46 protein-coding genes, 1 tRNA gene and 1 riboswitch (1 of these 48 running past the window's edge) are annotated in these 57,671 nt (G+C 60.7%); of the genes, 13 read left to right on the forward strand and 34 right to left on the reverse strand.

Annotated features, from left to right (window positions below; translation table 11 throughout):
* Window positions 1-174: 174 nt before the first annotated feature.
* The 10 genes from HMPREF2919_RS01020 to clpB all read right to left on the reverse strand — a co-directional run bounded on the left by HMPREF2919_RS01020 (window position 175) and on the right by clpB (window position 13,921).
* Entirely contained in the window at window positions 175-1,368 is a 1,194-nt protein-coding gene (locus HMPREF2919_RS01020) for a bifunctional glycosyltransferase family 2/GtrA family protein (protein ID WP_070665833.1), read from the reverse strand.
* Complete coding sequence (locus HMPREF2919_RS01025; protein WP_070665836.1) at window positions 1,365-2,435, reverse strand: phosphodiester glycosidase family protein; 1,071 nt, start codon at window positions 2,433-2,435, stop codon at window positions 1,365-1,367. The genes HMPREF2919_RS01020 and HMPREF2919_RS01025 overlap by 4 nt, the downstream gene beginning before the upstream one ends.
* 365 nt (window positions 2,436-2,800) lie before the next feature.
* Entirely contained in the window at window positions 2,801-3,010 is a 210-nt protein-coding gene (locus HMPREF2919_RS01030) for a DUF3073 domain-containing protein (RefSeq protein ID WP_005504588.1), read from the reverse strand.
* Window positions 3,011-3,375: 365 nt separating this feature from the next.
* Window positions 3,376-5,073, reverse strand: coding sequence for a carbohydrate-binding domain-containing protein (locus HMPREF2919_RS01035; protein WP_070593131.1), 1,698 nt, complete (start codon window positions 5,071-5,073; stop codon window positions 3,376-3,378).
* A 235-nt stretch (window positions 5,074-5,308) separates the two neighbouring features.
* Window positions 5,309-6,229 carry a polyphosphate polymerase domain-containing protein gene (locus tag HMPREF2919_RS01040; RefSeq protein WP_070593133.1) on the reverse strand — a complete coding sequence of 307 codons (921 nt, stop codon included), beginning with the start codon at window positions 6,227-6,229 and terminating at the stop codon, window positions 5,309-5,311.
* Window positions 6,230-6,347: 118 nt separating this feature from the next.
* Window positions 6,348-7,070 (reverse strand): DUF4956 domain-containing protein, encoded by a 723-nt coding sequence (locus HMPREF2919_RS01045; RefSeq protein ID WP_070593135.1) that lies wholly within the window; start codon window positions 7,068-7,070, stop codon window positions 6,348-6,350.
* Between the two features lie 314 nt (window positions 7,071-7,384).
* A complete protein-coding gene (locus HMPREF2919_RS01050; protein ID WP_049348923.1) occupies window positions 7,385-8,446 on the reverse strand; it encodes an excalibur calcium-binding domain-containing protein in 1,062 nt (353 codons plus the stop codon).
* Window positions 8,447-8,764: 318 nt separating this feature from the next.
* Window positions 8,765-9,964, reverse strand: a complete 1,200-nt coding sequence (locus HMPREF2919_RS01055) for an excalibur calcium-binding domain-containing protein (protein WP_049348924.1) — start codon at window positions 9,962-9,964, stop codon at window positions 8,765-8,767.
* A 201-nt stretch (window positions 9,965-10,165) separates the two neighbouring features.
* Window positions 10,166-11,134 (reverse strand): Sir2 family NAD-dependent protein deacetylase, encoded by a 969-nt coding sequence (locus HMPREF2919_RS01060; protein WP_049348925.1) that lies wholly within the window; start codon window positions 11,132-11,134, stop codon window positions 10,166-10,168.
* Between the two features lie 177 nt (window positions 11,135-11,311).
* The gene (gene clpB, locus HMPREF2919_RS01065) at window positions 11,312-13,921 is read right to left on the reverse strand and encodes an ATP-dependent chaperone ClpB (protein WP_070665839.1); all 2,610 of its coding nucleotides are present in this window, start codon (window positions 13,919-13,921) and stop codon (window positions 11,312-11,314) included.
* A 274-nt stretch (window positions 13,922-14,195) separates the two neighbouring features.
* Here clpB and HMPREF2919_RS01070 point away from each other — a divergent pair, with 274 nt between their 5' ends.
* The 4 genes from HMPREF2919_RS01070 (at window position 14,196) to HMPREF2919_RS01085 (ending at window position 17,883) form a co-directional block, all read left to right on the forward strand.
* A complete protein-coding gene (locus HMPREF2919_RS01070) occupies window positions 14,196-14,879 on the forward strand; it encodes an NAD(P)-dependent oxidoreductase (RefSeq protein ID WP_049346086.1) in 684 nt (227 codons plus the stop codon).
* Window positions 14,880-14,897: 18 nt separating this feature from the next.
* Window positions 14,898-15,554 (forward strand): HAD family hydrolase, encoded by a 657-nt coding sequence (locus HMPREF2919_RS01075; protein WP_049340938.1) that lies wholly within the window; start codon window positions 14,898-14,900, stop codon window positions 15,552-15,554.
* Window positions 15,555-15,903: 349 nt separating this feature from the next.
* The gene (gene dps / locus HMPREF2919_RS01080) at window positions 15,904-16,401 is read left to right on the forward strand and encodes a DNA starvation/stationary phase protection protein Dps (protein ID WP_005508202.1); all 498 of its coding nucleotides are present in this window, start codon (window positions 15,904-15,906) and stop codon (window positions 16,399-16,401) included.
* Window positions 16,402-16,704: 303 nt separating this feature from the next.
* Window positions 16,705-17,883, forward strand: coding sequence for a VIT1/CCC1 transporter family protein (locus HMPREF2919_RS01085; RefSeq protein ID WP_049340937.1), 1,179 nt, complete (start codon window positions 16,705-16,707; stop codon window positions 17,881-17,883).
* 164 nt (window positions 17,884-18,047) lie between these two features.
* Here HMPREF2919_RS01085 and HMPREF2919_RS01090 read toward each other — a convergent pair whose 3' ends face one another.
* The 5 genes from HMPREF2919_RS01090 to HMPREF2919_RS01115 all read right to left on the reverse strand — a co-directional run bounded on the left by HMPREF2919_RS01090 (window position 18,048) and on the right by HMPREF2919_RS01115 (window position 25,146).
* Window positions 18,048-18,974, reverse strand: a complete 927-nt coding sequence (locus tag HMPREF2919_RS01090; protein WP_049340935.1) for a hypothetical protein — start codon at window positions 18,972-18,974, stop codon at window positions 18,048-18,050.
* Between the two features lie 360 nt (window positions 18,975-19,334).
* On the reverse strand, window positions 19,335-20,252 hold the full coding sequence (gene sucD / locus HMPREF2919_RS01095; protein ID WP_005504562.1) for a succinate--CoA ligase subunit alpha: 918 nt from the start codon (window positions 20,250-20,252) through the stop codon (window positions 19,335-19,337).
* Between the two features lie 29 nt (window positions 20,253-20,281).
* Window positions 20,282-21,448: an ADP-forming succinate--CoA ligase subunit beta gene (gene sucC, locus HMPREF2919_RS01100; RefSeq protein WP_005504561.1), complete on the reverse strand. Its 1,167-nt coding sequence runs from the start codon at window positions 21,446-21,448 to the stop codon at window positions 20,282-20,284.
* A gap of 461 nt (window positions 21,449-21,909) precedes the next feature.
* Window positions 21,910-24,894: a UvrD-helicase domain-containing protein gene (locus tag HMPREF2919_RS01110; protein ID WP_070665856.1), complete on the reverse strand. Its 2,985-nt coding sequence runs from the start codon at window positions 24,892-24,894 to the stop codon at window positions 21,910-21,912.
* Window positions 24,895-25,073: 179 nt separating this feature from the next.
* A tRNA-Arg gene (locus tag HMPREF2919_RS01115) sits at window positions 25,074-25,146 on the reverse strand.
* 119 nt (window positions 25,147-25,265) lie between these two features.
* On the opposite strand from HMPREF2919_RS01115, the gene HMPREF2919_RS01120 reads away from it, so the two are divergent.
* Entirely contained in the window at window positions 25,266-26,279 is a 1,014-nt protein-coding gene (locus HMPREF2919_RS01120) for a DUF4031 domain-containing protein (protein WP_070593140.1), read from the forward strand.
* A 182-nt stretch (window positions 26,280-26,461) separates the two neighbouring features.
* Here the strand turns inward: HMPREF2919_RS01120 and HMPREF2919_RS01125 are convergent, their stop codons facing one another.
* The 3 genes from HMPREF2919_RS01125 to HMPREF2919_RS01135 all read right to left on the reverse strand — a co-directional run bounded on the left by HMPREF2919_RS01125 (window position 26,462) and on the right by HMPREF2919_RS01135 (window position 29,619).
* The gene (locus tag HMPREF2919_RS01125) at window positions 26,462-27,151 is read right to left on the reverse strand and encodes a C40 family peptidase (protein ID WP_070593142.1); all 690 of its coding nucleotides are present in this window, start codon (window positions 27,149-27,151) and stop codon (window positions 26,462-26,464) included.
* Window positions 27,152-27,311, reverse strand: a riboswitch (cyclic di-AMP (ydaO/yuaA leader).
* 610 nt (window positions 27,312-27,921) lie between these two features.
* Window positions 27,922-28,626 carry an iron-dependent transcriptional repressor DtxR gene (locus HMPREF2919_RS01130; protein WP_049353230.1) on the reverse strand — a complete coding sequence of 235 codons (705 nt, stop codon included), beginning with the start codon at window positions 28,624-28,626 and terminating at the stop codon, window positions 27,922-27,924.
* Between the two features lie 210 nt (window positions 28,627-28,836).
* Window positions 28,837-29,619 (reverse strand): DUF3027 domain-containing protein, encoded by a 783-nt coding sequence (locus HMPREF2919_RS01135; RefSeq protein WP_070593144.1) that lies wholly within the window; start codon window positions 29,617-29,619, stop codon window positions 28,837-28,839.
* A gap of 141 nt (window positions 29,620-29,760) precedes the next feature.
* Between HMPREF2919_RS01135 and HMPREF2919_RS01140 the strand changes: the two genes are divergently transcribed.
* The 4 genes from HMPREF2919_RS01140 to HMPREF2919_RS01155 all read left to right on the forward strand — a co-directional run bounded on the left by HMPREF2919_RS01140 (window position 29,761) and on the right by HMPREF2919_RS01155 (window position 33,020).
* Entirely contained in the window at window positions 29,761-30,033 is a 273-nt protein-coding gene (locus HMPREF2919_RS01140; protein WP_049340923.1) for a hypothetical protein, read from the forward strand.
* Between the two features lie 74 nt (window positions 30,034-30,107).
* On the forward strand, window positions 30,108-30,812 hold the full coding sequence (locus tag HMPREF2919_RS01145) for a response regulator transcription factor (protein WP_049326988.1): 705 nt from the start codon (window positions 30,108-30,110) through the stop codon (window positions 30,810-30,812).
* 1 nt (window position 30,813) lies between these two features.
* The gene (locus tag HMPREF2919_RS01150; RefSeq protein WP_049348941.1) at window positions 30,814-32,313 is read left to right on the forward strand and encodes a sensor histidine kinase; all 1,500 of its coding nucleotides are present in this window, start codon (window positions 30,814-30,816) and stop codon (window positions 32,311-32,313) included.
* Window positions 32,314-32,729: 416 nt separating this feature from the next.
* Window positions 32,730-33,020 carry a WXG100 family type VII secretion target gene (locus HMPREF2919_RS01155; protein WP_005504526.1) on the forward strand — a complete coding sequence of 97 codons (291 nt, stop codon included), beginning with the start codon at window positions 32,730-32,732 and terminating at the stop codon, window positions 33,018-33,020.
* Between the two features lie 231 nt (window positions 33,021-33,251).
* Here HMPREF2919_RS01155 and HMPREF2919_RS01160 read toward each other — a convergent pair whose 3' ends face one another.
* On the reverse strand, window positions 33,252-34,700 hold the full coding sequence (locus HMPREF2919_RS01160) for an RNase H family protein (protein ID WP_049348943.1): 1,449 nt from the start codon (window positions 34,698-34,700) through the stop codon (window positions 33,252-33,254).
* Window positions 34,701-34,875: 175 nt separating this feature from the next.
* Here HMPREF2919_RS01160 and HMPREF2919_RS01165 point away from each other — a divergent pair, with 175 nt between their 5' ends.
* A complete protein-coding gene (locus HMPREF2919_RS01165) occupies window positions 34,876-35,865 on the forward strand; it encodes a 4'-phosphopantetheinyl transferase family protein (protein ID WP_080977133.1) in 990 nt (329 codons plus the stop codon).
* A gap of 112 nt (window positions 35,866-35,977) precedes the next feature.
* On the opposite strand, the gene HMPREF2919_RS01170 is transcribed toward HMPREF2919_RS01165, so the two are convergent.
* The 4 genes from HMPREF2919_RS01170 to HMPREF2919_RS01185 form a co-directional block, all read right to left on the reverse strand.
* Window positions 35,978-37,081, reverse strand: coding sequence for an isochorismate synthase (locus HMPREF2919_RS01170; RefSeq protein WP_049348945.1), 1,104 nt, complete (start codon window positions 37,079-37,081; stop codon window positions 35,978-35,980).
* Between the two features lie 63 nt (window positions 37,082-37,144).
* Window positions 37,145-37,912, reverse strand: a complete 768-nt coding sequence (locus HMPREF2919_RS01175) for an SDR family oxidoreductase (RefSeq protein WP_070593148.1) — start codon at window positions 37,910-37,912, stop codon at window positions 37,145-37,147.
* Complete coding sequence (locus HMPREF2919_RS01180; protein WP_070593149.1) at window positions 37,909-38,619, reverse strand: isochorismatase family protein; 711 nt, start codon at window positions 38,617-38,619, stop codon at window positions 37,909-37,911. Before HMPREF2919_RS01180 ends, HMPREF2919_RS01175 begins: the two co-directional genes overlap by 4 nt.
* Window positions 38,620-38,925: 306 nt before the next feature.
* Entirely contained in the window at window positions 38,926-40,335 is a 1,410-nt protein-coding gene (locus HMPREF2919_RS01185; protein ID WP_070665859.1) for an FAD-dependent oxidoreductase, read from the reverse strand.
* 195 nt (window positions 40,336-40,530) lie between these two features.
* Here HMPREF2919_RS01185 and HMPREF2919_RS01190 point away from each other — a divergent pair, with 195 nt between their 5' ends.
* Together HMPREF2919_RS01190 and HMPREF2919_RS01195 are read left to right on the forward strand one after the other, a co-directional pair.
* The gene (locus HMPREF2919_RS01190; protein ID WP_070665863.1) at window positions 40,531-41,058 is read left to right on the forward strand and encodes a mycothiol transferase; all 528 of its coding nucleotides are present in this window, start codon (window positions 40,531-40,533) and stop codon (window positions 41,056-41,058) included.
* 212 nt (window positions 41,059-41,270) lie between these two features.
* Window positions 41,271-42,632, forward strand: a complete 1,362-nt coding sequence (locus tag HMPREF2919_RS01195; RefSeq protein WP_246824527.1) for an MFS transporter — start codon at window positions 41,271-41,273, stop codon at window positions 42,630-42,632.
* A gap of 204 nt (window positions 42,633-42,836) precedes the next feature.
* Here the strand turns inward: HMPREF2919_RS01195 and rlmC are convergent, their stop codons facing one another.
* The 4 genes from rlmC to HMPREF2919_RS01215 all read right to left on the reverse strand — a co-directional run bounded on the left by rlmC (window position 42,837) and on the right by HMPREF2919_RS01215 (window position 47,393).
* On the reverse strand, window positions 42,837-43,970 hold the full coding sequence (gene rlmC, locus HMPREF2919_RS01200; RefSeq protein ID WP_049346116.1) for a 23S rRNA (uracil(747)-C(5))-methyltransferase RlmC: 1,134 nt from the start codon (window positions 43,968-43,970) through the stop codon (window positions 42,837-42,839).
* 245 nt (window positions 43,971-44,215) lie between these two features.
* The gene (gene groL, locus HMPREF2919_RS01205) at window positions 44,216-45,838 is read right to left on the reverse strand and encodes a chaperonin GroEL (RefSeq protein WP_070665865.1); all 1,623 of its coding nucleotides are present in this window, start codon (window positions 45,836-45,838) and stop codon (window positions 44,216-44,218) included.
* Between the two features lie 397 nt (window positions 45,839-46,235).
* On the reverse strand, window positions 46,236-46,826 hold the full coding sequence (locus tag HMPREF2919_RS01210; RefSeq protein WP_049340902.1) for a LytR C-terminal domain-containing protein: 591 nt from the start codon (window positions 46,824-46,826) through the stop codon (window positions 46,236-46,238).
* A 261-nt stretch (window positions 46,827-47,087) separates the two neighbouring features.
* Window positions 47,088-47,393, reverse strand: coding sequence for a DUF3263 domain-containing protein (locus HMPREF2919_RS01215; protein WP_070665868.1), 306 nt, complete (start codon window positions 47,391-47,393; stop codon window positions 47,088-47,090).
* A 204-nt stretch (window positions 47,394-47,597) separates the two neighbouring features.
* Between HMPREF2919_RS01215 and HMPREF2919_RS01220 the strand changes: the two genes are divergently transcribed.
* Window positions 47,598-48,269, forward strand: coding sequence for a uracil-DNA glycosylase (locus tag HMPREF2919_RS01220; protein ID WP_049346120.1), 672 nt, complete (start codon window positions 47,598-47,600; stop codon window positions 48,267-48,269).
* A gap of 138 nt (window positions 48,270-48,407) precedes the next feature.
* Here HMPREF2919_RS01220 and HMPREF2919_RS01225 read toward each other — a convergent pair whose 3' ends face one another.
* The 7 genes from HMPREF2919_RS01225 to HMPREF2919_RS01255 form a co-directional block, all read right to left on the reverse strand.
* Complete coding sequence (locus tag HMPREF2919_RS01225; protein ID WP_070665871.1) at window positions 48,408-50,546, reverse strand: threonine/serine exporter family protein; 2,139 nt, start codon at window positions 50,544-50,546, stop codon at window positions 48,408-48,410.
* A 416-nt stretch (window positions 50,547-50,962) separates the two neighbouring features.
* Window positions 50,963-51,241 (reverse strand): HPr family phosphocarrier protein, encoded by a 279-nt coding sequence (locus tag HMPREF2919_RS01230; RefSeq protein ID WP_005504506.1) that lies wholly within the window; start codon window positions 51,239-51,241, stop codon window positions 50,963-50,965.
* Between the two features lie 234 nt (window positions 51,242-51,475).
* The gene (gene ptsP, locus HMPREF2919_RS01235; RefSeq protein ID WP_049357321.1) at window positions 51,476-53,170 is read right to left on the reverse strand and encodes a phosphoenolpyruvate--protein phosphotransferase; all 1,695 of its coding nucleotides are present in this window, start codon (window positions 53,168-53,170) and stop codon (window positions 51,476-51,478) included.
* A gap of 99 nt (window positions 53,171-53,269) precedes the next feature.
* Window positions 53,270-55,273, reverse strand: coding sequence for a PTS fructose transporter subunit IIABC (locus HMPREF2919_RS01240; RefSeq protein ID WP_070665873.1), 2,004 nt, complete (start codon window positions 55,271-55,273; stop codon window positions 53,270-53,272).
* Window positions 55,274-55,464: 191 nt separating this feature from the next.
* Window positions 55,465-56,415 (reverse strand): 1-phosphofructokinase family hexose kinase, encoded by a 951-nt coding sequence (locus HMPREF2919_RS01245; RefSeq protein ID WP_005508167.1) that lies wholly within the window; start codon window positions 56,413-56,415, stop codon window positions 55,465-55,467.
* Entirely contained in the window at window positions 56,415-57,206 is a 792-nt protein-coding gene (locus HMPREF2919_RS01250; protein WP_070604177.1) for a DeoR/GlpR family DNA-binding transcription regulator, read from the reverse strand. The genes HMPREF2919_RS01245 and HMPREF2919_RS01250 overlap by 1 nt, the downstream gene beginning before the upstream one ends.
* A 400-nt stretch (window positions 57,207-57,606) precedes the next feature.
* Window positions 57,607-57,671, reverse strand: the end of a protein-coding gene (locus HMPREF2919_RS01255) for a VanZ family protein (RefSeq protein WP_070604178.1). It continues 400 nt past the right edge of the window; only the last 65 of its 465 coding nucleotides appear in the window; its start codon lies beyond the right edge, outside the window; it ends in the stop codon at window positions 57,607-57,609.

Genomic DNA, 57,671 nt, shown 5'->3' on the forward strand with positions numbered 1-57,671 from the left:
TATTTTTGTTGTCCAAGAAACGGGAGGCAGTTCATTTCTCAGCGGGGGCTTTTTGTGAACAGAACGCTGCGGCTTTTGGTGCTGCAGCATGCTTCTCCCACCCACCCTCACGACTGACAGGTGGGAGAAATCTTGGGGTACGCCCCTAGCGAGCTGGACGCTAGGGTAGACGAGCTAGGGGCGTACCTGGGAGGCGCGCACACCGGTACGGATACCGGCAGCCTCCATGCGAGTGGACTCGTAGCTCACCGCGCGCAAGCCGGAAGAGGCGGCGATTGCCTGAGTCTTTTCTCGCGTATTTTCCTGACGCTGGGTGGGTAGAAAAACCCAGCGGCGCTGGACCGCGAAGCTGACCGGAATGAGGATCAGCTCGGTCAGGATCTTGGCAACCAGCAGGGATACTCCCAGGCCGGTCAGGGTTTCCATCAGAGCCGCATTGGCTGCGAGGATACCCACCGCCAGCACGGCGTACCGCACCAGCGAGGAGGATGCCGAGGGGCGTGCGCCTCCGTCGTGCATGAGCATTCGGTTGACGGTGAAGTTCGTCAGCGCCGAGATGATACGTGCACCGACTACGGCTGCCAGGAGCGGAGCACCCAAGCCCACCAGGATGAAGAGGGCGATAGCATCCACGAGGAAGCCGGTCAGGAAAGACGAGGCCAGGAAGGCGAGCAGCGGTGCGTAGATGAGCGCCGAGTCCTGCAGGGGCCTAAAGTGGCTGGTCGGGTTGCCCGGCTCGTAGACCTTCACGATGGGTACCTGTACCAGGTCCACGTCTGCGCGGGTTGCGCGCAGCAGCATGGAGAACTCGTACTCGTACTTATCGCCGGGAATCTGCAGCAGCCAGTCCAGGATCTGCGGGGTGAAGCCGCGCAGACCGGTCTGGGTGTCTGCCACGCGGGCGCCGGTCGCCAGGGCGAAGAAGCCTACGGTTGCGCTGTTACCAATTTTGGAGCGCAGCGGCACCTTCGTGCCTTCTTCACCGGCGTTCGGGTCGGGCTTGGTACGCACGCCGAGGATGATGCTCCTCTGCCCTGCCGCCGCGGCGGTTTCGGTGCGCACACCCACACGGAAGATATCCCGAGGTAGGTGCTGGCCGTCCGCGTCGGCGGTGACGATGACCTCGCCGGGGCGGTTTGCTTTCGCCCAGGCGATGCCGGTGCGCAGTGCCGCACCCTTGCCCCTGTTGGCGGGGTGGGTCTGCACGGTCACGCCGTCGATGCGCAGTTCGGTAAAGATGGGTGCGTAGGCGCTGCCGGATCCGTCGTCAATCACGAGGATTTCGACGGCAGGGTCCTGTGCGCGCAGGGCCCGGGCAAGGCGGACCAGTGATTGGTCCGGCTTATAGGCGGGTATCAGGATAATCACGATGCGCTCCCTGCAATGTAGAGGATGTCGCTGGTGCCGCGTTCCTTGGTGCCACCCTGCGGGCGGTTGACCAGCTTGTTGTTGAAGACCATGGCGGAGGAGCCACCACCGTCCAGGTTGTAGGCGCTCACGCAGCCGAGGTCCTTGAACATCTGGGCGAACTCGGGCATGGTCACGCCACGCGAGTAGTTGGTGGAGCGGCCGTCGACCACGATGAAGACCAGGTGGTTGGTGCCGAGCACGCCCACACCGGTTCGCGGCTGGTAGCCCTGGATGGAGTGGTTACCGAAGTTGGTGTCCACTTCGACGCTGTCGATGCCGTCGACGATTGCGGAGTCCTTGACCAGTGCGGGGCCGAAGGAGAGGGTGTTCCACACGCCCTCGTTGACGAGGGTCTGGGCGTTGGTTGCGGTTTCGTCGTAGAGCTTGACGGAGCCGTCGCGGTAGAAGGCGAGGCCTTCACGTGCACCGGAGTCACGGTAGACAACACCGTTTCGGATCACGATGCCGGTGGTACGGAAGCCGTAGTAGTCGCCGTTGATCGCCCAGATGCCGTTGTGTTCGGACGCCATGTTCGAGGGGGTGTCGATGATGTTCTGGCCGAACTTGTTGTTGGCGAAGGCGCTTCGCAGCAGGGTTGCGTTGTCGAGCTTGATGTCTGCTACGAAGGAGACGACCGCGTCCGAGCCGCTGCCGGTGGTGGTGGAGGTGATGGTAATCGAGCCTTCGTTAGCGGTGAGGCTCTGGCCGTTGACCTTCACGCCGGTCAGTTCGGTGGGATCTGCGGTGGCGGAGCCGGAGGCGCTTGCGTTTGCCTGGGCTGCTGCCGCCTCGTAGGCGGTGGTATCTTCGATTTCGGTGTGCTCTGCCAGGTAGCGGTTGTACGCCCAGCCTGCGCCGCCGCCAACTACTGCGAGTGCGCCGAGGCCGCCGCCGATGAAAATTCGACGGGTGAGCTTCTTCTTGGCTAGCTTCTGCTCTGCAGCGGTTTGTGCTGCGTTAGCTTGTTCCGCTGCGGTCTGGGTAGTCTGGTCAATGTTCTGAGTCATGTTCTGTTCGTTGTTCATGTCTCTAGAATGCCGGTCTATTCTCTGTGCCAGGCATGACTAAGCTGTGCAGAAGCTATGTATGCTTATTCATTTCAAGCTTTTTTATTACCAACTACGCTCTATTACCAGATGGCTCTATGCATATCTATGTATAAACATGTGCATTGGCTTTGTGCTCCACATAGTTAAGACCCCCGCCGGCAGCCCACCCTTGCGCTCACATCCGGGTGCATCCGCACAAACTGCGGGCACACAACAACTGCGGGCACAAAACAACTGGGGGCACGAAAAAACCGGCTGAGCACCCCGTGCGGGGCCTCAAGCCGGTTCATCATCTATGAAATACGCTCGGTCGATATGCACCGAATCATTCCGCGTATTCTTTATGCCTCATCCTCGTAGGACGCGTACTTTTCTGCGTATGCCGAGTAGTCGTCCTCGTCGTCATAGCGACGGCGGGACGAATCGGAGGACTTCGTTTTCTTCGCGCTGCTCAGCTCGCGCTCGAGTGCGCTGTAGTCGGTCTCGGGGCTGAAGTACTTCATCTCCCGAGCCTGCCTTGTTGCTTTAGCCTTCTGACGGCCGCGCCCCATGGCGTGACCCCCTCTTTCATCCTGTCCGAGGCGAACAGCACGTGCGGCGCATCGCTCTCGGATCGTTCAACAGTCTTTACTACACTATAGAGTACCCTGTTTCAGCCCTGAATGTCTCGCTGGACGGCACCTATTTTGCGTATCAAAGCACTTCTTCGCACCGGAACAACCGTTTTATTTTGCACCCGCGGCTTTTTACCCCAGACGCCATACCCCAGACACCACAGTGCCCCGCACCGGACGTATCGCTACAACCAATGCGGGGCGGGCGTCTCTCCTACCGGCTCACTCACAAGACCGGGGTCAGAGAGGGTACCGTGCCGGTCATGACATCCAGCACGGAGCTTGAGGGGCACTCCTACCGCTTAGCTTGCGGTGAAGGAGCCCAGCGAGGTGGCGTTAGAAGCCAGGGTGGTGCTGGAGGCATCCACGCTATCGGTGGTGGTGTACACGGTGTAGCTCTCGCCCTTGGTGATCTTGGAGCTGGAGACCAGGATCAGTGCGGTGCTGGAGTTAGTCACCTTGTAGTTTGCCACCACGTTACCGGAGGAGTCGGCAACCTGTACGGTGGTGCCGGCACTCAGGTTCGATACGTTGCTGATCTTCACGTAGCCGCTGGTGGAGTTGGTCGAGGGCGCCTCGAACATGTCACCGGAGTTACCCGCGGCCACGGTCGTACCGTTGAGCAGCAGGTCGCCGTTGGTGTCCAGGGAGGTGTTACCGCCGGTGAAGGGGCCGTTCACGACCAGGGTGCCGCCCGAGAGGGTTGCCGTACCGTTGGAGTCGATGCCGTCGCCGTTCGCGTTCACGGTGACGGTACCGCCGGTGATGTTGATGGTGGTTGCATCGACCACTTCGAAGGTGCCGTGGCCACCACCTGCGCCACCGCCAGCCGGGGGCTGACCCATAGTGCCCGAGGGAGCCTGACCGCCACCTGCAGGTGCCTGACCTGCGCTACCGCTGGGCGCCTGGGGTGCAGAGTTCTGGCCACCCTGCGCGCTCTGCTTAGTCGAGGTTGCAGTAGTCGACTCAGTGCTGGTCGAGCTAGTGCTGGTCGAGGTGGTGCTGTAGGAGGCGTTGATACCGTCATCGGAGCTGGTCACGTTCACGGTGCCGTCCAGGATGTTGATGTACTGCGCTTCAATACCCTCGTTCGCCTGGGTAATGTTCAGGGTACCGCCGGAGATTTCAAGCACGCGCTCAGCCTTGAAACCGTCATCACCTGCAGAGATGTTCACGGTACCGCCGCTCAGGCGCACCCAGCCGCGGTTGCCGTCGGTGTCGTTAGTTGCCTTGATGCCGTCCTTGGTTGCGGTCACGGTGATGGTGCCGTCCAGGATATCGACGTAGTCCTTACCCTTGATGCCGGTGTTTGCCGCGTTCACTTCCAGGGTGCCGGAGGCAATGACCAGGCCATCAGAGGTGTGGATACCCTCTTCGTACTTACCTTCAACCTTCAGGGTACCTTCGCCCGCCAGGGTCAGGTCGCTCTTGGAGTAGATGGCGGCGTCGGGGCTGCCGCTGGCGGTATCCGAGTAGGAGGAGCCGTCAGAGACGGTGTTGGTGGTGCCCGAGGCGGTGTAGATGACGACCTCATCCGCCTCAACCACGTTGATTGCCGCGCCGGTGGAGTTGGTGATGGTCGCGTTATCCAGAATCAGGCGGACCATATCGCTGTCGGCTGCCTCAACCTTGATCTGGCCCTCGTAGGTGCCACTCAGGCGGTAGTTACCCGCCTTGGTAATGGTGATGACGCCGTCGCTGACGGTCACGCCGTCGGTCGCGGTCGGGTTAGAAAGATCGATAGTAACTTCGCTGGAGGAATCCCAGGTCAGATCCTTCGCGGAGTAGTGGGTGTCCTCGGCAAGCTTCGCACCGCTCTTCACGTCGGTGGAGAAGGAGTCTGCCACCTTCGACGTGGTGCCCGAAGTGCTCGAAGCGGAGGTGCTGGTTGCGCTCGATGCGCTGGCATTCGATGCCGAGGTTGCCGCGCAGCCGGTCAATGCCAGGGCTGCCAGGAGGGTAATGGAGGTTGCGCTCTTAATCATATTGCTCTTTTTCACGGGTTTTCCTTTGTGTTTGGGTGACCACTCGCGTAGAGCCAGCGCCACGGGGGTAAGACGTATGTGAAATGTGAATATGTGTGAGAGCGGTTATTGCCTGTGTGGGGCGAATAAAGCCAATGTTGTGCTTGGTTCGGGGTTAGATTCGGGATTCAGCGGGTTAGGGAGGTGCGGGTAAGGTAGGTGCACTACCCTACCCGCGCATCCCAGGTTGCCGTTTTAGCCGGATTGCCGTTTAGGCGGCTGCGAAACGCTCGGTCAGCAGCTTCTGGTAGTCCTCTTCGGTCATGTCATCCACGTTGAGGCGGGTGCCGTTGACCGGTTCCAGGTGCATCCAGTTCTTGATGGTTTCTTCCCACTTGTTGCTTGCCAGCTGCGGGTTCAGCGCCGCCATACCGGTTGCAAACTTGGAAATCTTCGCGGGGGTGATGCCCGCATCCCAGAGGTGCTGGTCTGCCACGGAGGGCTCCACGCCGGACTTGGTTTCGATGATGACCGCATTCGGCAGGCCGTAGGTGGTGCCAACCAGGTTGCCGTGGAAGTTGCGGTAATTCACGCCCGCCATGAGGATGTTCTCGGACATGGGGGTCCAGGTCAGGTTGGTGTCCACCGTCATGCGGGAGGCGGCCGGGTTCTTCTCGCTCTGCGGCAGGAAGACCGTGGTACGGCGGTAGCCGGTGGTCAGAACCGCCTCCAGCTTGTGCACGGGGCCGGCGAGGATATCGCCGAGTGCTGCGGTGATGTACTCGTGACCTTCCGCGGTGAGCGTATCGCGGTTCTCGAAGGTGTACGGGATACGCTTCTTGACGGTCATATCCTGCTCACCGTCGGTCTTGACCTCCAGGAAGGTCAGTTCCGAGTCCAGGTAGCTACGGGTACGGATCTTGAAGGTGTCGTCGCGGCTGTAGGCTGCCGAGTGGTAGCTCTGCATCTGCGGGGTGTCGAAGTAGACCGAGTCGTAGGCGAAGTCGCGCTGGCCATCGATTTCCATGACGGAGGCGTCTGCGTCGAGCGTGGAGAGTACCTTGGCGGCGGTTTCTGCGTCGACAATGTACTTGCGGTCCACGCGGGTCTGCATGGCTGCCTTTTCGTTCATGGCTTCGAGGCTGATGCTCTTCCACTCTGTGGGAATGATGTTTGCGGCTGCGTTAGTCATGGGTCTTCGTCCTTCTGGGGTGCCGCCCCTGCGTGCTGTGCGCTGGGGGGCGGCGTGTCGTGGGTATCGGAGAGTTTGTGCAGTTGGAGTGAATCGGAGGCTTTTATACCGGCTGGTCTTACTTGCCCACCAGGGTGCGCTGGAGCGGAACCATCCGGGTGTCCAGGGTGGTGTGCGCCTCGGCTGTGGGAACCTGAGGTGCTGCCGAGTAAGCCGCAGGAGCCTGCGATGCTACCGTCTGAGCGGCTACAGGCTGAGCCGCCTCCCCTGCCGCGGGGGTGCCGCCCTCGGTGGTTTCCTTGGGCTGGTAGGTGACGGTGGCGCGGGCCAGGTCGTTCACCATGTCCAGCTCGGTAATCTTTGCCGAGGTGACCGTGTAACCCAGGCGAGCGCTCAGGTATGCCTTGAGCTCTTCCTCGTCGCTGATCGCACGATCGGCGGTAACGGTCTGAGTCTTTTCAGCAGAGACCGGGGTGCTGCGCGAGTCGAGAATCGCGATGAGGCCGACCAGGGTAGCCATGAGGCCGAAGGCGATGTACGCCGGGCTAATGTTCACACCTGCAATCATGCCGACCGAGAGGGCTACGAAGTAGTAACCCACCTCGCGCTGACTCAGGGCGGTGGAACGCAATCGGATAATCGACAGGACACCGAAGAGGCCCATACCCATAGCGGATGCGTTCGATCCGGCGGATACCAGCGCCACCGAGACGGTGAAGATACCGGCGTTGATGACCGCATAGGAAATCATCAGTTCGCGGTTGCGATGCCGCACCATGTAGAGGGTGCAGAGAGCTGCGATGGCTATGGCATCGGCAATCGCCATGGTCAGAATAGTCATTGGGTGCTCCAGATATCGTGTCGTGATGTTCGCTTAGCTCTAGCTGCCTGTTCTTCAGCTTCGGGCTGTGCGTTCTTTGTAGTATCTAGATTCCCGTGCAAGCCTGTGTTTACCCTGTGCTGCCCTTAACTTAGAGATAAGTGTTAGAAGTCTCTAGTAAATCTGCTGGTCAAATGCACTAGAGGCTATTATTTTTTTCCTCTCTCCACTACGTTTTCTATATCTTCTGCGGTATCAAAAGGCATAAAAAATGGGCTCCCTCCGATATGGAGGGAGCCCATAAAAGCAGCTAAAAACTTAGCGACTAGGCGTTATTATGCCTTCTTGCGCATGCGGGTTGCCACGATGGTCGCGCCACCAGCGCCCAGAGCAATCAGACCCAGACCAGCAGCGGTCATCGCACCGGATGCACCGGTCTTAGCCAGGGAAGAAGAGCTCTTGGAGGATGCGTTCGAGGAACCGGAGTCCAGGTTGTCGTTCGAGCCGGAGCTCAGCGAAACGCTGTCAGACTTGTTGGAGTTCTCGTAGTTCGGCTGCTCTTCGCAACCTTCATCGTCACCGTCAGCGTCGAACTTATCGCGGAAGTCCGGGTCACCCCTGTGAATAGAGGTACCACGGTCTGCCCACACGTCAGCACAGTTCTGGTACTTGTAGGTCTTCTCGTCCTTTGCGGAGGAGTCGGAAGCCTGGTCAGACTTCTGGTCTTCAGACTTCTGCTCTTCGGCAGGCTTCTGGTCCTCAGCGGGCTTGGTTTCCTTAGCATCCTCAACTGCGGGTGCGGAGGTCTCTTCAGCAGGCTTGGGAGCCTCGGTGGTCGGCTCAGCAGTTGCTTCCTTGGAGGGCTCGGGAGTGGGATCCTGGGTGGGTTCCGGAGTCGGGTCCTGAGAAGGAGCGGGGGTCGGGTCCTCCGAAGGAGCCGGTGCGGGCTGCTCTGCAACCTTAATGGTCACGGTAGCTGCCTTACCGCCGCGGGGAACGTCGCCGTCCTTCAGGGAGCCGGACAGCAGGTAAATGTCAACGGAAACGCTGCCGTGCAGCTCTTCCTGCCAGGGGATGGTAACGGAGAAGTTGCCAGCCGCGTCAGCGTGGATTTCCAGGTAGTCCTGGCCATTAATCTTGACAGCACCCTTGTTCAGCTTCAGTGCCAGGACGGAACCGGAGGTGCCGTCAGCGGTCTTGAAGCCCTCGCCGCCAATGTTCAGACCCTGACCCTCAACCCATACGTCGGGGGCGATGAACTGTGCAGAGTCTGCGTAGGTGTGGACAACCTGAGGCGCACCTTCAACAGCGAAGGTCGCGGGGACGGAAGTAGCAACGAGGCCACAGCCGATGAGGGCGGTGGCACCAATGCGTGCGATGTTGTTTCGAATATTCATGCCACCCATTCTAACGAGCGAAGCTTGGGATACCGGCTCCCAAGACGCTAATTTGCCATGACCTGACTCACAAAACATATTTTTCTTGAAGGTTTCTTGAAGGCATGGTTGAACCATAGAGACCTTTTGCACCGCCGTGCACACCCAAACTCTCAACCCCACGTTGAAGAAACTAACAAGTACATACCCCATCCCATCAGCACAACCCAACAGCAAAAACCACCCCGTTAAACGCGAAAATCCCCTCCGCCCGAACACTCAAAAGCATTCAGGGGAAGGGACCCTCACTCGCCACCACACGGGGTAGCGGCAATAGTTTTAGGAGTTCTTGCGGTTGCGCACAGCAGACACGCCAGCAACACCCAGGCCCAGAGCTACCAGACCCATACCGGCAATGGTGAAGGCGTTAGAAGCACCGGTGTTAGCCAGGGAAGAGCGCTGAGCACGGCTCGAAGTGTAGCTGCTCGAAGAGGAGGAGTCGCCGCCCAGGTTGTCCAGGCCGCCCGAGTTACGGGAAGAAGAACCCGAGGAGCTGTTGGAGGAGGAACCGTCGGTCACCTCGCTGTTAATGACCTCGCAGCCCCAATCATTCTTGTCATTATCGAACTTCTTACGGAAGTCCGGGTGGCTTTCGTGAATGGGCGCCAGGCCAGCAGCCGCAACCTCTGCGCAGTTCGCGAAGCGGGTGCTCTCAGCCGAAGCGGTCACCTGCTCGGTAGCGGAGGTGGAATCACCCAGCTGATCCTTCGCTTCGTTCGCTACAGGTGCGTTCTGCTCAGTAGTGGCCGAAGCGGAAGCCGATGCGGAAGCAGAAGCCGAAGCAGAGGGGGTTGCAACCACAGAAGCGGAAGCCGACGCGGTAGCCGAGGGGCTCACCGAAGCGGTAGCGGACGCCTTCTCATCGGCGCGGTCCTTGATCTCTGCGTCCACGGAGGCAACAACCTCATCAGCGGCAGTAGCCGATGCCGAGGGGGTAACAGAGGGAGCTACAGATGCGGAGGGGGTAGCCACCACGGAAGCGGTTGCCGAAGCGCTCGCAGATGCGGTAGCGGAGGGGGTTGCTTCCTGAACGGAACGAGCCTCAATCTTCACGGTGGCTGCCTTGCCGCCGCGAGCGGTGTCGTTGTCCTTCAGGGAACCGGAGAGCAGGTAGACGTCCACGGAGATGCGATCGTCCAGGTCGCTCTGCCAGGGAATGGAAACGGAGAAGTTGCCCTTCTCGTCAGCCTGAACTTCCAGGTAGTCCTTGCCGTCAATCTTGACGGAGCCCTTGTTCAGCTTAATGGCGATAACGGAACCGGAGGTGCCGTCCTGAGTCAGGAAGCCCTCACCGGTAATCTTCAGGGTTTCGCCCTTGTACCAGACCTCAGAAATGTGGGAAGCAGCCTTGTCAGAGTAGACGTGGGTGACGGACTCTTCACTGTTCTGAGCGAAAGTTGCGGGGATTGCGGTGACCGCCAGACCGCAACCGATCAGGGCGGTGGCACCGAAGCGAGTGATAGTGTGTCGAATGTCCATCCCATCATTTTATCCCCGCACGATGGGTGTATCCGCCTGTCCAGGGGCTATTTGCAATGACTTGCAACACAAAATAGCACTTTCGTGCACTTAACTTTGGGTCAGTGCACGCGCGGCAAAATTCGCCAGAGAAACAGCATTCACTGCAGAAACAGCGCCGTCTAGACCTCTGCAACATTCCCGGCAACGCTCCCTGCAACCTTAAACGTCAACGGCGTCGAGCATGAGTTCCAGTGCCTCACCCACGCCGCTGCGCCACAGGTAGGTTGCTTTCGCATCCGCACGACCCGGACCGCCATTGATGACGGCGACCGGCTTGCCGGCGCGCAGAGCCTCCAGCACAATCTTGTAGCTGCTCATAACCGCCACCGAAGAGCCGACCACCAGCAGCGCCGAGCACTCGGCGAGCATGGCGTCCTTGCGCGCCTTACGCTCGGCGGGCACGGATTCGCCAAAGTACACCACGTCCGGCTTGAGGCGGGTCGAACCGCAATTCAAGCAGGGCACCATCTGAAAGTCGCGGATGTAGCGGTCGTCCAGTTCCACGTCACCGTCGGGGTTCACGCGCAGGTCACGGCCTTCCAAGCGGTCCAGGTAGCCGGGGTTCGCGGCATCCAGGCGCGCATCCAAGCTCTCGCGGCCCTCATCTCGCCCGCAGTCCAGGCAGACGATGCGCGATAGGTCGCCATGCAGGGCCAGCAGATTAGAACTCCCGGCGCGGGCGTGCAGGCCGTCCACGTTCTGCGTGATGACGCCACTGATAGCACCCAACTGCTCCAGCTCAGCGAGCGCATAGTGGGCGCGGTTCGGTTCGGCGCGGCGCATGCGGCGCCAACCTACGTAGGAGCGCGCCCAGTAGCGTTGGCGGGCGGCGTCATCGTAGCGGAATTCCTGGTATGTCATGGGTCGGTGATCGTGCAGGGATCCGCCGGGGCCACGATAGTCGGGGATGCCGGATTCGGTGCTCACGCCGGCACCGGTGAGCACGAGAACCTTACCCGCCTTGAGCAGGCGCGCGATACCTTCGGCAGCGTACTCCTCATCGTGCGGGGTGGCGTTCTCGGAGACAACTCGCTGAATGGAGCGGATCGCGGCACGGTGCACGGAGGCGATTTCTTCGCGCTGTTCACCGGCTGCGGCGAAGTTCTGTTGGTCAGTCCAGCGGTCCATTCTTCTCCTATGCTCTGTGCTCAATACTTTAATGTGCTCAATACGTTAAACGGCTGTGGGGCACCCTCCATTTCGAGGGTACCCCACAGCCTATTTCTTATGGTTTCGAACTGGCAAACTCAGCCACAGGCTAAGCCCGCCGAGCCAATCGGCTCCGTCCAGCCAGCCGGTTGAGTTTTAGTCCTCAGCCTTCTGCTCACGCTCGGAGGTCACCGACAGGCCGTCGCTGGCAACGTCCGGGTTCACGTCCACGGTCACGGTGTCGCCGTCGTGGATTGCACCGGAGAGGATGCCTCGAGCCAGGCGGTCGCCAATCTCGCGCTGTACCAGGCGGCGCAGCGGGCGGGCACCGAATGCCGGGTCGTAGCCGGTCTTACCCAGCCACTCCAGAGCGGCGGGGGTGACGTTCAGGGTGAGGCGGCGGTCCTCCAGACGCTTAGCCATGCTCTTGATCTGCAGGCCCACAATCTGGCCCAGGTTCTCAGCCGACAGGGGCTGGAACATGATGATGTCGTCCAGTCGGTTGAGGAACTCGGGGCGGAATGCCTGGTGCACAACCTCCAGCGCCTTCTCGGAGCGCTCGTCGAAGGGCAGGTCCTGGTTGACCAGGTACTGCGAACCGAGGTTCGAGGTCAGGATCAGGATGACGTTGCGGAAGTCCACGGTGCGGCCCTGGCCGTCGGTCAGGCGGCCGTCATCGAGTACCTGCAGCAGGATGTCGAAGACCTCGGGGTGTGCCTTCTCGACCTCGTCGAGCAGGACCACCGAGTAGGGGCGACGGCGTACAGCCTCGGTCAGCTGACCGCCCTCTTCGTGGCCGACGTATCCGGGAGGGGCACCGACCAGGCGGGACACGGTGTGCTTCTCGGAGTACTCGCTCATGTCGATACGCACCAGGGCACGCTCGTCATCGAACTGGAACTCAGCCAGTGCCTTAGCCAGCTCGGTCTTACCAACACCGGTCGGGCCCAGGAACAGGAAGGAACCAATCGGGCGGTTCGGGTCGGAAATACCGGCGCGGGCGCGGCGCACAGCGTCAGAGACAGCGACCACTGCGGCTTCCTGGCCGATAAGGCGGGCACCGATGCGCTTCTCCATTTCGAGCAGCTTCTCGGACTCGCCCTGCATCATGCGACCTGCGGGAATGCCGGTCCAGGAGGAGATCACCTCGGCAATATCGTCCGCGGTAACCTCTTCGGAGACCATGGACTCGCTCTTGGCGGTGTCCTCGGCGCGCTGTGCTTCTTCCAGCTCAGCCTGCTTCGCGGGAATTTCACCGTAGAGCAGGCGAGATGCCTCGGCGAGGTTACCCTCGCGCTGTGCAACCTCTGCGCGGGAGCGCAGCTCGTCAATCTCAGTCTTGAGGTCACCCACGCGGTTCAGGTTCGCCTTCTCGGCTTCCCAACGGGCGTTGAGGGAGTCGAGCTGTTCCTTCTTGTCAGCCATGTCCTTGCGCAACGCTTCCAGACGCTCCACGGATGCGGGGTCGGTTTCGCCGGCAAGTGCCAGTTCCTCCATGGTGAGGCGGTCCACGGCGCGGCGCAGCTGGTCGATTTCCTCCGGTGCGGAGTCAATTTCCATGCGCAGGCGGGATGCTGCCTCATCAATCAGGTCAATTGCCTTGTCCGGCAGCTGACGGGAGGGAATGTAGCGGTTAGACAGGGTTGCTGCGGCAACCAGCGCGGAGTCAGCAATCTGCACCTTGTGGTGTGCCTCGTAGCGTTCCTTCAGACCGCGCAGAATACCGATGGTGTCATCTACGCTGGGCTCGCCCACGTACACCTGCTGGAAGCGGCGCTCCAGGGCGGGGTCCTTCTCGATGTTCTCGCGGTACTCGTCGAGGGTGGTGGCACCGATCAGGCGCAACTCGCCTCGGGCGAGCATGGGCTTGAGCATGTTGCCTGCGTCCATGGAGCCTTCGGATGCGCCAGCACCGACAACGGTGTGAATCTCGTCGATGAAGGTCACAATCTGGCCCTCGGACTTCTTGATTTCTTCGAGGACTGCCTTCAGGCGCTCCTCGAATTCACCGCGGTACTTTGCGCCTGCAACCATGGAGCCCAGGTCCAGGCTGATGAGGGTCTTGCCGCGCAGGGATTCGGGCACGTCGCCGGAAACCATGCGCTGTGCCAGGCCTTCCACGACGGCGGTCTTACCGACGCCGGGCTCACCAATCAGAACGGGGTTGTTCTTGGTTCGGCGGGAGAGCACCTGCACGACGCGGCGAATCTCAGAGTCGCGGCCGATGACCGGGTCAAGCTTGCCTGCGCGGGCAATGGCGGTCAGGTCGGTGCCGTACTTTTCGAGAGCCTGGAAGGTGCCCTCGGGGTCGGGGGTGTCCACGGTGCGGTCTCCTCGGACGTTGGGGATGGTCTGTGCGATGAGCTCTGCGGTAGCGCCGAGCTTGTGCATTGCTTCAGCGGTGCTATCGGTTCCGCTGGCAATGCCCAGCAGAATCATTTCGGTAGAAACGTAGGTATCTCCGAATCCCTGGGCGCGGGTCTGTGCCGCCTGCAGAGCGGAGAGCGCGGCACGGCTGAGGGAGGCGTTCTGCACGGAGGCACCGGATGCCTTCGGCAGCTTCTTGATTTCAGCGGATGCCGCCTCGGAGATAGCGTCCACATCCAGGCCTGCAGCCTTGAGGACTGCTACGGCGACGCCTTCGCGCTGGTCCATGAGGGCCTTGAGGATGTGTGCGGTTTCAATAGTGGGGTTGCCGGCGGTTTGAGCATTAGTATTTGCCGCCGAGATGACTTCTTGACTCTTGGTCGTGAACTTAATATCCATGATGTCCTTTCGTATCGTGCATTCAGGGGCCTATCCTACGTCCCCTCGCATTACATAACTTGAGTCTACTCCACTCAACTATGTTTCGCAAGGGGTTTTCAAAAAATTTTCTCCACTTTTTTCGTTTTTCACCCCGCACTGCTCTGAGCCCTAGCCAAAACCCCGCTTGAAAGAGCCTCAACCAAAAGCCCCCAGTCGAAACCACATTGCTATACTGACCGGACTGGGCGCTTGCGGGCTCCCACAACAATCACAGTCACGAATGGGGACCCACATGAAAATACTGGTTCTAGGTGCAACCGGCCGCACCGGCTACCTCTTCACCCGCAAAGCCCTAGAGGAGGGGCACACCGTCACCGCCTACGTGCGCAACCCCGATAGGGCACAAGCGCTTTTGGGGGCGCACCAAAATCTCACTATCATTCCGGGGACCCTGAACGATGCCGAACAGCTCGCCGCAGCATCCTCCGGGCAGGACGTCATGGTGAGCGTCCTGGGGCAGAAAGCCACGGTGCGAGAGTTTCTCTCCTCCACGTTCATGCAGGAGCGTCTGCCCCTCATCATGGAGGCGGTCACGGGCGCAGGCGTAAAGCATTGCGTTCTGATGAGTGCCTACGGTGTCGGCAATACGGTACGGACCGCGTCCCTCCCCATGCGCCTGGTGTGCAAGGTCATCATGCGCGGCATTTTCACCGACAAGGTTAAGGCGGACGCCCTGGTTGCCGAATATCAGCCATATATTTCGCGTGCTCATCCGGGCAGGCTGACCGATAAGCCCGGTAAGGGCGGGGTGAAGGTATTTGACATGGCGAGCGTCGAGCGAACTCCGGGCATCCCCACGATTGCCCGTGAAGACGTTGCCGATGCACTGCTCACTATCGCCAAGAACCCTCAGAATGCGGGCACAGATTTTTTGGTGACGATTGGGGACGTTGCCCTACACTCGCCCCAGAAATAAACCGGTAGGCTTAATGACATGACGACTACGAACACCTTCCCCGCCGCCATTCTCTTCGACCACGACGGAACCCTCGTCGATACTGAACCCGTATGGGCTGCCGCAAAGGTTGCTCTCACCGCAGAATTTGGCGGCACCTGGACCGAGCAGGACACCCTCGATTGCCTGGGCCTGTCGATGCAGTTCACCCTGGATCGTCTGCGCGAGCGCGGCGTGAACCTGCCGGACGAGGAGATTAACGATCGACTGGTGGCGAAGGTGCGCGAGGCCCTGGCGCAGCAGCCGGTCGAGTTCCTTCCTGGCATTGAGCGTTTCCTCTCGGAGGTTCACGATGCACAGATTCCGGCCGCCATCGTCACAAACGCAACCACCTCCGTGGCTCGCCGCACCGCAAACGCGGCACCCGAGGGCACGTTCTCGGTGGTTATTGGCAACGATGAGACCACCAACCCCAAGCCGGACCCGCAGCCCTATCTTTTGGCGGCGGAGCGTCTTGGTGTTGATCCGACTCAGTGCGTGGCTCTTGAGGACTCCCCGTCGGGCGTGCGCAGTGCGACCGCGGCGGGTATGCGTGTCATTGTTGTGCCGGGCGAGCTGGAGGTTCCGGCGGAGCTGGGCACCGCGCGCCTCAAGCATGAGGAGCTGACTCTGGAGGCGGTTCGCGCGCTGGCGTAACCGCCCGATTCGCACGCGGGAAGCCCTACAGAAAGGCCGGAAGCTCTGTAGAAAACTGAATACGCTTCACCATAAAGGGTGGGATGCGCGATATGAGATACCGCGTGTCCCACCCTTTGTGCGTGCTTGGGCGGTGAGCCACGCGGGCATTTGGGGCTGACACGTTTAAGCAGCGCCTTTTGAACAGGGGCTTTTAAGTGCGGCGCGACACATAGATGACAATTTATTACGAATTACTCAAAATAACCTTGACAATGGTTCCTTAAAATGATTTACTCATAATAACGATTCGGCGGGGCGACAAATCCCACCGAACCACAAGCATCACAGCATCATGAAGGAGACCATCATGGCATTCGCAAACTACACCGCACCCGGCCTGACCCTCGAAGAAGGCAAGGGCATTTCCGAGGTTCTCCAGGCACGTCTGCACGACCTGAACGACCTGCACCTGCTGCTGAAGCACGCTCACTGGAACGTGACCGGCCCCGGCTTCATCGCCGTTCACGAAATGATTGACCCCCAGGTCGACACCGTCCGCGAGTTCGTCGACGCCATCGCAGAGCGTATGGCAACCCTGGGCGCAACCCCCAATGGCCTGGCTGGCGCACTGGTCGCACAGCGCACCGTCGAGGACTACCCCGTCGGCCGCGCACGCGTTGCTGACCACCTGCACGCTCTGAACGACGTGTACACCCGTGTGATCAAGGATCACCGCAAGGCTATTGCTTTTGCCGGTGAGTCCGACCCCGTCACTGAGGACCTGCTGATTGGTCAGACCGCTGAGCTGGAGAAGTTCCAGTGGTTCATCCGCGCGTTCCTGGAAAACGGCGAAGGCAACATCTAAGCCATCGTTCTAAAGACACGAATTTTTAGAATCACGAAACCGGGCGGATGCGCTCTCCTTTATGGAGGGTGCACCCGCCCGGTTTCTGTGCTGTTTCGGTGCTTTTTCCCGACGTTTCGCCTCGCCCGCGGGGTACTCTAGAGTACGTTGAGGCGAACATTATTATCGGGTTAGGCCGTCCTAGATTTTCTGTTCAGAGTGTTCTAGAGTGGTTCACTGTTCATGACAGAGCACACAGACATGAACGCATCATCAGGCGCAGGGATCCAGCCCTGCACGCACGGCACCCGTGGAAAGGGAACTATGAGCACGCACGCCCAGCACGAGCACGGCGAAGAAACTGAGAAACTTCAGCCGGAAAACACCGCTACCGAGGCTCCGCAGGCCACCCGCCATAGCGCCGTTACCTCCCCCTCCCCCACGCAGATTAAGCGTTGGCGCCGCTACCTTGCCGATGAGGAGTCGGAGGCGCGCATCTACCGCTACCTGGCTCGCCGTGCCGAGGGTACCGACCGTGAGATTTTGCTGCAGGTTGCTGAGGCGGAGAAGCGTCACCAGCAGCATTGGCGTGACATGCTCGGCGAGCACGCGGATGTACACGTGCGCCCGTCCCTGCAATCGCAGCTACTGCAGTTCTTGGCGAAGAACTTCGGTTCGGTGTTTATTCTTGCGATGGCTCAGCGCGCCGAGTCCCGCTCCCCCTACGCTGAGGACCCGGACGCCACCGAGGAAATGGCGGCTGACGAGGCGATTCACGAGGAGATTATTCGCGCCCTGGCGACTAACGGTCGCGAGAAGCTTTCGGGTAATTTCCGTGCGGCGGTCTTTGGCGCTAACGACGGTTTGGTGTCGAATCTGGCGCTGACTATGGGTATTACCGCGTCGGGCGCGTCCAGTTCGATGGTTCTGCTGTCGGGTATTGCGGGTCTGCTGGCGGGTGCGCTGTCGATGGCGGCGGGTGAGTTCGTGTCGGTGCGTTCTCAGCGTGAGCTGCTGGATGCCTCCCAGCCGACCCAGGTGACCCTGCGTGTTGCGCACGATTTGGATTTGGATTCGAACGAGCTGGAGCTCATTTACCGTGCCCGCGGCATGGAGCCGGACGCGGCGCATCACCGTGCGATGGAGCGTTTCGGCTACCTGGATTGTGACTGCGATCCGTCGCTGTCTCACCGCGAGGAAGAGGATCGTGAGGAGAATGTGGCTTTGGGTACCGATATTGGTGCCGCCGCAGCGTCGTTCGCGTTCTTCGCTTCGGGTGCGTTGGTTCCGATTCTGCCGTATATCTTTGGCTTGTCGGGTGTGTTCGCGATGGTGTTGTCCCTGCTGTTTGTGGGTGCGGCGCTGGGCTTCACCGGCGGCGTGGTGGGCCTGCTTTCGGGTGCTTCCCCGCTCAAGCGCGGTGTTCGTCAGATTCTAATTGGCTTTGGCGCTGCGTTCGTGACCTACCTGCTGGGTCTGGCGTTCGGCACGACGGTCGGCTAGTTACAACACCCCCAATAAGCTCTCGACAAGTGTATATAGCCGCTCTGGAATTTGTTTTCAAGCGTTTGAGAACTATTCGGATGCAGAAATCCCCCGGTGGATACATTCAGTGTATCCGCCGGGGGTTTTCTATATGTTCTTACCCTGCATGAGGGGTTGATCTATTACGGGTGAATCTCCGCGGTGGTGGCCTGACCGGAAACGCTCTCCGAACCGCTCGCGCCGTTGCCGGAGTAGGTCAGGTTTGCGACCTGCACGCTGGAGGTCTGCTTGTACGAAACCCAGCCGTCGTTTGCCGGGAAGCGCAGCTGCGCCGGCATGAAGTTGGTCTGGCTGTAGTACTTGGTGCCGGACTGCTTCATGGTGTACGCCTTGCTGGTGGTGTAGACGATACGACCCTTGAAGGTGTAGGTGCCGTCAGAGTTTTTGGTGACGGTCGGTACTTCTGCGGTCCAGGTGCCGGCGGTCTGCGCGACGGACAGGTACTTTGCCTGGCCTGCGGAGGCTACCAGTTCGGTGGTCTTACCGGTCAGCTTGCGACCGGAGGGGGCCCATGCCTGACCGTTGATCTTACCGAGCTTAAGGAGCGACTGTGCGCTGGCGGCGACGGTGTACTCAACCTCGGTTACGAAGGTTGCGCCAGCTGCGAGGGTGACGCTGCTGCCGGGGATGTAGCCGGTGCCGGTTGCGGTGTCCTTGGTCGGTACGGACCACCAGAAGCCGCTGGAGGACATGTATGCGCCGTTTGCGCCGGTCTGGGAGTTGGTGACGGGGGTGAACTTACCTTCGCCGTTGACGTAGGTTGCGCTCTTGGGCTTGGAGGTTGCGTCGTCCCAGTTGATGTCGGAGTCGGGGGTGCCGGAGGCAGTGAAGTGTGCCTCGGGGCTTGCCGGGTTGATGGTGCCGGTGTTGTTGGAGGATGCGTAGCCGACGTAGCCGCCGTTGTTCTGCACGCTGACGTACACGCCGTACTGCACGCCGGGGGTTTCCTTGGATGCGGCGTAGGCAGGTACTGCTGCGGAGGCTGCGACGACGGGTGCGGACCAGACGCCTGCCTTTGCGATGGTGCGGCGAGAGATGGGCTGAGTCATGAGTGTAGTGATCTCCTGTGAGTGTTTGGTGTTTCTTAGAGCCGCTCAGAATGGTTCTGACTAGGCTCAATGCACTCCAGTATACAAAGGTTGAGGTTATATCTGCACCTTATGAGGGCGGATGTGCACAATCTTACTTTCCTCCGTAAGTTCTACCGCCCGGTTTCAAACATCTCAAAAGCATCCTCAAATCCCAGCACTATTCGGCAGCTGGAGCGGCTCAACCTTCCTCTTTTCCCCGGTGCATTCCCCTCCAGCACCTCTGGGCGTTCTTCGGCACTGTCTCTGTTGAGTTCCCGGTTAAAGCACAGATGCCGGTAGCCTCATGGACTACCGGCATCTGCCGCAATACTATGCTGTTTACTTCGCTGCGAAGATTTCGCGCATCAGGTTTGCAGCCTCGGAGGGGGTCTTACCGACCTTCACGCCTGCTGCTTCCAGAGCTTCCTTCTTCGCCTGAGCGGTACCGGAGGAACCGGAGACAATAGCGCCTGCGTGGCCCATGGTCTTACCCTCAGGAGCGGTGAAGCCTGCAATGTAACCAACGACGGGCTTGGTCACGTTTGCCTTGATGTACTCTGCAGCACGCTCCTCAGCGTCACCACCAATCTCACCAATCATGACGATTGCTTCGGTCTCGGGGTCAGCTTCGAAAGCTTCCAGAGCGTCGATGTGGGTGGTGCCGATGATGGGGTCGCCACCAATACCGATAGCGGTGGTGAAACCAATGTCGGACAGTTCGTACATCAGCTGGTAGGTCAGGGTACCGGACTTGGAGACCAGACCGATCTTGCCCTTGCCGGTGATGTTCGCCGGGATAATACCAACCAGGCACTCCTCGGGGGAGATGATGCCGGGGCAGTTGGGGCCGATGATGCGGGTGATCTGCTTGCCGTTCTCGTCCACGGATGCCTTAGCGGCTGCCCAGAACTCTGCGGAGTCCTGAACCGGAACGCCCTCGGTGATGACGACGACGAGACCGATCTTAGCCTCGATAGCCTCGAGAACTGCTGCCTTGGTGAAGGCCGGGGGAACGAAGACGATGGAGACGTTCGCGCCGGTCTTCTCCATAGCCTCAGCTACGGAACCGAACACGTTCAGCTCGATGTCGGAGCCGTCCTTCGCCTTGTGGGTGACGGTGGTGCCAGCCTTGCGAGCGTTCACGCCGCCCACAATGTTGGTGCCTGCTGCGAGCATGCGTGCGGTGTGCTTGGTACCCTCGCCACCGGTGATGCCCTGAACGATGACCTTGGAGTCCTTGTTCACAAAGATAGACATATTACTTCCTTGAAATCCTTTGCTGGCGATTACGCCTTGTGAGCGAGCTCTGCTGCCTTGTCAGCGCCGGAGTCCATGGTCTCAGCCAGAACAACCAGCGGGTGGTTCGCCTCGGAGAGGATGCGGCGACCCTCAGCAACGTTGTTGCCGTCCAGGCGCACAACCAGGGGCTTGGTTGCTGCGTCGCCCAGAATCTCCAGAGCCTTCACGATGCCGTCTGCCACTGCGTCACATGCGGTGATGCCGCCGAAGACGTTCACGAAAACGCTCTTGACCTGCTCGTCGCCCAGAATGATTTCCAGGCCGGCAGCCATAACCTCAGCGGACGCGCCGCCACCAATATCAAGGAAGTTTGCGGGCTTGACGTTGCCGTGGTTCTCACCAGCGTATGCAACGACGTCCAGGGTGGACATAACCAGACCTGCACCGTTACCAACGATGCCGACCTCGCCGTCCAGCTTCACGTAGTTCAGGTCGAACTGCTTTGCCTTAGCTTCCAGCGGGTTCTCAGCGGACTTGTCCACGAGAGCCTCGTGCTCGGGCTGGCGGAATTCTGCGTTGTCGTCCAGGGAGACCTTACCGTCCAGGGCGAGGATGGTGCCCTCGGGGGTCAGAACGAGGGGGTTAACCTCAACCAGGGTTGCGTCTTCCTTAGTGTAGACTTCGCCCAGCTTGACGAGAACGGGAACAACCTTCTCCTGCAGTTCTGCGGAGAAACCTGCTGCCTTAGCAATTTCCTCAGCCTTAGCCTGGTCCAGGCCGACCAGCGGGTCAACCTCGATCTTTGCCAGTGCCTCGGGGCGCTCAGCAGCGAGCTGCTCAATTTCCATACCGCCTTCTACCGAGCACATTGCCAGGTAGGAGCGGTTTGCACGGTCCAGCAGGAGGGAGAAGTAGTATTCTTCGGCGATGTCTGCGCCGTCAGCGACCAGCACGCGGTGAACGGTGTGGCCCTTGATGTCCATGCCGAGAATTGCCTTAGCGTGCTCGTAAGCTTCTTCGGGGGACTTTGCGAGCTTAACGCCGCCAGCCTTACCGCGGCCGCCGGTCTTAACCTGAGCCTTAATGACGGTCAGGCCGCCAATTTCCTCAGCTGCTGCCTTTGCTTCTTCAGGGGTGGTCGCAACAATGCCCTTGAGCACGGGTACACCGTGCTTTGCGAAGAGCTCGCGCGCCTGGTATTCGAAAAGGTCCACAGGTGTCCTTCTTCTTCGAAGTGGTGCCGAGTACTGGTGCACTCGGCCTGGTCTCATTAGAGGAGGTTCCCCCGTGTGGTCAGTACGGTGCGATAGGGGTCTCTCGCACCCGGCGCACACGCATCATTGACGCGGGGAATTTCTCTCGTCTCTACTCTATCGGATTCGGCGTGAGCTCGCACTCACAGAGCCCCAAATCTGAGATTTTAGCGACTCAGCTCACAAATATTTTGGGTACATTCCACCCAAAGGCAGTGCACCAGGTAACTAACCCGAGCTAACACTCCCCCATCCGCCGCGAAATACCGGCGAAAATGCGGCGTTTACCGCCGTGCTCTGCAAAGCCCCGGCCACCTTCTCAGCAGGCGGACAACACGCCCGATACAGCACATAAAAGAGGGGCGGGCACCCTCAGGTACCCGCCCCTCCATCGGCGTTGTTAGGTTCGCACGCCTGACGCGTTAGCTCACCTTCTCCAGCGGCGCGTAACGCAGCAGCAGGCGCTTCTCTTCCGAACCGAAACGGACCTTCGCCACGGTCTTATCGCCGCTACCCTCAACGGCGAGCACGCGGCCCTCACCAAACTTGGTGTGGCGCACGGTATCGCCGACCGCCAGGGTCGGGATTTCCTTGCTCTGATGCACGCGGGAACGGTTCGTCACCTTTGAGGAGGCGGCAGCCGCCAGCCCGTAGCTTGCCGAGCCGTTAATGTCCGCGGTGGACGGCTCGGAACGACGTGCGGGGCGGGACTCGTAGGGGTCGTACGAGCCGCGCGAGCTATAGCTGCCGGAGCCGTAACCACCCGAGTAGCCGCCGGAACCGTAGCCGGAGCTGTATCCGGAGCGCGAACCGCCGGAGTAACCGCTGCCGTAGCCACCACCGTAGGAGCTTCCTCCATAGGAACTGCCGCCGCGAGCGCCGTACGCACCCATGCCGGAGGCACCAAAGCCTGAGAAACCGGCGGTGCGCTTCCACTCGATAAGCTCCTCCGGGATTTCTTCCAGGAAGGGCGAGGGCGGGTTGAACTGGCTCTTACCCCACATCGTGCGGGTCTCGGAGCGGGTCAGGTACAGGCGCTCCATGGCGCGGGTCAGACCCACGTACGCCAGGCGGCGCTCCTCGCTCATTTCCTTCTCATCGGTCAGGGCGCGCTGGTGCGGGAACAGGCCGTGCTCCATGCCGGTCAGGAACACCACGGGGAACTCCAGGCCCTTGGCGGTGTGCAGGGTCATGAGAGTGACCATACCCTGCGCCTTCGCCTCGGCGGCTTCGGCGGCAATCTGTGCGGCGGAGGCGTTCTCACCCTCCGCGCTGGCGGGGCGGTTCGGGATTGAGTCGGCGTCGGCGACCAGGGCCACGTGTTCGAGGAACTGCTCCAGGTCGGCGCCGGGGTTCTCTGTCTCGAACTCGACCATGGCGTCAAGCAGCTCGGAGAGGTTCTCCACGCGCGATTCGTCCTGAATGTCCTTGGAGGCGCGCAGAGCCGCCAGGTACCCTGTCTGTTCCAGGACCGCTTCCAGGCAGGTTGCGGCGGGTTCGGTGCGGGCAATCTGCGCCAGGTCGTCCATGAGGCGCACGAACTCGGCGTACTTCTTGACCGCGGCGGCACCCAGGCCGGGGATGTCGGCTGCCTGGCGTGCGGCGGCGTAGAAAGAGATGCGGTTCGCACTCGCGTACTCCGCCACCACGGACTCAGACTTAGCACCGATACCGCGCTTGGGTTCGTTGAGGATGCGCCGCACGTTCACGTCGTCATCGGGGTTGCTCAGGGCGCGCAGGTACGCCAGGGCGTCCTTGATTTCCTTACGCTCGTAGAAGCGGGTACCACCGACCACCCGGTAGGGCAGGCCGGCACGCATGAGCATGTCCTCAAGGGTTCGGGACTGCGCGTTGGTGCGGTAGAAGATGGCGACGTCACCGGGCTGCACGCCGTGCTCATCGGCAAGGCGATCAATTTCGCGGGTGATGTAGCGTGCCTCGGCGTGCTCGGATTCGGCGACGTAACCGATAATCTTCGCACCCGCACCGGAGGCGGTCCACAGCTTCTTGGGTCGACGGTCGGGGTTGCGTTCAATGACCGCGTTCGCCGCGGAGAGAATGTTCTGCGTGGAACGGTAGTTCTGTTCCAGCAGAATCGTGTGGGCGTTCGGGTAGTCCTTCTCGAAGTCCGTGATATTGCGGATATCCGCGCCGCGGAATGCGTAGATGGACTGATCGGAGTCACCCACCACGGTCAGCTCGGCAGGGGGCACAGCGTCCGGGTAGGGGCCGCGGTCAGCCGGGGCCTTCGCGTGGGCACCGACCAGTTCACGCACCAGCTGGTACTGGGCGTGGTTGGTGTCCTGGTACTCGTCCACGAGGATGTGGCGGAACTTGCGGCGGTAGTAGTTCGCGATTTCGGGGAACTTCTTGAGCAAAAAGACGGTGCGGCCAATCAGGTCGTCAAAGTCGAGGGAGTTAGCGGCGCGCAGACGCTGCGTGTAGACGGTGTAAATCTGCGCGATGGTCTTCTCGTACGGGTTATCGCTAGCCACGCGGGATGCGTACGCCTCGGCGCTGACCAGCTCGTTCTTCAGCGCGGAGATGCGGTTGCCCACGGCCTTAGCGGTGAACTTCTTGGTGTCCAGGTTGAGCTCTTTAATGATGAGGCTCAGCAGGCGCTGCGAGTCGGTCGAATCGTAGATGGTGAAGGTGGACTTCAGCCCCAGGGCGGCGGCCTCACGGCGCAGCACACGCACGCAGAAGCTGTGGAAAGTAGAAATCCACATGTGCTTGGCGCGCGGGCCGACCAGCGCCTCGATACGTTCACGCATTTCGGCGGCAGCCTTGTTGGTGAAGGTGATGGCGAGAATCTGGCCGGGGGTCGCGCGGTGGGTTGCGAGCAGGTAGGCGATGCGGTGGGTCAGCACGCGGGTCTTGCCGGAGCCCGCACCCGCGACGATGAGCAGGGGCGAGCCGGAGTGCAGTACGGCCTCTTCCTGGCGTTCGTTGAGCCCCGCGGTGAGGGAGGCGGGGTCAACAGCGTTGAGGCTGTGGGTGCGTTCGCCGTAGGGGTCGGCGGGATCGAAGTCCTCGCCGTAGCCGCCGACGCGGTAGGCGGGCGGCATGAAGTCGCCGAGCGGGTCTGCGGCGGTGAAGGCTGCGGGTGCGCCGGGTACAGGAACGGGCACACTATTAGCAGGGGCACCGTAGGCGGGCATGCCGGCAGGCAGGGCGGCGGGTACGTCCTGTGCGGGCGCCTCCATCACCGGAGCATCCATCACTGCGGCGTCCGTGGGAGGGGCGTAGTAGTCGTCCTCGGCAGGGGGTACGTCGTAGTAGGGGTCGAAGGGCGGCTCGTCCACTGGTGCAGGGTCTACCGGTGCTGCGGGGGTGACGAGTTCGGCGGCGAACAGGCCGTCCTGTTCGGTGAAGGGCTGCTTCTGCTGTTCGGGCTTGTCGCTCATCGTCTACCTCGCTGCCTAGAATACACGTTCGATATTCCATGCTACCGCATTTGCTCCGCAGCTCCCACCCTTTCGGTCATCCGCCGCCCTCTCATTCGAGCAAAGATAAGAAAACCGCCCGCGCCTGCTAATGCAAGCGACGGGCGGTTTCTTGTACCGGGGTGAATGCCGGTTCTGTGTGCCCCCGAGACGATTCGAACGTCCGACACCTTCTTTAGGAGAGAAGTGCTCTATCCCCTGAGCTACGAGGGCGTACCTATCCAGTATAAAGCACCCCGCACCAAGGGTCCGCACAGCCCGTGTTCACCGCCCTGTGTTCACCGCTTGAGGACACCCGCACCCGGCGGCAGAACCGCTCCTACAATGTACGAATGAGCATCTACATTGACCCGCCCACCTGGCCCGCGCACGGCACCGTCTTCTCACATCTCATCTCCGATGCATCCCTGGCGGAACTGCACGAGTTCGCCGCGACTGCGAGCATCAGTGAGCGTGCCTTCGACCGCGACCACTACGACGTTCCGGCGCACCTCTACGAGGATCTAGTACGGGCGGGCGCGAAGGAGCTCAGCGGCGCGCAGCTGACTCGCACGCTCATTGCGAGCGGTCTGCGGATTCCCCTGAAGGAGCGCCCCGAGAAGATTCGCCCGCGTCTGCTTCGCGCCTGGGAGGCAGCGTTTACACCCCGCCTCAAGCATGTGGAGGCTCCTTCCGTGAGCCAAGCTCAACTCACGGCGCAGGTAGCGGAACTGGGTGAGAGCCTGTTGCAGGCATGGGAGCAGCCGCACCGCGCCTACCACCACAGCGGGCACCTTTCGCAGATGCTCACCGATCTGGACCGTCTCTACGCACACCGCACGCAGGGTTCTACTCCCCTGGCGTTGGTTTTGGCGGCGTGGTTCCACGACGCGGTGTACGAGGGCGCGCCGGGTGAGGATGAGCGCCGTAGCGAGCAGCTGGCGAACACCTCCCTGGAGCCGCTGGTTACCGCGGGCCTGCTCAGTGGTGACGAGCTGCAGATGGTGAGCCTTCTGGTGCGTGCCACGGCAACCCACGAGCTGCCCGAGTCTGCCGACCTACCGGCGGGCTATGAGCCGGCGGATATTCAGTTTTTCCTCGATGCCGATATGGCTATCCTGGCGGCTGATTCGGCACGCTACCGCCGCTACCTGCGCGGGGTGCGTAGCGAGTACTCCCATCTTGACGATGAGGCATTCCGTGCCGGTCGTACGACCTTCCTGCGTTCGATCCTGGGGCGTAAACGCATCTTCCTCTCCGAGGAGGGTCTACAGCTCTGGGAGGAGCCCGCGCGGGCTAATCTGCAAGCTGAGCTCAGCGAGTGGGAGCAGGACCCGCAGGGGCTTCTGCAGACTCTGGCATCCTAGCCGCATACACCTAAAACACATACCGCCGAGAATGCACCCACACTAAGGTGCGCTCTCGGCGGTATTTTCATGGAATCTCTCGGGTACACAAATCTCGGGTACACAAAAGGCGCCCACCCGCGTGCGGGGTAGGCGCCTTTTTGAAGTATTTTGGGCTAGACCCAGCTCTTATGCGCTAAGGCTTAGAGAGCGGTGTAGTAGCCGTCAACGGACATCCAGGAGGTGGGGTGCACCAGGGTACCGTTGGTGGGGTTCAGAGCGGAGATCATCTTGCCGTCGCCCAGGTAGATACCAACGTGGCTGTAGCCGTTCTGGAAGACGATGTCGCCGGGCTGGGGGTTAGCGGTCGGGCGCAGCTCGTTCTTCATTGCGTAGGTGAAAGCGGTCAGCTTGATACCGTGCTGAGCGAAAACCCAGGAGGTGAAGCCGGAGCAGTCCCATGCACCGAAGGTCTTGCCGCCCCAAACGTATGCGCCGCCCAGGCCGCTCATTGCGGTTGCAACGATTGCGTCGCGGGAAGCGTTACCGGTGGAAGCGGAGGAAGCTGCGGGTGCAGCGGGAGCCTCGGTTGCAACGGGTGCAACGTAAGCCTGCTGGGTCTCAGCCTGGGGTGCTACGTAGGTGGTCTCAGCTACGGGTGCCGGAGCTGCTGCGGGAGCAACGTAGGTCTGCTGTGCCTGAGCCTGGGGTGCAACGTAGGTGGTTGCGGGGGTGTTGTAGCTGGTGTAGTCGAACTCGTAGTTGGTGTAGTCGTAGGACAAATCAGCCGCAGCGGGGATCTGTGCGAATGCGTTCGCGGGAACGGTCGAGCCGAGCAGGATTGCGCCTGCTGCGAGGGTTGCACCTGCGGTACGTACGATCTTCTTAGCCATTGGTAATTCCTCCATTGCCTGACGAGGTGAGCTGTCGGGCTCGAGCATGGATTCGCTCGGCCACCGAAGTGACTTAGCCCCGAGGCTTCTCGATTGAGATGCCGTATCCCAGCTTGGGGATTGGGTCCCCCGCTTCTGCCATATTGGGTAGACGTACATCGAAGCGTTGGCAGAACTCAGCGGAACCGCTTCGACGGTGCCCTCTTACGATGAGGATTTGGGCACAGAAATGAGAATACACAGAAAACTCCCAGTTGTCACTTCATTCGGGCTTAAATTTTGAACTTTCACCCTGGGGGGAAAACTTGGCACTCCAGGCATTTGACCCCCTCTCAATGGAACCAACAGCTACCGCTTAAGGCTCTTGACTAGGTATTTTACAAGGATGCACATTCGCTTTTAATGCACCAGTACCCCCTTAAGGACAGGGTTCAAAACTCTTAAAAATGACCCTTATCTCTTAAGTGTCCACTCCCAGAGATTGCTCAAACATCGGCGTTTCCATCAGTTTCAACCTCAGATTTAAGCGAAAAACCCGAAAAATGCACTCAAGCGCAGTTGCTAAAACTCTGAGAGAGGAGTATATGCGCCCGCGCACATGACCAAACTCTGAAATACCCCGTCCACTAGGCACCTCAGCTCCCCCGAAGCCTCCCCCGCAAGGCCGAGCAGCCCTAACACGTGCACAAAAACGGTGGCACCTCCTCCACAAAGGGAGGCGATACCACCGTTTAGCGTGAACTGGGTTAGCGGACTCTCAGAATTAGAGCTTAGAGGTTGCCGCCGCGCTTGACCACAATTGCGTTTGCCACGTCCATATCCAGGGAGAGGGTGTCCTCTTCGCCATCAGCGTGAACAATCACGTCATCGTCCTGGCCAGCAACCACGGACACCGAAGCGCCGTAAACAATACCTGCGTCAGCCAGCAGCTTCAACAGCTCAACGTCAGTCTGAATGGACTCGGGGAAGCGAGAAATAGTGAAACGGTCCTCGGGACCGGAGTCGCGTGCCGCCAGGGACATGGGCACGGTACGCTCGTCGTTTTTCTCACTACTGTGGCCCAGATCCTCCAGGCCGGGGATAGCGTTACCGTACGGGGAGAACTTGGGGTCCTTGAGCATCTCCAGGATGCGCTTCTCCACCTTGTCACTCATGACGTGCTCCCAGCGGCATGCTTCTTCGTGCACGTACTCAAGTTCCAGACCAATGATGTCAGAGAGCAGTCGCTCAGCCAGGCGGTGCTTACGCATCACCTCGACCGCCTTGTGGCGGCCTTCCTCGGTCAGTTCGAGGTGGCGGTCCGGCTCAACGGTGAGCAGACCGTGCTTCTCCATACGTGCCACAGTCTGGGAAACGGTCGGGCCGGAGTGCTCGAGTCGTTCAGCGATGCGCGCACGCATGGGGACAATGCCCTCTTCCTCCAGTTCGAGGATGGTGCGCAAATACATCTCTGTGGTATCGATGAGGTCTGTCATATATCTCTCCCAGCTTTCACCGCAACAGTACTTAGATAGCACTGCCTAAGTCGTTACTTAATTCAATAATCTATTATGTACTTTTTCAGCGGCTTTTGCCACGGCTTAAGTCATTGAGTCGCCCAATGAAAACTCATTGGACGACTCAAGACACCTCATATATACGCTTTTGCTAACCCACCCCTTTATTAAGAGGAGTAGACGGTAGGCTTACTCTGCGGACTCAGCCTCGGCAGTTTCCTCTGCAGCAGAAGCGTTCTGCGCGGTTTCATTCTCCGCCGAGTTGTTCTCTACGGGCTCACCGGACTCAGCAGATTCCTCAGTAGCTGCATCAAACTCTACATTCTCCTGCTCTACGTTCTCCTGCGCGGCGTTCTCCTCCAGGTCTTCCGGGCGAACGCGGTCAGCCCACGGCACCCAATCCGGCGCAATGAGCGCGTCGTCGCCGGGCAGCAGGCCCACCTCGCAGATTGTTGCCACGCGGGAGCGAGGCGCACGCGAGAGGGTAGCAAACCAGAACCAGCCACGGTAACCGGGCAGGGTGCACTCAAAGAGGTGAGTGCTCAGGCGCTCTTCCTCGGCGCGCACGTGGTGAACCAGACCGATAGCGTGTGCCGGGGCGATCTCTCGCACACCCTGCAGCGCTACGTCCTTAGCGGCGGCAAGAATCTCATCCACCTTGGAGGTGCGGCGCAGCTTGTGCGGAACACCCAGGGAGGGGACACCTACCTCTTCATCCAGCGGGGTGAAGGGGTCGGGGGTGGAGTCTTCGTTCTGTTCAGTTTCTTCGGTAGCGGATTCCTCGGAAGCAGATTCTTCAGCAGGCGTCTCAGCCACCTCAGGCTCCTCAGCGTTCACGGAGGGCTGAGTCTCAGCAGGTACAGCGCTACCCTCGTCAGCGCTCTCAGGCGCGGCAGAAGGCACAACGGACTCTGCGGGCGCGTCAGTAGCGGGCGTAGTTTCGGGGAGCAGTTCAATAACCTGTTCAGACATACCCCTATTAAAGCATCTCGCGTGCGCAAACAGTGCGGCCGCTCCCCCAAGCTTCACATACGCTGTGAATTTGGGTCTCAAACCGCTGAATCTGGGGCTTCGCCCACGAACAGCTGTGTGTGAGCTGATACCGTTAAATCCATGAGTAATGAACCCGCACAGGATAAGCACAACGCTGCAGAGCAGACCCCTGCACCCCTGCCCTACGCCGGAGCCATCCGCTGGCTCGGTGCAGGCGGCGCGATTCTCGCCCTGCTTTGTCTGCTCACCGGAGTTGCCATGCTCGTGATGAAGTGGGTTGGGGCAACGCCGCCCGCCCTCATGAGCCAGATTCCGCTGGTCCTCCTACCCGTCGCCTTTATTGCACTCATGGCCGCACTGATCCTGTCGGTCATGCGCCGCAACAAGGCATAAAGATTTGAGCCGCAAGCTCACACACATCATTCACTTATCAAGTACAGCCTGCCATTCAGAGAGAAAGATAGAGTATGTCTGCTGAAGCAAAACTCCTAGTCGTCGATGACGAGTTCAATATTCTTGAACTGCTCGCCACCTCCCTGCGTTTCGCCGGTTTTGAAGTAGTTACCGCCGGCAACGGCCGCGAAGCCCTCGAAAAGGCACACGCCGAAAACCCCGACCTCATCGTCCTGGACGTCATGATGCCCGGCATGGACGGCTTCGAGGTGACCCGCCGCCTGCGCGAAAACGGCACCACCACCCCCGTGCTCTTCCTGACCGCGAAGGACGCCACCGAAGACAAGGTCACCGGTCTGGGTGCTGGCGGCGACGACTACGTCACCAAGCCCTTCTCCCTCGACGAGGTAATCGCCCGCATCCGCGCCATTCTGCGCCGTAGCCGCAGCATCCAGGAAGAGGACGACGCCGTACTGCGCGTTGACGCACTCACCCTGAACGTGGACACCCACGAAGTGTTCCTCGGTGACGAAGAGATTGACCTCTCCCCCACCGAGTTCAACCTGCTGCACTACCTGATGCTCAACGCCAACCGCGTGCTGTCCAAGGCGCAGATTCTTGACCACGTGTGGGAGTACGACTTCAACGGTGACTCCTCCATCGTTGAGTCCTACATTTCGTACCTGCGCCGCAAGATCGACAACAACCGTGAAAACCACGAGCCGCTCATCCACACCAAGCGCGGTGTGGGCTACATGATTCGCGGTTCTCGAGGCTAACGTGGCGCTCAAACCCCTCGACCGGATCCCCCAGTCTCTTTCCCTTCGCACCCAGCTGGTGCTCATCACCTCCATGCTCATCGCCCTCTCCATTGCGGTGACGAGCCTGGTGGCGATTTCCGCTCTGCGCGCCCAGATGGTGCACCAGCTGGACGAAGAGATGAAAAGCAACGCCTCCTCACTCGTGCAGTTGGCGACCGTGCGCCCCTCCGGCAATCAGGAACGATCCCTGAGCACCTACCGCCTGTACCTGCTCGATAAGGACGGCAACGTACTGTACTCGCTCAAGTCCGAGGACAGCGAGCAGTTCAGCGAGCCGGCGTTGCAGGGCTGGACCGAAGAGAAGGTTCGCAAGCAAAATGAGGAGGCGGTCACCGTCAACTCGGTGGGCAGCTCCTCCGATTGGCGTGTGCTCGCCGTGCCCATTGAAACCAACGACACGTCAGGTTTGCCGGAGGCGGCCTCCCTCATCATTGCCATGCCGCTGAAGCAAACAAACCAGGTGGTCGCCCTCGTGGGTGTGCTGACCTTCGCGTTTGGTTTGGCGACTCTTGCCTCCGCGATTGCGATGACCTGGGTGATTGTGACCCGCACCTTCGAGCCGCTGGCCCGCGTGGAGCAGACCGCCGCCAAGATTGCTGCCGGTGACCTCTCTCAGCGTATTGAGGACTACAACCCGAGCAATGAGATTGGTAACCTCGCGGTTTCGCTGAACACGATGCTCACCCAGATTGAAATGCTCTTCAAAGCCCGCGAGAAGAGCGAGGCGAAAATGCGCCGATTCGTGGGTGACGCTTCACATGAGCTACGCACCCCGCTGGTCAGTATTCGAGGCTACTCGGAGCTGTACCGTCAGGGAGCGCTACCAACCGATGAGGCTGTCGCTACCGCGATGAGCCGTATCGAATCGGAGTCCAAGCGTATGGGTCAGCTCGTGGAAGACCTGCTGACCCTGGCGCGTATTGATGAGCGCCGCGAATCCAAGCTGGCACCCTTCGACCTGTTCAACCTGGCGGTGGACGCTAGTAACGACGCCTACGCTACGGCACCCGATCGTGCGGTGTCCCTGGTGGGCCTGAACGAAGAGGTGGCGCCGACCTCCGCAACCGTGCTCGGTGACGAGTCCCGCCTGCGTCAGGTCGTGGCGAACCTGCTGACCAATGCCATGCGCTACACCCCCGACGGCTCTCCCCTGGAGATTGCGGTGGGCGTGCGCGAAGAGGTTCCCGGTTTCCCGCTGTCCGTGCTGGAGGTGCGCGACCACGGCCCCGGTATTCACGGCGAGGACCGCGAGCGCGTCTTCGAGCGTTTCTACCGCACCGATACTTCACGTTCGCGTGAGACTGGTGGTACGGGTCTGGGCCTGTCCATTGTGGCTGCGATTATTGAGCAGCACGAGGGCAGGATTCATATTGAAGAGACCGATGGTGGCGGTGCTACCTTCGTGATTTCTTTGCCGTTCTATCCGCCGCCTGTCTCGGACGATCAGCTGATGAAATAACACGGACGCATAAACCCCCGGATTGTGGAACTTGAGTGTTCTACGGTTCGGGGGTTTTGCTGTGCCCTGGAGGCGGGACTATATCGCGGCGGGGCGATAACTCGCGGCGGTGCGAGTGAGGAGAGCGCGAGTGAGGAGAAGCTGGGCGGCTCAAGAACAGCGGGGGCAATCTAGCGTGCGTCATGGCGGCGTCATTTTCGGGAGGGCTTTCGATTTTTTCGAGATGCTGGAGCGAATCTGGCGGGTTTATCCACAGATTTACCAAATAATCATTTTTAGCTCATTTGATGCATTTTGAAATATATAGTGATAACAAGCTTCCGGTCAGGAACTCAACCCTTCCAGAGATCCAAACCCCAAGCACCACCACGGGGCAACCGCCCCACCCATCTCACATATCTCAAAGGAGAAAAACCATGGCACAGTTCAATGTCGATTCCGAAGTCATCGCAGCCAAGAGCGCACAGGCACGATCCTACGTCGCATCCATCACCGCAGACGTCAACGGTATGACCGCATCCCTGCACGATCTGCAGAGCTCCTGGACCGGCTCTGCATCCGCTAACTTCCAGGGCGTACTGGACCAGTGGCACGCAACCCAGCGCCAGGTCGAAGCATCCATCACCCAGATCAACGAGGCACTCACCCGCGCAGGTGTGAACTACGCAGACACCGAGCAGGCTAACGCCTCCATGTTCGTCGGCTAAGGGGGCAGGGCAATAAGCCCAGAAGCCCACCCGCAGGCAGGCGGTAGACCGGGCGGCTAAAAGGTCCGGCCGCACGGCACACCGCCCGCCAGATTCGCCAGAAGGCGGCGAACATTTATTGAGAAAACCCCGGCGCATCCTCGCAATTGAGGATGCGGCGGGGTTTTATTGCACGGAAATCTTTGGGCTCAAGAGCCCAATCCTTAGGAGCTGAGCGTTAGGAGCTCAGCTTTAGGAGGCGGGGGTCTCCTGGCGGAAACGCAAACGCCACAGGCCGCGCTCAGCGTCGTAATGCCAGATACTTGAACGGCTCACGCGGCCGCGCGCGGTGGCAACCGCCGCCATGACCAGCACGCTAGAAGAATCCAGCACCTGCACGCCCTGCTTGAGCGGGGCACCCTGCTGGGTGAAGGCGCGTTCACGGTACTGCAGCACCGAGGAGCGGGACACCGACTTGCCGGTGGCGGTCACCCACACCAGTCGCTCGTGCAGCATGGATTCCAGCTGCGCTGCTTCCATGGCGGAGCCGCGGCTTTCGAGCAGCTGTTCTGCGGCGGAGGCTTCCTCAGGGTTCAGGACAGCGGGGTTCGGAGCAGGCGCGGCGGGAGCGGTGCGCGCGGGAGCAGAAGCGGGCGCTTCCTCCACGGGTGCCTCAACCTGAGCGGACTCTACGGTCTGTGCGGGCGCCGCGGCGGGCTCTACCGTCTGCTCTTCTGCGTGTTCTTCCGTCTCACCCAGCAGTTCCGCCGGGTCAACATCGTTCGGGTCCATACCCGCGAACTCTTCCAGACCGGTCAGGTCATCCTCTTCTTCCGCCTGCGCGGCGTTCGATGCCTGCTGAGCGGTCTCCTGCTGGCGCGCCAGTGCCTTTGCGTCACGCTCAGCGGCACGCTCCGCCGCGAGCGCCAGCTGTTCCTTGCGGGTGCGGACCGCCTCCGGGTCGGGGGCGTTCACCGCGGAGGCGGGGCGCAGCAGACCTGATAGGCGCAGGCTCTCCACGCCGCGCTGGGCGTTCTCAATCTCGGCTGCGGTGAATTCCTGCACGGGCAGGTGGGCGTCCGCGGAAGACTCGGAGGGCGCTGCCCCAGAGAGCGCAACCTCAGAGAGGGCAACGTCAGAGAGTGCAGGTTCTGCAGCCGGAGCATTCACAATCGGCGCTTCAACAGCCACAAGCTCCACAGCCGCAGCCGCAGGTTCAGCAGAGGCACCGAAGCCGGGGCCGTGCGCAGGTTCGCGACCCTCCTGATAGGCGCGCGCGGCACCATTCGCCAGGGAGTCCGCCTTCTCATTGAGCTCGTGACCGGCGTGGCCCTTCACCCAAATAAACTCGTAGTCGCGGCCGGTCAGCACCTGATCCAGCGCCTCCAGCAGGTCGCGGTTGAGCACGGGCTTGCCGTCAGACTTCTTCCAGCCCTTCTTCTTCCAGCCGGGCATCCACTTGGTCAGCGAGTTAATGACGTACTGGCTATCGCAGTACACGCGCAGCTTCGCCTCCGGGCGGGATGCGGTCGCCTCGAACAGATCCAGGACAGCCTTGAGCTCACCCATATTGTTGGTGCCGTGCGCCCAGCCGCCGCTCGCCCAGTGGTCATCGTCGATATACCATGCCCAGCCCGCCGGTCCGGGGTTGCCCAGCGCCGAGCCGTCTGCGGCGGCAATGATTTCTTGCGTGCTGTTCACGGTACCTTCTTTCTGTGCCGCTGCTCTATCGTGCGGGCGGCTGTCCGTAATGATGTCTGTGATGACTTTACCGCACCGGCGGCGAGGGTGCGTAGCGCGCGGTCGCCGCTGTGGACAACCTCAAGCAGCCTCGGACGCGCCCATTGCCGTAATGCCGGGCGGGTACACTAAACCTATGAGCTATTCTGCCCCCGAAACACCCAGCGCACAGCACCCGGAGCACCCTACCGCCCGTCCGAGCGAGCGCGTGCAGATTTTCGCTCTTCCCACCCGCACGATGTACGGTTCCCTGCGTTTTAGCTGGTTGAGCTACCTGGGTCTTGCCGAGCAGCAGCATGCGGCGCAGTTGCCGACCTCCACGGCGGCGGTCAGCTACCTGAGCACTCAGGCGCTCATGCGTGCCATGGCGGCGGCTCGTCTGGATGTGCCGTCCAGTGCCGCTTCTGAGATTGAGGTGGATCGTTCCTGCACCCTGTGCACCAGCGGTAAGAAGCACGGTAAGCCGCGTATTGCGGGCGTAAATTTCAATATGTCGCAGGTGAATCCGCTGGTCGTGGGTGCGTTTAGCCGTAACCCCTCGGCGGTGCTCGGTGTGGATGTTGAGACTCTGGATGCGCGTCTGTTCTCCGGTTTTGCGCGCCTAGCGCTCTCCAATGAAGAACGTGCGTTCTATGAGCGAGTGGCGCAGGAACGCCCCGCGCCCGTACTGCACCTGTTCTCGGTGGCGCTGTGGACCGCTAAGGAGGCGGTGCTCAAAGCGACCGGCCACGGCCTGAGCGTAGTGCCCTCCCTGGTTCGGGTGCAGCTCACAGATGAGCTGCTGGATGCGCTCGAACTTGCCATGAACGAGGAGGTCCCGGGGGACCTTCTGGGCAGCAACGTTCCCGAGCCGACCGCCCTGCGCGTACTGACTCAGGACAGCTTGACCGCGCGTGCTACCTTTAGCGCACCCACACCTCAGGGCGGCGGCGAGGCTATCGAGCGGAGCTTTAGCCTGCAGTGGGTACCCGTGGCGCTGCCCGATGCGGAGAACCCCGAGCACGCGCAGAAGATGCTCATCGCCCTGGCTGTGGAGAACCCTGCCGAGGGTGAGCCCGTGCAGCTTGAGGCTCAGCTTCTGCCGGTTGCCACTCCCCTGGAGCTCAAGCGTCTGCTCACCGACTAGCCACGCTCCCCCATAACAACAACGACTGAACGCGCCCGCCATAACAGCGAGCGCGTTCAGTCGTTTTATTCTGCCGGGTCAAGGCAGTCACGAAAGGCGTTCGTGGCAGAACCTAAGGGGTATCTTCGCCCAGGGTATCCACGCCCAGGGCGCGACCAAAGCTACCGAGCTTCGTGCCGGTCTCCGTGTGCTCCAGCTCCGGGTCGGACTCAGCCACAATACCCGCACCCGCGTACAGCACCGCCTCATCCGGGCTGACCTGGGCGCAGCGCAGCACCAACGCCCACTCGCCGTTACCCTCGGCGTCCATGTAGCCGACCAGACCGCCAAAGTAGCGGCGCTCGAAAGACTCCAGCTGGCGAATCAGCTCCAGCGCCTTCTCAGTGGGGGCACCGCAAATCGCGGGAGTCGGGTGGATCGCGCGGGCACCGTCCAGGCAAGTCAGCCCCTCCTTCAACACGCCGTCGATGGGGGTCGCCAGGTGCCACAGCTGCGGGGTCTGCAGCAGCGAGGGCACCTGCGGCACGTTCAGCTCCTCGGCGATGGGTGCCAGGCGCTCGGCAATATCGTTGATGACGTAGGCGTGCTCGTGGCGGTCCTTCGGCGAGGCGAACAGACGGTCACGAATCGCTTCGTCCTCGGCGCTACCGGGCTCGGCAATGCGCGGGGCGCTACCGGCAAGCGGGTGGGTCTTGAAGGCGCGGCCCTCGGTGCGGAACACCAGCTCCGGGGAGGCACCCATCAGGTAGCTTCCGCTCATGCCGCGCTCGCCCTCGGGCAGGCGCACCGCAAAGTTGAATGCGGAACGCTGCTGGGCGCGCAGGTTGTTGTACAGCGCTTCCAGGTTGAGAGCGCCGGGTGCGTAGCGGGCGGTGAGCACACGCGAAAGCACGATTTTGCTCAGCTCACCCGCCTTCATGCGCTCCACGGCGGTCGCCACGGCGGCACGGAACCGGTCGTTCTGGCGGCCGGTGACCGATACCGGTTCGGCAAGCGCCACGGTCTGCTCGGGGACCGGCACCTGCTGCTCCTCCATGCGTTCAGGCACGAAGAGGTAGGCGGGCATGTCCGGGTCAAAAGGAATCAGACCCACGACGGCGCTACCGGCACGTTTCGCCTCGTCCAGGGCATTATCGAAGGTGACAGGGGTCATCGCACCGGATGCGCGCAGAACGCGGGTGCCGGTGGAAAAGATAAAGTCGGGAAGGTTCGTCATCGTATTTCTATCAGTGGTGTGTGGGTTCGCGCCGGGCATCTAAACGCCGGACGCGGGGTGCCGTTAGAGGGTCGCACCGCCGTCGGCGACAATCTCCTGCATGGTGATGTGGCGGGCCGCCTCCGAGATGAGGAAGGCGTTGACCGCCGCAATATCCGCCGGGTCGGCAATACGGCGCAGCGGAATGCCCAGACGGAACGTTTCCGGGTTACCGGCAACCGGCAGGGCGGAGCGGTCCTCGCCCTCCCAGGCGTCAGTCACCATAGGGGTTCGGGTGGTGCCGGGGCAGACCGAGTTCACGCGAATACCGTGCGCGGCAAGCTGCAGACCGAAGCTGGAACTCACGCGCGCCGCCGATGCCTTCGATGCACCGTAGGCACCAAACTCCGCGCGGGGCACACGGGCCGCGTTGGAGGCGACCGTCACCAGGGAGCGGCTGTTAGTCGGGTCGGTTTCCTGCTGGTCAATCATGATGCGCGCGAATTCGCGCAGGCACAGGAACACGCCGTCGGAGTTGACCGCGTGCAGGCGCTTCCAGGTGGCGAAGCTGGTTTCCAGTAGCGGCTGGCTGTGGGCGATGCCCGCGGCGAGTACCGCACCGGTGATGGGTTCGTCGAGTGCCGCTACAGCGTTGGCGAGGGCGGTGACGGACTCTTCGTTCGTAACGTCTACGGCGCGGTAGCGGAAGATCGCGTCCCCGTAGGTACCGAAGGAGGCAATGGGCTGCTCCACGAGGTCAGCCGCAAACACCGAATAACCGTTCTTAATGAGCTGGTGGACGGTTGCCTCACCAATACCGCCGTTCGCGCCGGTCACAATGACCCAGCTCATGCGCGCGCCTCCTCAGCAGACTCAGCAGACTCAGCCTTCTCAGCACCTTCTGCAGCATGCAGGTCGGCAAGTACATCGGCGGTGTTCAGCACGCGGGCGCAACGACCCGAAGCGTACTCGCACGCCGTGCGGTGCTCCTCCTCCGAGAAGTCGGCGAGCGCATCCGCAACCATAAACGGCTGAATGTCACGCATGAACGCCTCCAGGGCGGTGGTCAGGCAGCCAATGTGCGCGTACACGCCGCCGATAATGAGCTGGTCGCGACCGGACTCCTTGAGCAGGTCCTCGAAGGGGCTGCGCACGAACGCGGAGTAGCGCCACTTGGTCAGCACGGTGTCGCGGTCGGTGGGTGCCAGTTCGTCAAGCACGCGGGCGGATTCGTCGTTCTGCAGGCCGTCGCCCCAGAAGTCGATGAGCAGGCGGCGATCTTCGGGGTTCTGGCGCGGCGGCTGTGCGGTGTAGTAGACCGGGATTCCTGCGGCGTGGGCGGCGTCAATAAGGCGACGCAGGTTCCGAATAGCGACGTTAATCTGGGCGTCCGGGTTGGCGTTACCCTCCCCCAGGTCAGCCCCTTCAAAAGCCTGCACGAAGTGTACCTGCATGTCGTGTACGAGCAGTACAGCGCGGGAGGGGTCCACGGGCCAGCTCACGCGGTTGCTGTGTTCACGGTCGACGTAGGTGTAGGGCTTGATTTTGGGCAGTGCCATGATTCTCCCGGTTCGTGCCTTTGGTTTTCGGTTGTATGCGCGGCGCAGGCGGTGCGCTGTGGTGGGTGTAGCAGCGAGTGGGTGTCTCCTCCGAGCCCCTTCACACTGACCACCCAATCGGTGAGCTTGCGCTTATCTCATAACCATCTTAGGGCATGCTTAGCTACTAGGTATATATGAGCCTTAACAAAAATGCTTCCCCACCCACACCCCCGTTGACAGCACAACGGGCGGAACGGGCAGGGAAGCACTCGGACAAGCAGAAACGCTATACGAACCGCGAATTCAGCCGCGATTCTAGTTCAACTAGTTCACAGGCGCCGCGACGGCAAGAACCTCATTCAGACCCTCAGTGATCGAGGGGTGAGTGTAAATCTCATCGCGCAGCTGCGAAGCAGTAATGCCGTGGCGCATCGCCAGAGCCACCAGGTTAATAACCTCCATGGACTCGATTACCAGCAGCTGGGCACCCAGAATCTGGTCGCTCTGCGCGTCAATCACGAACTTCATGATGCCGCGCGGGTTCTCCTGGGTCTTCGCGCGCGGCATCGCGGCAACCGCGGCAACCGGCTTCGAAGCGACCTTCACCTTGTGGCCAGCCTCGATTGCCTCACGCTCCGTCAGGCCCACGGAAGACAGCGGCGGGTTCATGTAAATGGTCGAAGCCACTGCCTTACGATCCTTAGTGGAGCGGGAACCGTCACCGACCAGCTGGGAGAGCACCACGCGGTAGTCATCCATGGAGATGTAGGTGAACTGCGGGCCGCCGTTCACGTCACCGAGCGCGAAAATGTTCGGCACGGTGCTGCGCAGGTGCTCATCCACGACAATTGCGCCGCGGTCATTGGTTTCGATGTTGGTGTTCTCCAGGCCCAGACCCTCGGTGGCGGGCTTGCGGCCGGTCGCAACCATCACATAGTCCACCTCCAGCTGCTGGGTAGCGCCCTCGGAGTCGAGGTAGGTCACGGTCACCGAGTCAGCGCCGTCATTGAAGGACTGCACGCGCACGCCGGTATGAACGGCAATGTCCTGGTCTGCGATAATCTCGCGGGCAACCTGGGCAACGTCCTCGTCGTAGCGGCCGAAGAGGGCGGGTGCGCCGTCCAGAATGGTCACCTCGGTACCGTAGGAGGAGAAAATACCGGCGAACTCAACACCGATGGGGCCGCCACCGATAATGCCCAGACGCTTGGGGCGCGGGGTGAGCTTCTGCAGCTCGGTGGAGGTGAGCACACGCTCAGATTCGCGGATACCCTCAATCGGCGGGATAACCGACACGGCACCGGTGTTGACGATGAAGTAGTCGGCGGTAACGCGCAGGGTGTCCTCACCCGCGGTGACCTCCACCTCGGTGTCGGAAATGAAACGTGCGTGACCGTCAATGAGCTTAGCGGTCTCGTTGGACAGCAGGATCTCGCGGTTCTTGGCGCGCATCATGCCGGTCAGCTTGTCACGGAAAACCACGGCGGATTCGTATGCGGCGTTTGCTTCTTCAAGGCTGCGCTCGCCGCTGGCGCGGAACTCGTCGGCACGGTGCACGAGCGCCTTGGTGGGTACGCAACCGATGTTGATGCAGGTGCCGCCGTACATGCCGGTGGACTGTTCAATGAGGGCAACGTTCTTACCGGTCTTGGCGTATGCGCCAGCGAGGGTCTTGCCGCCCTTGCCGAAGCCGATGACGACCATGTCAAAGTGCAACTGAGCGGGGGTGGTCATAATATTCTCCTGTGAAATTTAGATGATGATGTCTTCACAGAGTTCAACGGAAAGAAATAAGTATTATTCCCGAGCGTCACATTTTTTCTTCCAAACCGACTCTTTCAAGGCGACTCTTTCAAGGCAGCGAACACGCGGGCGTAGACTGAAACTACCCGGCTCCCTGCGAGGAGCCAGCATCTTCAGGAGGATTCCATGAAAACCCACGACATTCTGCGTGACGCCGCCAGCCGCCCCGGCATCGAAGCCGCCGTAGCCGTCAAGGGGCTATCAGCTGAGGCGCTCAACGCCCACCCGGGCGGGCACCCGAACTCTATTGCGTGGCTACTCTGGCACGCCGGACGGCAGATGGACATGCAGCTTTCCGCCCTGAACGGTCAGCCGCAGGTCTGGGAGACTCAGGGCTTCAGGGAGCGTTTCAACCTGGGCGAGCTCGGCGACACCATGGGCTACGGCCACACCGCCGAGCAGGCACGCTCCATTGTGGTTGAAGATTCTGCCCTGCTGGTGGAATACCTTGTGGCGACCGACGAGGCGCTTGCCGACTACGCGCAGACACTGAGCGAGGCTGATTTGAGCGAGATTATTGACCGTTCGTGGACTCCGCCGGTAACTCGCGGTATGCGCCTGGTCAGCCTGATTGACGACGCAACCCAGCACGTGGGTCAGGCGGCGTACGCGGCGGGTATTCTCGCGGCACAGGATTTCGCGGCGCAGGGATAGAATTTCACGCCCGCTAGAGGGGAACGAAAAAGCGGTGGCGCCTCGGACACAACCAGCCCGAGACGCCACCGCCCGGTTGCGGGCAACCCCGATAACACCGCGAGCAGATAATATTTCGGCGAGAAGATAACGGACTGTTATCTGCTCGCGCATCTTGTGTCTTGTTTCGCCTCGGTTACAGCGTTCTTACCCGTGATAGAATCCACAGTATTATGAGACGCACCACAGACCCTTCGCCTGAGCACCCTGAATCACCTGCGTCGCGCATTCCAACAAACACACCAGACGCGACCGCAAAACCCACATCAGCAACGCCGCTGAACGCACGCGGGCAGCTCACGCTCCTGACCGCGCAGGTTTCTGATGCTCTTGCGTCCAGTATCCAAGCTATCGCCATGCCCCTGCTGACCTACGGCGCCACCGGCGACCTCGCCCACTCCGCTATCGTCATGGTCGTCGAGGCAGTCCCCGTCATCCTCTTCGCACCATTCGCAGGCGCTATCGCCGACAAATTCAACCGCAAAACCCTCACCGTCAGCTTCAGGCTCGCCAGCGCCGCCCTACTCATCGCATCCCCAGCCCTCTACGCCGCCGCAGGACTACCCGCCTTCCTCACCATCGCATTCCTCGTCTCAACCTTCGGCACCTTCTCATCCCCCGCAGCCTCCGCCGCCATGCCCTCCCTGCTCGGCGACGACTACCAAAAATACATGGCACGCCGCGGCAGCCTCATCTTCCTCGCCCAAACCCTCGGCCCCACCATCGCAGCCGCCGTCGCATCCTTCACCACCCCAGCCCTCGCCGTCGGATTCGCAGGCACCCTCAACCTGCTCGCTGCCCTCACCGTCGCCACCATACGCAACTACGACCTCACCCACGCCGAACGCACCGCCACCGTGCAGGAACACCACACCGGCAGACTCCTGCGCGAAGGCGCCGCCTACACCGCACACAACCCCATCGTGCGCGGTATGCTCACCTTCTGGTTCCTCTCCATCGCCGCCGTACCCATCACCACCCTGCCCATGCTCGAATACCTCACCCGCGGCCTCGGGCACGACTACACCGCCTTCGGAATCGCAACTTCCGTCTACGCCGCCGGATGCGTGATCAGCTCCTGGCTTTCAGCCAAACTCGGCGTCGGTACAGGCGCCGGGCGGGTGCGTATGACCAAACGCGGGTGGATGTGCATCTCCGGACTCGGCTACGGCGCCGTTTGTCTGAGTATGGGACTACACCCGGCGCTGTGGGCGGTACTCGTGCTCTGGTTCATCTGGGGCATGTTCTACGGACCCGAAGAAGTGCTCGGGCAAGTCCTCTTCGCAGACGCTATCGACGAACACATGCGCGGGCGCGTCTACAGCTTCATGGGTGTGGTTTTCTCCCTAGCGGGTATGGTCGGGTACCTCATCACCGGATGGGCGGTACCAGCGTTCGGCGCGATCAACACCATTGTTACCGGAGGGGCACTCTTCATCATCGCCACCGTATTCACGTTCATTCTCGGCCCGACTGCGCGAGCGATACGGGCGCAGGAATCGCGGAATGAGGCAAAGAGCCGTGCGGGTGCATGACTGTGCTCTGTATATCGCCTCGGGGCATCATCGCCTCACCTCCGCCACGTTGCGGGCAACCCTGATAACACCGCGAGCAGGTGATTTTTGGCCGAGCATGCAGGAAAAATACTACCTGCTCGGCCAAAAATCACCTGCTCGCGCCCTAGTGTTATGTATCTGCTCGCGGACTTGGGATAGGAATGAGCGCTTGACCCGAGAAACCTACCCGCGCTTCAGCAACGTCATAACCTCATAGTGGTCCGTATGCGGGAACATGTCCAGCACACGGCCCTGCACCGGCGCATACGAGGGCATACGCTCCAGATCCTTCGCCAAAGTCACCGCGTTACAGCTCGAATACACCACACGGTCAATACCCGAACCCTCAATCCACGCACACAAGCTCTCACCAATACCGCGGCGCGGCGGATTCACCACCAGCATCTGCGGCACCGCGCCCGAAGACACCGCGAACTCCGGCGCATCCTGAGCCGAAAAGTCCACGCCCTCCAGACCGTACTCAGCGACCGTGCGCTGTGCCGAAGCAACCGCCTCCGCACTAATCTCAATGCCCGTCACCGAGCCGCCATCCATCACCGAAGCGGCATGCAGGGCAAAACCGCCCACACCGCAGTACAGATCCCACAGCGAGCGCGGAGCCACCTCACGCACCCACTCACGGCCCTGCGCGTACATCGCCTCAGCGACCTTCGTGTTCGTCTGGAAGAAGCTCTGCGGACGCAAATGCAGGGTCAGGTCATTCACCTGCATCGGCAGGGTCTGACGCTCCGAGAGAATAATCTCCTCATCACCCTCAACGCGCGCCACCGGCTCACGCAGCAGGTTCACCGACAGCACTGCCAGGTTCGGCAGCCGCTCCTGTAGCCAGCCCATCTGGCGGCGAATCGGCACCAGAAGCTTCTTCGAACGCAGCACGAAACGCACCATCAGCTCACCCGCCGCCGAAGCAGTCACCAGAATATTCTTCAGCTCACCGCGACGGTTCGGAATGTCATAAGGGGTCAGGTCTGCACGCTGAATCAGCTCACGCAGCACCGGAATAGCCGCCTGAATCGGCTCCATATAGAGCGGGCATTCGCCAAGATCGGTGGAGGCACCCGTGCGGTAATCCACGATGCCGAGGGTCGGGTTCTTCGCCGAACCGCCCACCACGAGCTTCGCCTTGTTGCGGAAGCCCGCCTCCGCACTGGTCACCGGGTCCAGCCACTGCAGCTGCGGGTAGTTAGCGAGCAGGGCGCGGGCGTGCTCCTGCTTCGCCTGCACCTGCGCGGTGTAGGCGGTCTCAATGCTGGGGCAGGAGGAGCAGAGGTCATCACGAAAATAGGCGCATTCCATAAGGAGCCATTCTACCGCCTCCACGAGCCGGCACGCCGCCGGCCCGTCAAAGACGCAGGATGCGCGGGCGCCAAGAAACAGGCACACAAAAGCGGGGGCGGCCACCCTTCATGGGTAGCCGCCCCCGCCTCATACGGATGCGGTGTGATTATGCCGGGTTAGTTTCCAGCGGCATCTCACCACCGAAGGTCACTTCGTGCCCTTCGGATTCCATAACTTTTTGCCCCATCAGGGACAAAAAGTTATTACATCATGCCTGCCATGCCGTCCGCACCGGGAGCAGCCGCACCAGCGGGCTCCGGCTTGTTGGCAACAACAGCCTCAGTGGTCAGGAACAGACCAGCAATAGACGCAGCGTTCTGCAGAGCCGAACGGGTCACCTTCACCGGGTCAGCAATACCAGCAGCCATCAGGTCCTCGTACTCGCCGGTCGCAGCGTTCAGGCCGGTACCAGCAGGCAGGGAACGAACGCGGTCAACCACAACGCCCGGCTCCAGGCCAGCGTTAGCAGCGATCTGCTTCAGCGGTGCGTCAATAGCCACGCGCACAATGTTCGCGCCGGTCGCCTCGTCGCCGGTCAGCTCCAGCTTGTCGAAGACCTTCACGCCAGCCTGAATCAGAGCAACGCCACCACCGGGGACGATACCCTCCTCAACAGCAGCCTTAGCGTTACGCACAGCATCCTCAATGCGGTGCTTACGTTCCTTCAGCTCAACCTCAGTTGCGGCACCAGCCTTCAGCACAGCAACGCCACCGGCGAGCTTAGCCAGGCGCTCCTGCAGCTTCTCACGGTCGTAGTCAGAGTCGGAGTTAGCGATCTCTGCGCGAATCTGAGCAACGCGACCCTCGATAGCCGCTGCGTCGCCTGCACCCTCAATGATGGTGGTCTCGTCCTTGGTCACAACGACCTTGCGAGCGGAACCGAGCATATCCAGGGTTGCTGCGTCCAGGGACAGGCCAACCTCTTCGGTAATGACCTGGCCACCGGTCAAGATAGCGATATCAGCCATCTGAGCCTTACGGCGGTCACCGAAGCCCGGAGCCTTCACAGCAACAGACTTGATGGAGCCGCGCATCTTGTTCAGCACCAGCAGAGCCAGAGCCTCACCCTCAACGTCCTCAGCAACAATCAGCAGCGGCTTGCCGGACTGCATGACCTTCTCCAGGACGGGAACGAGGTCCTTAACGTTCGAAATCTTCTGGTTCACAACCAGGATGTAGGGGTCCTCCAGGACTGCTTCCTGACGCTCCGGGTCGGTCACAAAGTAACCGGACAGGAAGCCCTTGTCGAAGCGCATACCCTCAGTCAGTTCGAGGTGCAGACCGAAAGTGTTGGAGTCCTCAACGGTGATGACGCCTTCCTTGCCGACCTTCTCCATTGCCTCAGCAATGAGCTTGCCGATCTCAGCGTCGCCAGCGGAAATAGACGCGGTTGCAGCAATCTCTTCCTCAGTCTCAACTTCCTTCGCGGAGGAGAGCAGAGCCTCGGTCACAGCCTCAACAGCCTTCTCAATGCCGCGCTTGAGGCTCAGCGGGTCAGCGCCAGCAGCCACGTTGCGCAGGCCCTCGCGGACCAGTGCCTGAGCCAGAACGGTAGCGGTGGTGGTACCGTCACCTGCGATGTCGTCAGTCTTCTTAGCAACTTCCTTGACGAGCTCCGCACCAATCTTCTCGTACGGATTCTCCAGCTCGATTTCCTTCGCGATCGAGACACCGTCGTTGGTGATGGTGGGGGCGCCCCACGCCTTCTCCAGCACAACGTTGCGGCCGCGGGGGCCGAGGGTCACCTTCACTGCATCGGCGAGGGTGTTCAAACCGCGCTCAAGGCCGCGGCGTGCCTCTTCGTCAAAAGCAATGAGCTTTGCCATAAGTGTCCTCCTGGACGATCGGATTTTTTCCTTCACCCTTGCGGGTGCGGTACATCTAAAATCGGGTGGCTGCCCCTCCACAACACCCCCGTTACGGAGGCGCGGGCAGAGCAGGGCATAAAGTACCCGAACGCTACATCAATTGTGGCACCCGCACCGGCATGGAGCAAACGTTTAAGCCCAAGGTTGAAGGGTTAATCGCCCAGTGCTTAATCTGCGCTCATCAACCCCGTCAAAAGGGGCGTTACCGGTGTGCCCGCCGGGAGTGCGGGAGGGGTGTTAAAAGCATCAACCCCGCCCTGTGCATCGGTGGGATCGCACGGGTGGGGTTGAGCAGAAGTCGTTATGGATGAAACAGCTGGCACGGGCTTAGAATCACCCGAGCAACCGCCTAAACCTATTCCGCGGCAGTAGCGGAGGCGGTGTAATCCGACGACAGAATCACGATGACCTCGTGGTTGCCCATCTCAACGTTGGCGGTCGCCTGGCGCACCTGAGTAATGCCCAGCTTCGAGGCGATGCTCTGCGCCTGCGACTGGTAGCCCTCAGCGTAGTAGACCACGCTGGTTGCAGGAGCCACACCGGTGTAATTCGCGGTCTCGTTAATGGTGTAGCCGGTCAGCAGAGCCGCCGCGCTGGAGGCGCTACCCGCCGGAGCCGCCGCATTGTAGACCGCCACAGAGATGGACTCAGCCAGACCGGTCTTCGTGGCGCTTGCCGACGCAGAAGCCTTAGCCGGCGCAGAGGACGCCGACGCACTTGCGGGGGCGGAGCTGCTCTTCGCGGTGGACGCCGAGTACTGCGGGGAGGCGGTGCGCGGCGCGTACACGTACATTGCGCCGCCGATGAGCAGACCAACTACGCCTGCAGCTACCAGGGGGATAGCGCCCTTGGGGCTCTTTGCCGGGTCAGCATTGACCGCGCGGTAGGTTCCGCGGCGGGCGGTATTTTCGTCTACCTCATCAAATTCGTCGCGGGGGTAGCTCATTTATCCTCATTTCACGGGTCTCTGTTTACCGGCTGGTACCGTGCCTCCCTGCCTGGCACGCGGGCGCGGCTGCAGAAGGTGCGGTCTTGGTGTTCTAGTACCTAGAGTACCGGCTCAATTAGCGAGAACCAATGTGAACGCCCCGCAACCGGCTGTGAAAGAGACGGACACCGCACAGTGTTCAATCTATGGTTGAACCTAAGGTGTGCGGGGTTGAAAGCAGGAGTTGGAGAGCTCGCACGACTCCCCCAATTCGAGCCCCTAGTCAGCGTCTCGGCGGGCGCGCAGCACGTCGATCATCTGCGGCGCTGCGGCGCGTACCCGCTCATCGTCCAGCATCACGTTCAGGCGCTGGTAGTAGGCAATGGGCGTGAATCCGGCGGCGATAATCGCCTTCTCTTTGGAGCCCTGGTGCTTGAAGCGGCGGCGCTCCACCTCAAGGATGCGGCGCTCCACCGGGGTCAGGCCACCGGGTTGGCTCCCTACTTCCGGCTGGTTCTGTGCTTCCGGCTGGTTCTGTGCTTCCGGCTGGGTCTGCGCGGTTTCAGCTCGTTCCCGTTCTGACACGTTCCCTCCTGTCTGCAGCTCGCCTGCCGCGGCTGGCGTCTCCTAGCGCGTGTATCCGTCATCCCCTAGTCTAGAAGAGAAACTCAGTCTAGAAGAGAACCTAGCCTAGAAGAGAAACTCAGTCTAGAGGAGAAACGTTCATCCCGCACCCGGCCCCGTCACCGTCCGGGTTGCATCAGCACCAGGAGATTCCCGAGGAGATTTATGAACCAGCCCCTCAGCAGCATTATGAGCGAGGATTGGGCGGCAGCACTTGCCCCCGTCGAAGAGCAGATTCACGCCATGGGCGCTTTCCTGCGTGAGGAGCACGCGGCGGGGTACCGTACTTTCCCGCCTGCTGCCGATATTTTCAATGCGTTCCGCCGCCCGATGAGCGGGGTGAAGGTCCTCATTATTGGTCAGGACCCCTACCCTACTCCGGGCAATGCGATGGGTCTGTCGTTCTCGGTGCACCGCGGTATGCCGTTGCCTCGTTCGCTGAACAATATTTACAAGGAGCTGCAGGACGATTTGGGTATTGCCCCGGCTGATCACGGCGACCTGTCCTGTTGGGCTGATGAGGGCGTCATGCTGCTCAACAGGGTTTTGACGGTGCGCGAGTCTGATGCGGGTTCGCACCGCGGCAAGGGTTGGGAGGAGATCACCGAGTGCGCTATCCGTGCACTGGTGGCGCGTAACCAGCCGCTGGTGGGTCTGCTGTGGGGTGCGGATGCACGCAAGTGCGCACCCATGTTGCAACCGTACCCGAGCGTGGAGTCAGCGCATCCTTCGCCGCTGTCTGCTCGTCGTGGTTTCTTTGGTTCGCGCCCGTTCTCGACCGTGAATTCCCTGCTGGTGCAACAGGGCGCGGAGCCGGTGGACTGGACGGTTCGCTAGGCGCAACATAAGAGCCAGTGTACGAGCTGGCGCAATAGGCATAGTGAAGGGGCGGCGGCTACGAGTTCACCTCACAAGCCACCGCCCCTTTTGCATCACAAGTATATGCAATATTGGCTATATACCCTTGAAAAAGGGCTAAGAATCCGCCGGTTCCACGTTTCGCGGAGTCGTAAAACGCTGTAGCGCATACTGCATCGTGTAATTACCCAACGCAACACCCGAAGCCATCGCCACCACAATCGAAACCGCCGTAATCATATTCTGCATACCCAGAATCACGTCCGTCTCAACCGTCAACAGATACATGCCGCGGAAGAACGACAGACCCGGCAGCAAGAACGTAATCGCAGGAATCGAGAAGATCGCCTGAGGCACATGCAGACGGTACGCAAAATACGTGCTCAACGCACCAATCACAACCGCCGCACACGCCGTCGGACCGCGGCCCGTACTCGGGCCAGCCAGCAACTCATAACCGTAATACGCCGCCAGACCGCAGCCCGTAATGACCATCAGCCACCCGACCTTCACCAGCTTCGTCTGCAAGGTAATCGCAAAGGTCGCAATCGCCACCAGGAAGAAGAACGACGCCACCAGCGGGGTCGTCGGCTCAAAACGCAGCTGCTCAATATCCAGGGTCGGGCCGTTGAAAATATTGATCGCACTCACCGCGGTCGCAATGCCAACCACCAGACCCAAGAAGCTCATGCCCGTAGACACGAAACGACCCGCAGCCGTCACCGGGAAGCCATTAATCGCGTCCTGCACGGCACCCACCAGGCGCGGAGTCGGCAAGAACATAATCATGCCCGCAGCCACCACCAGAGGCGCCGAAATCGCCTCCCCCTGACGCTGCAACACCGAAAGAATGGATCCCTCACCGCCCAGCCAAATCGCCAAGAAGGTCATCAGACCCGCACTAGCAGCCATACGGAAGAACGCCGGAATACCAATTGAACTCAACCACTGAATCAGCAGGTACACCGGAATAAAAATAATCGCCGCACTCAACGCCGTCGCAAAACTTGCACCCAGCGCCGCCGTCAGGGTTCCGGCACACGCCAGGTTCGCCAACCACACCACCAGAGGCGGGAACGGCTTGGGTCGGTGCGTAATCTGGTTCAGCTTCAAATCGGCGATTTCCAGGGTCATACCGCCGCGAGTGATCTTGTAGATCAGGCCGTACACCTCGGAGAGTGCCTCGTAGTTCTCAGTGGAGGAACGCACCACACGCACCAGGGTGTGGGTGAAGCGCTCCTCAGCGTTCGCATTGCGCTTGGCGATGCGGGACTCCATGTAAATATCGGGGTCCGACGTGTAGTTGATGGTCACCGACTGGTTCGTAATATCGACTTCCACCGAGTCCAGCCCGTACGCCGAAGACACCGCAATAATCGCCGAGTCAACGTCCATGGCGTCCGCGCCGTAGTGGAACATCGCCTCAGCCAGACGCAGGGTGAAGTTCAGGGTATCGCGGGCGTATTCCTTCTCGCGGCGGAATGCCTCACGGCGCTCATGCTCTTCGGTACGAATAGTCGGCACAAACTGACGCTGAGCGATGCGCTGGGCACCGCGCGGGGCGGCGGGTGCCGCCTCCTCAGTGCGCACGAAGGAACGAAAGCGACGCGAACCCCAACGGCTGCCGCTACCGCGCCCACGGAGGCCTTGAGAGCTCCCATCGAGCAGCGGAACGGAGGTGGTGGGCATCGAGACGGGCCCCGTCTTCGGCATTGCGGTAGGATCCGCGCCGAAACGTCGGGCAGCGTGCGAGTTAGGCACCTGCGGAATCATGCCGGTCATGGGCACCGGCTGGGAGGGGCGGGTCAGCGCCTCCTCGGTTACCAAGTTGCTGGAGGTGACGGGGTTCGGGTCCTCACGGTACGCGTCCAGCTCATAATCAGGCACGAGGGAGGGGTCAATGACGGTACGCGCGCCGTGGCCGTTAGGGGTCAGTTCGGGGTCGCATGTGGGCTCAACCGGCTCCTGCGCGGTGATGCCCATATCCGCTGCGGCCTCCTGCAGTACATCGCTGACAGCTTCAGCAGCGACGGTGCTCTCCTGGCTTGTCGCGGAGGTAGCATGCTGAGCCAGCACGCGGCGCAATTTCTCGTCGGTGACCTGGTCTAGTGAAACCAGGGGAAAACCGCGTTTACCGGCGATGTAGCCCGCGGTGGTGTTCTGCTCGCTTCCTTCCATTGCGGCAGTGTTCGCTTCGTCTGCATGCGAAGCTTCCCGCGATGTGGGGGTCGCGGGGGTGTTCCTCGATTCTGCCAATGTCCCTCCCAGATAGACAGTGCCTATTTAGTCTAACAAGGGCACGATTCTGCGGTAGCACTGGAGAGCAGAAATATCACTTTTCTGCCCGGTGATTTTGTGAGCAAAAAGCGCTCTGCGGCACTTACGGCAGAAGGCTTCATTGATATGAAGAGAAATCCAGGTCATTACTGCACAGAAGATATTTTGGGAGATATTTCTAGAGCTATTTTCGAGGAAAAATAAAGGTTATATATACATTAAGATTTGCAGAGAAATATCCCCTATCTCCCCCCACTCACGCCTCAATAAAAAATGAATTATTCATAACAAAAAATATCCCGCCACCGAAGTGACGGGATATTCACGCTTTAAGGCTGTAGCCTTCACAGCATCCGAAGCGCACCGCTCAGGGTCACTTCAGAGGCGAAAGTCAATTACTCAGCGTCGTGGTCGGTCTCGAGGATCTTAACCAGCGAGTCAAGAGCCTCTTCAGCACCTTCGCCCTCAGCGCGCAGGACAACAACGTCGCCGTGCTTTGCACCCAGGGACATCAGGGACAGAATCGATGCAGCGTCCATAGCCTCATCTGCGGGCTCACCCTTAGCAGCGATGGTCACCTCAACGGGGAGGTCGCCAGCTGCCTCAGCGAAGATAGCTGCCGGACGTGCGTGCAGGCCAACACGGCTTGCAATAGTGGCTTCGCGCTCTGCCATTATGTTTCTCCTTTGATCAAAGAACCAAAAATATATCAGTCCCTATTCTAAATGAACGGGGCGCTTCAGGACCCGCCCTTACTCTATAAATTGTACCGTTCAGCCGTACGCTAACAAGTACAAAAATGCCGGATGCAGAAATAAAACTCCGCACCCGGCATTTTTATGGACCCGGGCACCGCCTAACACACCCCACCAAGGGGCGGCAGGCAGAACCCGGAATCGTTTTAAGGCTTAGAGGCCCAGCTCATCCAGAATCGGCAGAGCCTTGCGTGCGCTCTCCTTCGCCTCAGCAGAAGAAATCTGCTGCAGAGCGATAGCCGCAATCTGCTGTGCCTTCTCCTTGGTCACAGACTTCAGAACCGCAGCCACAGCGGGGATAGCGCCAGCGTTCATGGACAGGGTGTCAACACCCAGACCAATCAGAACAACAGCCAGAGCCGGGTCAGCCGCAGCCTCACCACAGACGCTCACGTACTTCTTCTTACCCGCGGTGACCGATGCACGCTGAGCACCCTCAACAGTCATCTTGATCATCTTCAGCACTGCAGGCTGCCAGGGGTTGTTCAGGTGCGCCAGGTCACCCAGCAGACGGTCAGCTGCCATGGTGTACTGGGTCAGGTCGTTGGTGCCGATGGACACGAAGTCGACCTCGCCCAGGATAGCCTCAGCGTTCATCACAGCTGCGGGGGTCTCAACCATCACACCGTGAACGGGCAGGCCAATCTCCTTGAGCATGTTCGCGAAGTTGCGAGCCTCGGAGGTGGTCGAAATCATCGGAGCCATAACCCAGATGTCCGCGTCGGAATCCTCAGACGCAAGCTTAATAGCCTCCAGCTGGCGGGTCAGAACGCCCGGAACGGTCCAGTCAGTACGGAAACCGCGAACACCCAGTGCGGGGTTCTCTTCGGGGTTCACGTTCAGGAACGGCAGGGGCTTGTCAGCGCCAGCGTCCAGGGTACGAACTACGATGTGCTTGCCGGGGAATGCGTCAAACACGGACTTGTAGGTCTTAGCCTGAGTCTCAATGGAAGGCTCAGCGTCGTGGCCCAGGAAGCCGAACTCGGTGCGAAGCAGGCCAACACCCTCAGCCTTCAGGCTTGCAGCCTTCTCAGCGGACTTGCCGTCACCAACGTTTGCGTACAGCTCAACGCGGGTGCCATCAGCCAGCACGCCCTTGCCGTCGAAGTCAGCGACAGGCTTGCGGTTTGCATACTTGATAGCCGCCTCGCGGTCAGCGTCGGTGGGCTCAGTGTCAACGATGCCCTCGTTGGAGTCAATGTACACGATGGTGCCGTCAGCAATGTCGGTCACGCCCTTAGCCGCCACAATAGCGGGCAGGCCCAGGCCGCGAGCCAGAATAGCGGTGTGTGCCTGGGGGCCACCGTCAGAGGTAATCAGGGCGATAACCTTCTCGGGGTCCAGGGTCGCGGTATCAGCCGGTGCCAGGTCAATAGCAGCCAGGATGAACGGCTCATCAGAAACCGGGATGCCGGGAGCCTGCTGACCGGTCAGCTCAGCAACGATGCGGGCACGCACGTCGTGGATGTCGGTCACACGCTCAGCCATGTAGCCGCCCAGAGCAGCCATCTGGTCAGCGAAGGAGGTTGCAGCCTCCCAGATTGCGCGCTCGGGAGCCATCTCCTGAGTCTCAACCAGCTTGATAGCGCTCTTGATGAGTGCACGGTCGGTAGCCATCTGAGAGGTGGACTTCAGAACAGCCTTGCCGTCGCGGCCTGCGTTCTCTGCGCGAGCGAGCAGGTCTTCCTTGACGCGGACCGATGCGTCCTTGATGCGCTGTGCTGCAGCCTCAGCGGTCTCGCCGTTCAGACGCAGACCGTCCTTGGGTTCCTCGATGGGCTTAGGCATCTGAAGAACGGGGCCAATAACGCGGCCGGCGTATACGCCGACGCCCTTGTAGGTAGTCATAAATTCATGTCCTATCTGTGGTTTGTCTACAGTGTAACGTGTTTTTTCACGCTCACGCCTGCAAACAGACGATCAAATGAAGGTGAGGTTATACGGCCTTTATGCGGATGCCTTAGAGCGGGCACCCACAGACTTCAGCACCACGTACACGAGTGCCGAAACAACGGTACCGGCAACAACAGCCGCCAGGAACATCAACGGGTTCTGCGCCAGACCAATAATCCAAATACCACCGTGCGGAGCCGGGGAAGCCACGTGCGCACCCATGGAGATTGCACCGGCAATAGCGCCACCAACAATGGTCGAAGGAATCACGCGAGCCGGGTCAGCCGAAGCGAAGGGAATAGCACCCTCAGAGATGAAGGATGCACCCAGCAGCCACGCAGCCTTACCGTTCTCACGCTCGTTCTCGTTGAACAGCTTGGGACGCAGGGTGGTTGCCAGAGCCATAGCCAGCGGCGGAACCATACCGGAAATAATGACGGCAGCCATGATTTCCTGGTTCACGGTCGCACCCGAGGACAGGCCAGCAGTTGCGAAGAGGTAAGCAGCCTTGTTGATGGGGCCACCCAGGTCAGAAGCCATCATGGCGCCCAGGATCAGACCCAGCAGCAGAGCGGAACCGCCAGACATGGAGGTCAGCCAATCCTGCAGGGTGGTCATAACCCAAGCCAGGGGCGCACCGAGCAGCAGGTACATTGCCAGGCCGGCAACCAGAGAAGTCACCAGCGGGGTGATGACCACGGGCATCATCGAGCCAAGCCAGCGGGGCAGCTTCAGGGTACCCAGAGCGTACGCAATCAGACCGGCGAGAATACCGCCAACAATACCGCCAAGGAAGCCCGCGTTTACCGCAAGAGCCACCGAACCGGCGATGAAGCCCGGAGCAATACCGGGACGCTGAGCCAAACCGTACGCAATGTACGCGGCAAGAGCCGGAACCATCAGGCTCAGACCGAAACCACCGATGGTCTGCAGAACAGCACCCAGGTACAGGGTCCAGTGCACGTCACCGAGATTGAACAGGGTTGCCGAGTCGAGAATCGCCTTGGTGTTCACATCGCCAAGGTTCGGCACCGTAATTGCCTCGAAAACGAAGCCCAGGGCGACCAGAATACCGCCGGCGGCAACGAACGGAATCATGTAGGAGATACCGGTCATCACAGCCTTGTAGATGCGCGAGCCCCAAGCGCCTTCGGTAGCGCCTGCGCTGTCCTCACCGCTGGATGCGGCAGCGGCAACGCGTGCACCGTTGGGGTTCTCGGCCTCAGCCAGAGCCTCCGCAATCATTTCCTTAGGCTCGTCAATACCGCGCTTGACGGGAGACTCAATAAAGGGCTTACCTGCGAAGCGGTTACGCTCACGCACGTTCACGGACACCGCGAAAATCACGGCGTCTGCGGCGTCAATATCAGCCTGAGTCAGCTTCTCGTTACCCGAGGAGCCCTGGGTTTCAACCTTCAGGTCGTAGCCGAGCTCTTCAGCAGCGTACTTGAGGGCGTCCGCAGCCATGTAGGTGTGAGCGATACCGGTGGGGCATGCGGTCACAGCAACAATCTTCTTCACCGGAACCGAAGCGGCGGGTGCTTCCTTCTCAGCGGCAGGTGCGGCGGGCGCAGCCTCGGCGGGCTTGGCCTCTGCCTTCTTCTCGCCCACGCCGAGCGCACCGTTGACCAGCTCAACGATCTCTTCAGCCGAGGAGGCTTCGCGCAGGGACGCGGTGAAGCTCTTCTTCATCAGGGAGCGTGCCAGAGTGGACAGCAGCTTCAGGTGAGCCTGGTCAGCACCATCGGGTGCAGCGATGAAGAAAATCAGGTCGGCGGGGCCGTCCTTTGCACCGAAGGAAACTGCCGGGTTGGGGCGTGCCATTGCCAGGGTCGGCTCGGTGACGGCGGCGCTACGGCAGTGCGGAATCGCAATACCGCCGGGGATACCGGTGTCGGTCTTGGATTCGCGTGCCTCGGCAGCCGCGTAGAGCTGCTCGAAGTCGGTAGCGCGTCCAGCATTTACGACTGTCTGGGCGAGCTTGGCAATTACGTCGAATCGGGTCTCGCCGAGGTTCTCGTCCAGCAGGACGAGATCTGCGGTGATCAGATCAGACATATTCCCTCCTCGGGTATGTGTTGGGGCGGGGATTCGCTCAGCGGTGCCGGGCTTCTCCCCTATATGAGTTCAAAGTGTGCGCAGTGTGTGTTTGTATGTGCAGCGTGCGTATATGTGTGACATATGCGCACAGCACCCCAGCTTATATTCCCTTCTGAGAATAAAAGCTGGAGGTGCGAAAACAGCCCGAATTAGAGCTGCAGCTGACGAACAGTGACCTTCTCAGGAGTGGTCTGCTCCAGCGAAGGCATGCGGGTACCGGGCAGAGCAGCAGCAGCCGAACCGTGAGCTACCGCCTGAACCAGGCAACCGGGGGCATCCTCACCACGAGTGTGAGCAATCAAAAAACCGGACAGCGACGAGTCACCGGCACCCACAGTGCTACGAACCTGAATCGGCTCGTGCACAGCATGCCAGATACCCTGCTCAGTGACCAGCACTGCGCCGCCGCCGCCGAGGGTGGCAAGCACGTACTCAATGCCGTCACCGAGCAGCTTCTGGGCGGTGCGGGCGGTCAGCTCGGGGCTAGCCTCCAGCTCCTCCCAGTTATCGCTACCGGTCAGCTGAGCCAGCTCCTCCGAGTTGGGCTTAATCAGGGTGGGCTTGTGCTCACCGGCGACGGTCGCAATCAGCGGTGCCTCAGAGGTATCAATAGCAATCTTGCCCTCGTAGCCGGAGGCGCGCAGTGCCGCCACCAGCTCGGAGTAGTAGGTCGGCTCCAGACCTGGAGGCAGCGAACCAGCCAGAACCACCCAGTCGGCACCCTTGGAACGCTCAACCACCAGCTCGTCCAGCTTCTGACGCAGTTCGGCATCAAAAACGGTGCCGGGGGCGTTCAGCTTGGTGGTGGTGCCATCCGGATCAACCACGGTGATGTTCGAGCGAATCGGCTCGCCGGTCGGCAGGTTAGCGAACTCGACGTCCACCGCCTGCAGTGCGGTCAGCACCGGGTCGGTGGCTTCACCGGGCACAATGGCGAGGGTCGGCACACCGGAAACCTGCAGGGCACGCGAAATATTCACGCCCTTGCCGCCGGGATCCTGTACGGCACCGACAGCACGCTGCACGGCACCGTGAGCCAAAGGCGCACCCAGTTCAATGGTGCGGTCCAGGCTGGGGTTTGCAGTCAGAGTAATAATCATTAGGCAATCACAATCTCAACGTTTGCGGCCTCAAGTGCCTGACGGAGGGCACCTTCGGGCTCGCGATCGGTAATGAGGGTGTCAATATCCTCGAATCCAGCGAAGCGGACCAGAGATTCCTGACCGAACTTCGCAGAGTCACAGAGCAAGACCACGCGACGAGCAGACTTGCAGATCGCGGTCTTGACAATGGCTTCGTTCATGCCGGGGGTGGAGATGCCGAAATGCGCTTCAATGCCATTGGCACCGATGAACGCAATGTCGGGGCGCATGGTGCCGAAGTGCTCTGCGGCGCGTGCACCAACAGCAGCCCAGGTCATCTTGCGCAGCTGGCCGCCAACCAGTTCAAGGGTGACACCCTCGGCTTCGGCGAGCTTGACTGCAATGTGCAGTGCGTGGGTGATGATGATGCGGTCGTTGCCGGTCTTGAGGCTGAAGTTCTCGGCGCCGATGTGGTCGGCGAGAATCTCGATGGTGGAGCCTGCGTCCAGGACGATGGAGCCTGCCTCGGAGTCGCGCAGCATCTGGTATGCCTTGGTGGCGATACGGCGCTTCTCGGGGGTGTTCATGCCCTGTCGGGAGGAGATGGAGGACTCCAGGGAGGTGGACTGCTCAATGGTGACAGCACCACCGTGAACACGGCGGAGCTTACCTGCCTCTTCCAGTGCGGCGAGGTCACGACGCACGGTCTCCATGGTCACATCGTAACGACGTGCAAGGTCAGCGCCGTTGACACGACGTGCGGAGGCAACAAGCTTTGCAATTTCGGCACGGCGTTCTTCTGCGAACATAAATCTGGTGTTCCTTTGGGCTAGTGGGAGGAAATCTGTGCGTTCTTTTCTGCGTTCTGCTCGGCTTTCAGGACCGTGAGAGACATGGTTTCAGCGAACCGACAGAACGCTTTAGGGTAATACTTGATTTTATGTGGGTTTTTGTGGGCAAGTCAATATAAAACGCTGTATTTGCCGGAATATTACCCGAATGTTCCCTACCGAAACCACACCATATCGGAGGTCACTGCCTGTTTATGTCTGTTTGACCTAATGAACTGTTGGGTTTTCCCACTCCCCCACCATCCGCACAGTGTCAAACACCTACACAGCGCCCTAACACGGCAAAAAGTGGAGGCGCCGGCCCCGAGAACCCTCGCCGAGAACCCTCGAAACCAGCGCCTCCACCGGGCACAGAACCTTATTTACCTTGACGTTCACGACGCACGCGACGCCAACGATGTACACCCAAAGCACCCGCCGCAC

Origin of the sequence: Rothia sp. HMSC068E02, assembly GCF_001813565.1 — a bacterium.
Lineage (GTDB): Bacteria > Actinomycetota > Actinomycetes > Actinomycetales > Micrococcaceae > Rothia.

Coding starts and splice junctions, on each gene's coding strand:
- HMPREF2919_RS01025 (WP_070665836.1), bottom strand. CDS start 2,435: ATGAACAACGAACAGAACATGACTCAGAACATTGACCAGACTACCCAG.
- HMPREF2919_RS01030 (WP_005504588.1), bottom strand. CDS start 3,010: ATGGGGCGCGGCCGTCAGAAGGCTAAAGCAACAAGGCAGGCTCGGGAG.
- HMPREF2919_RS01040 (WP_070593133.1), bottom strand. CDS start 6,229: ATGACTAACGCAGCCGCAAACATCATTCCCACAGAGTGGAAGAGCATC.
- HMPREF2919_RS01045 (WP_070593135.1), bottom strand. CDS start 7,070: ATGACTATTCTGACCATGGCGATTGCCGATGCCATAGCCATCGCAGCT.
- HMPREF2919_RS01050 (WP_049348923.1), bottom strand. CDS start 8,446: ATGAATATTCGAAACAACATCGCACGCATTGGTGCCACCGCCCTCATC.
- HMPREF2919_RS01055 (WP_049348924.1), bottom strand. CDS start 9,964: ATGGACATTCGACACACTATCACTCGCTTCGGTGCCACCGCCCTGATC.
- HMPREF2919_RS01060 (WP_049348925.1), bottom strand. CDS start 11,134: ATGGACCGCTGGACTGACCAACAGAACTTCGCCGCAGCCGGTGAACAG.
- clpB (WP_070665839.1), bottom strand. CDS start 13,921: ATGGATATTAAGTTCACGACCAAGAGTCAAGAAGTCATCTCGGCGGCA.
- HMPREF2919_RS01070 (WP_049346086.1), top strand. CDS start 14,196: ATGAAAATACTGGTTCTAGGTGCAACCGGCCGCACCGGCTACCTCTTC.
- HMPREF2919_RS01075 (WP_049340938.1), top strand. CDS start 14,898: ATGACGACTACGAACACCTTCCCCGCCGCCATTCTCTTCGACCACGAC.
- dps (WP_005508202.1), top strand. CDS start 15,904: ATGGCATTCGCAAACTACACCGCACCCGGCCTGACCCTCGAAGAAGGC.
- HMPREF2919_RS01085 (WP_049340937.1), top strand. CDS start 16,705: ATGAGCACGCACGCCCAGCACGAGCACGGCGAAGAAACTGAGAAACTT.
- HMPREF2919_RS01090 (WP_049340935.1), bottom strand. CDS start 18,974: ATGACTCAGCCCATCTCTCGCCGCACCATCGCAAAGGCAGGCGTCTGG.
- sucD (WP_005504562.1), bottom strand. CDS start 20,252: ATGTCTATCTTTGTGAACAAGGACTCCAAGGTCATCGTTCAGGGCATC.
- HMPREF2919_RS01110 (WP_070665856.1), bottom strand. CDS start 24,894: ATGAGCGACAAGCCCGAACAGCAGAAGCAGCCCTTCACCGAACAGGAC.
- HMPREF2919_RS01120 (WP_070593140.1), top strand. CDS start 25,266: ATGAGCATCTACATTGACCCGCCCACCTGGCCCGCGCACGGCACCGTC.
- HMPREF2919_RS01125 (WP_070593142.1), bottom strand. CDS start 27,151: ATGGCTAAGAAGATCGTACGTACCGCAGGTGCAACCCTCGCAGCAGGC.
- HMPREF2919_RS01130 (WP_049353230.1), bottom strand. CDS start 28,626: ATGACAGACCTCATCGATACCACAGAGATGTATTTGCGCACCATCCTC.
- HMPREF2919_RS01135 (WP_070593144.1), bottom strand. CDS start 29,619: ATGTCTGAACAGGTTATTGAACTGCTCCCCGAAACTACGCCCGCTACT.
- HMPREF2919_RS01140 (WP_049340923.1), top strand. CDS start 29,761: ATGAGTAATGAACCCGCACAGGATAAGCACAACGCTGCAGAGCAGACC.
- HMPREF2919_RS01145 (WP_049326988.1), top strand. CDS start 30,108: ATGTCTGCTGAAGCAAAACTCCTAGTCGTCGATGACGAGTTCAATATT.
- HMPREF2919_RS01155 (WP_005504526.1), top strand. CDS start 32,730: ATGGCACAGTTCAATGTCGATTCCGAAGTCATCGCAGCCAAGAGCGCA.
- HMPREF2919_RS01165 (WP_080977133.1), top strand. CDS start 34,876: ATGAGCTATTCTGCCCCCGAAACACCCAGCGCACAGCACCCGGAGCAC.
- HMPREF2919_RS01170 (WP_049348945.1), bottom strand. CDS start 37,081: ATGACGAACCTTCCCGACTTTATCTTTTCCACCGGCACCCGCGTTCTG.
- HMPREF2919_RS01175 (WP_070593148.1), bottom strand. CDS start 37,912: ATGAGCTGGGTCATTGTGACCGGCGCGAACGGCGGTATTGGTGAGGCA.
- HMPREF2919_RS01180 (WP_070593149.1), bottom strand. CDS start 38,619: ATGGCACTGCCCAAAATCAAGCCCTACACCTACGTCGACCGTGAACAC.
- HMPREF2919_RS01185 (WP_070665859.1), bottom strand. CDS start 40,335: ATGACCACCCCCGCTCAGTTGCACTTTGACATGGTCGTCATCGGCTTC.
- HMPREF2919_RS01190 (WP_070665863.1), top strand. CDS start 40,531: ATGAAAACCCACGACATTCTGCGTGACGCCGCCAGCCGCCCCGGCATC.
- HMPREF2919_RS01195 (WP_246824527.1), top strand. CDS start 41,271: ATGAGACGCACCACAGACCCTTCGCCTGAGCACCCTGAATCACCTGCG.
- rlmC (WP_049346116.1), bottom strand. CDS start 43,970: ATGGAATGCGCCTATTTTCGTGATGACCTCTGCTCCTCCTGCCCCAGC.
- groL (WP_070665865.1), bottom strand. CDS start 45,838: ATGGCAAAGCTCATTGCTTTTGACGAAGAGGCACGCCGCGGCCTTGAG.
- HMPREF2919_RS01210 (WP_049340902.1), bottom strand. CDS start 46,826: ATGAGCTACCCCCGCGACGAATTTGATGAGGTAGACGAAAATACCGCC.
- HMPREF2919_RS01220 (WP_049346120.1), top strand. CDS start 47,598: ATGAACCAGCCCCTCAGCAGCATTATGAGCGAGGATTGGGCGGCAGCA.
- HMPREF2919_RS01230 (WP_005504506.1), bottom strand. CDS start 51,241: ATGGCAGAGCGCGAAGCCACTATTGCAAGCCGTGTTGGCCTGCACGCA.
- ptsP (WP_049357321.1), bottom strand. CDS start 53,170: ATGACTACCTACAAGGGCGTCGGCGTATACGCCGGCCGCGTTATTGGC.
- HMPREF2919_RS01240 (WP_070665873.1), bottom strand. CDS start 55,273: ATGTCTGATCTGATCACCGCAGATCTCGTCCTGCTGGACGAGAACCTC.
- HMPREF2919_RS01245 (WP_005508167.1), bottom strand. CDS start 56,415: ATGATTATTACTCTGACTGCAAACCCCAGCCTGGACCGCACCATTGAA.
- HMPREF2919_RS01250 (WP_070604177.1), bottom strand. CDS start 57,206: ATGTTCGCAGAAGAACGCCGTGCCGAAATTGCAAAGCTTGTTGCCTCC.